Source organism: Lysinibacillus sp. RC46, from assembly GCF_041262385.1.
In the GTDB taxonomy this organism is placed as follows: Bacteria; Bacillota; Bacilli; order Bacillales_A; family Planococcaceae; genus Lysinibacillus.
The window spans coordinates 1-57,671 of record NZ_JBGCCF010000005.1 but is presented as its reverse complement, the minus strand read 5'-3'; the positions used below and the strand labels follow the sequence as shown (position 1 = coordinate 57,671).

The window sequence follows — 57,671 nt, the reverse complement described above, 5'->3', positions numbered from 1 at the left end:
TTTGCGATTTTCATTTTCTCAGATTGGATACCACCATCTACTTGATACTAAGCATCTAGATCTAAGTAATATATTATTTCCATTATTATCTGCATTTTTCTGAACGACATCATTTTCAATAATTGTCTTTGTACCAGTTTCAATATCAGTTTGAATGCTCTATGGAGAAGTATAGCCATATCTTCTGTGAAAATCCTGTGAGTCCCTTTCGGTAAAGGAAAATATAGGTATTATAAATTGAAAGACTGCAACTCTTTTATCGTTGGTTCAAATCCATCCAGCACCTTAATCCTGTATTAACATATTTAATCACGCAGTACCTCCTAGATGATGAACCTATCAATCAAAGGGGGTACTTTTCATATACCAAGCAACGATTGTCCCCCATATACAGTCACTCTATCAACTATCTCCTCAAATTAAGTTTGTCGATGGAAGTTTTTACAATGAAAACAAAAAATGGTGCGTTTGATATATAAGTTTAGACTTGTAATAAAGTTTTATAAAAAATATCATCAAATCACTGATTTTAGATATATATAAGCAATCAACCCATATCTATCTTTTTAAAAGAATAAAGTGAATCCTTTTGCCAAACTTAACTAGCTTCACTTTATTTACAACTTTTTTTGAATAAAGAAAGGACTGTCCTCAAAAGGCATTTTTCATTGCCTTTTGGGACAGTCCCTTAATCGATCACTTTTATTTTAATACTTCTGGATGGAAACCATCTTTTTGGAAGTAATTTTGATGTGACCAAATATTTAATTTTTCTTTCTCCGCATCTTGCTGGATTTCTCTAAATTCATCCTCCAACGTATTGTTTGGTTTATGAATAAAGCGCACTGCTGCAAGTCCTTCTTTTAATAATGATTCCTGCAACATTACATCATTAATGAAGACATAGGCTAATAAGCGATCATAGTTATCTGTCTCTGGTCCAACATCGTAAACCGCTTCAACCTTTTTGGCGTGTTCTAACAATTTAATCGTATAGTCCTTTGCCTCTTCAGCATAAGGTTGAGCTTCACCTTTGTTATAATTCATCTCTGGTGTATCTACCATCAATAGGCGAATTTTTTGTTTCTTGCCATTTATTGTCGCCTGAATTGTATCACCATCATATGCTTTAATATAATCTACATCAAAGCGTTTATTTCCTGTTTTTTGTTCAACTTGTTCAATAGAAATAGTACCATTCTGGTTTGTCGATGTTGCATCTTTTTCTTGGGCTGGTGATCTGCCAAAAATCATATACAATGCAACAGCAAGAATGATTGTACCACTCGTAATTAACGTTTTTATATCTTGCATTTTCATGTAGTAGGTCCCTCACAACTATTCATCTTCATTACACTTTAAGGAAGCTTCTAAAAGAATCCATAATTCATCAAAAGTCCTAAAAAGTTTCACGATGTTTCTATTGTAAAATATCAGGCTACTACATTCAAGTTATGTAGTTGCAATAGCAAACCAATGATTTGGAGATACTTCAACAAGCTGACTATTTTCTATCTTTGCATATCCTTATTTTATGTATCTATTTTTGTTGATTAAGTGTATGAGTAAACAATCGGCTAAGCATAATAAAAAACAGAGCCTCCTCAAATTATTGATGATGCTCTGTTCATTGTGGTCCGATGATCCGTTTTGGCCAACAAATGTTTTTTGTGCTAATGCGGAGTGTTAACGAAGCGACAGCAACCACATGGTTTTGTCTGTGCGAAAGCGTTAGCGTCAGCAACCAACAAAAGCGGAGGAAACGTGCGATGAATGCCGATCGCTGATAACATCCAAGAATCGTCCCCAGTCGGAACGGAAATCAACCCTCGTTTTGACGTAGCGCCATACTCATATTACAACTTAAACAGAGCCTCCTCAAATTATTGAGAAGGCTCTGTTATATATATGATTACTATTAAATCTCATTATGTGATTTTGGTTTTGGTCCTAGCTCTTCGGGCTCAATATCAGCAAATGTACCGCCCTCTTCTTCCAAGTCACGCATACGATGTGCAATACGGGATGCGGCAGAAGCTGCGATACTGCCAACTAGGTCATCTAAAAACGTATTTACATGATGACCAGGTTCTGTATCTAACTTCTTAATAATACCGATTTTTTGCTTGTCTAAGTGTCCGAAAGTTGTTACCGCTATGCTACCATATGTAAAAACAGATCCAAGTGCTATTGTTTCATCCACACCAAATAAACCCTCATCGGATTCTACTATTTGCTGTAACGGTGCCGATAATAACTTTTTCTCTGCAAGTTCATCTAGTTCAATACCTACTAATAAAGCATGTTGAACTTCACGCTTACGTAATACACGCTCGACAGAATGAACACAGTGGTCTAATGTTAAGCCTTCATTATAGGATTTTTGCATTTCATAAACGATTTTAGCAATATCCTCTAGCGATACACCACGACGAATAAGTGCAGCCTGAGCTGCCTTCGCTACTTCATCAGAGTGTATGCGAGTATTTTTATCATGCATAACTATCCCTCACTTCGATTTTATTGCTAGAATAGTGCTAGCCCAACCTATTATACCTTTACTTTGGGTATATGGTACAATTTCGTTACAAACACGAGAAGGAGTGTCATCATTGGATAAGGGAACTGTACAGGATTTAAAGTTCTATAGTGAAGCATTGCAGGAGGAATTACAGATATTTATATATGTTCCTGCAAATTATTCTCCACTATATAAATATAATATTTTAATTGCATCAGACGGAAAAGATTATTTCCAACTTGGAGGTATTACAAAACTTGCTGATGAACTTATCGATGACTATGAAATCGAAAATTTGATCATTGCCTTCGTTCCATATAAGGACATTAAGGATCGACGTCATAAATATATTCCAAGCGGAGAGCAACATGAAGCATATCTTCGTTTTTTAGCTCATGAGCTTGTGCCGTATTTAGATGCTGAATATGCAACCTATCAAGTGGGAATGAGTCGTGGGGTCATTGGTGACTCAATGGCTGCAACCGCTTCCTTAATGGCCGCATTAAAATACCCAAATATTTTTGGCAAGGTCATTTTACAATCACCGTATGTTGACGAAGATGTTTTGCAAGCTGTAGAGAATTTTAAAGATCCAGGCGCAATTTCCATTTATCATATTGTCGGAAAAGAAGAAGATAAAGTTGTCACGATGGATAAAACAATTAAAGATTTTTTAACACCCAATCGTCAGCTACATCATCTCATGTTAAACAAAGGATTCTCTACATTTTATGAAGAATTTAATGGCAATCATACATGGAAATATTGGAAACCTGATTTACGCCGCGCATTAATTGAAAATTTTAATTAATTTAGACGATTCAAATTACGAAATCGGAAATTTCTGTTATACTTAAATAAAAAATTGTTTATTTTCGGGAGGTAATGGCCTATGAAATATGGTATTGTGGCATTTCCATCAAAAAAATTACAAGATCTAGCGAATACTTATCGAAAACGTTACGATTCTCATTATGCGAAGATTACTCCGCATATTACATTAAAGGACAGCTTCGATGCAACGGAAGAAGATATTCAATCTGTCGTAAAACAATTAGATGGGCTTGCTGCCAACTATGCACCTTTAAACATTCATGCATTACGCATAAGTTCATTTTTCCCAACAACAAATGCGATTTATTTCCGTATTGAACCAACTGAACAATTAACATCATTACACCAAGCTCTAGAAGAAAAAGTACCTTTTGGTGAGTCAAAACACGTATTTGTACCACATATTACTATTGCTCAAAAAATGACAGATTCCGAGCACGATGATATCTTTGGGCAATTACGTATGACAGGTGTTGACGAAAAAGATACAATTGATCGCATTCATCTTTTATATCAATTGGAAGACGGCTCGTGGACAACATATGAAACTTTCCGATTGACTGGAGCTGAGTAATCTGTATAACGTAAAGATTGTTGAAACAACAAAAGAACATGAGGATGCATTTGCAGTCCGCAAGCAAGTTTTTGTTGAAGAGCAAGGTGTGCCACTTCATCTAGAATGTGATGCTGAGGATGCATCTGCAACGCATTTCATTATGTATGAAGACAATGACCCTGTAGGTGCTGCGCGTTTACGAAGTATCGAGGACGATGCTGCAAAAATTGAACGTGTTTGTATTTTACAAGATCAGCGTGGTAAAAAACTAGGTGCTTTAATAATGAAGGAAATGGAGAAGCACGCCATTTTAATTAATAAGAAAAAACTAAAACTTCATGCACAAAGCTATGCTATTCCGTTTTATGAAAAGCTTGGCTATACGGTAACATCTCCTGAATTTATGGATGCTGGTATCCCACATCGTGCTATGGAAAAAATGATTTAACTCTTTCAGCAACAGAAGTATCCCACCTCTATAGGTGAGATAAATGCGAGTTTAAGCTTATTTCAGCAGGTGTCCAAACATCCGCTGTAATAGCGAAACTCAGTCTAAAAACGGACGCAATTAAGCCGAGGCATAATTGATCAAATAGGTGTTACGAAAATGCTGAAGCATATCGTAACACCCTTTTTATTGCAATACAAAGCTTTAAAGGTTGATTTATAAATGAAAATCCATTTAAATCAACCTTTTAGATATATTGCTTTGCCTAGTAGATTCATGTTATTTCATCATTTTAGTAATTTTATCTAAATCTAGTGAATTACCATCTTGAATAATAGATTGTACTAACTTATCTTCAAGCTCTTGCGTAATTTGTCTCTTGGACATTTTACTTACGCGTCGTACGATTTTTCTTACTTGCTTTTCATTTTTAAAATCAGCATGTTGAATTTCATTTGCTAGTGCAAAGATTTCATCCATTGATACTCCAGTTTTTTGTTCAATTGAATTAAAAAGCGAGCGATTCATGTTCCCCCTCCTATCAGTTAAAATTCAAATTTATTCCTACTGTTGTTCTCAGGCAAGAAACATATGACAACTAGTGAAGGCTTTAAACTTTATTCAGAAAATGAAGCACTCTGAAGAAAAGCTAAAGCCTCTATCTACTGTCACAATCGATTATGCCTCGGCATAATTACGTTCGGAATAGGCTTTGTGCTTAGGCCTGCATGAGGGCCGACACGATGTCGGTCATTTCGGTAATGCCACAGGACGTGGCGTTTTTACCGATGCAGGTTAGTTAGCCGTTATCGCATGGATGCGATGATTTTAGGCAACATCCTTTACTAACTCCTTGCCGATTCCGTAACATCCGCCGGAGGCTTTAGGCCAACACGAGGTTGGTCACTCAGTCGTTGCCACAGGACGTGGCGTTCTTAGACTAAGTTCCTCTATTTCAGCAAATGTTTGGACATCCGCTGAAAAATAGCTAAACCCGCATTCATCTCACCACCTATAAAGGTGGGAGACTTCTGTACCTGTCGCTTCGCTTTCGGTACAAAAGAGATATGCTGAAAGAAGTTATTCAAATTATATGCAAGCGGCACCTACAATGATCAGAAGAATGAATAGGACAACAATTAAGATAAATGTTGAACTATGTCCATGTCCGTAACCATAGTAACCGTCATGGCAACCGTCGTGGTGACCGCCATAGTAACCTCCATAATCTCCTCCGTAATAACCATCAGCATGCCCTCCATAAGGATGCGCACCCCAGCCTTGATATCCCATAAAAATACCCCTCCCTTCTACAACCTATCATATGTTAGCGTTGTAAAAATGGGTGGGGTATTCGTCTAATTAACATTTCCTTTAGGTTTAAATATTAATGCTCCGATAAAGCCAAAAACAACGGCAGCACTGATTCCTGAGCTTGTCACCTCAAACATCCCAGTTAACACACCTACAAGCCCATGTTTTTCCGCTTCAACAATTGCACCCTGCGTTAAGGAATTTCCAAAAGATGTAATAGGAACAGTTGCACCGGCACCAGCAAAATTAATAAGTGGCTCATACAAGCCCATTCCGGCAAGAATCGAACCAGCTACTACAAGAGTGCTCAATGTATGTCCAGGTGTTAATTTACCAACATCCATTAATAATTGACCTATAGCGCAAATAATGCCTCCTACAAAAAATGCAAACACAAATGTCATAACCATAGCTTTTGCCTCATTTCATTGTAATTTCAATCGCATGTGCCGTACATGGAATTGTCTCGCCCTGTTGAAATGAAAGCGGAGACAGTAATGCTCCTGTCGCCACAAGAAGTACTCGTTTATAGGTACCTGCTCGCATCTGTTGGATCACGTAACTAAAAAAAACAGCTGCCGAACAGCCTGCACCACTTGCACCGGATTGGAACGTTTCATCCTGTCCATAAAACTCAGCACCTGCATCACGTAAAGGTTTTAACTCTTCACTCTTTATGCCACTCTCAACAAACATTCCTTTTAAAAGTTTTATGCCAAGTTGACCTAAATCACCTGTTAAAATTAGATCATAATGGTAAATTTTTTGATTTCGCTGCTCTAAATGTGATTGAATGGTTTGAAAAGCGGCAGGTGCCATCGCTGCACCCATGTGAAAAGGGTCATCCATACCATAATCAACCGATTTTCCAATAGTCGCTGCTTCAATAGAAGGGTATTCCTCATGATGTTTACCAACAAGAGCATAACCAGCAGCCGTTACCGTCCATTGAGCAGTTTGGGGCTTTTGTGAGCCATAATTGATTGGATAGCGGAATTGTCGTTCAACCGCATTATGTTGACTAGATGCACCGGCTAACGATAAATTGGAGGCACCTACTTCTGTTAACAGGCTCGCAATAATTACGGAGGATATAGAGGTAGCACACGCTGAGAATAATCCGATAAAAGGAATGTCTAAGTCTCTGGCCGCAAAATTGGTTGGTGTCATTTGGTTAACCAAATCGCCGCCCATAAAGTAATCAATGTCCGTATTTTTCACGCCCGCTTTTTTCATGGCAAATTCACAGGCCTCTTCAACCATTTTTCGATGACCTTGTTCATTTGTTTTCATTTGCCAACGCTCATCATCATAGGTCGCATCAAAATGTTGACTAAATATACTACGTTTCTCTAGCGGCCCTGCTACCACACCACCTGCTATTAAGGACGGCTTCGATTGAAAGACAATTACCATGAAACCACTCCTATCGTCACAAGAATGAATTTAATAAGTGCTATAAAAAAGGCGGAGACAACACCAAATAATACAACTGATCCAGCTAATTTAAATAAATTCCCACCGACACCAAGTACTAATCCTTCAGATCTATGCTCAATGGCTGCAGAAATAACAGCATTACCAAACCCTGTTACAGGCACAGCTGATCCAGCTCCAGCAAATTGACCAATTTTTTTATATAAGCCAAACCCAGTTAAAATCATGGCGAAAAATATCATTGTTGCAACTGTTGGATTTCCGACTGTCGCTTCGGTAAAATCAAAGAAAATCATATAAAAAAGGGATACGGCCTGTCCGATTGTACAAATAAGTCCACCTATTAGAAACGCCTTTGCAACATTTTTAAAATAAGGCGGTTTTGGCGTGACATTTTGCTCTAATTGCTGGTATTGTTCTTTTTCCACTATGTTTCCTCCTTTGCAAGCTTTTTCAATTTCACAATTTTATCTTTCAGTTTATTATCTTCAACTTGTTCCCTTTTTATTTTATTGGCTTCATAAAATATTTTATAATCAGCTGAAACAAAAACATCTTTGTTTGGATATTTTTCATCAAATTTCTTTTGCAACTTTTTCTCTAATTTAGTCTTTTTCCACTTATCCCATGGTTTAATTTGCACGGCCACAAGCATACTATTGTCATATTGAATAACCGTTGTTTTGTCTACATATTTCTGTTCTTTTAAAATGGCTTCAACTTCCCTTTCATTTTCCGGTGAACCATAGACAATAACTTTTTCTTTTTCACCGCAACCACTTAAAAGCGATAAACTGACTAATAGAGGTAACATTATTCCTAACAGCTTCAAGCTTTTACCCTCCTTTTCTTTAAAGTTTCTCCAACCATAAAAAAACTATTCATTTAACTATATATACGAAAGCCCGAGTCCATTTTTCAGAAGCACATATTGTAGAAGTAGTAACAAGGAAAGGAGGTGACAATATGGGTTGTGGCAAGCCAACAAATCCTATTGGACCAATCCATTCAGCAGGCTGCGTTTGTGACGTAGTACGCGCTATTTTAGACATTCAGAATCAAGCGGTGAGAGATGAATGTCAACCATGTACAGCTAACTGTTTCTTAGAACCACTTGGAGGCATAGTAAGTCCTGCACGCTCTCATGCAGATACACGTGTATTCATGTTAATTACAAAAGACGGTACTCCTTTTAAAGCATTTTTCAGTTCACCAACAGCAGATCCATGTATATGTACATCAGTATTTTTCCGTGTAGAAGATATGTTCGATGAGTGCTGCGCTACTTTGCGTGTTTTAGAGCCTTTATGTTCATTTGACTCCAGCGAAAGTACAGTAGATCTATTAAGTCGAGATGGCTGCTGTGTCAACATGAAAAAAATATGTAAAGTAGATGATTGGAATTCAACTGAGAGCTGTATCACTGTAGATTTATCATGCTTCTGCGCTGTACAATGTATTGCTGATGTTGACTTAGGGATTTGTGAATAGTCTTTTCACCTTTGACACACTACACATAAAAAAAGTGTACAGCATCCTCTGCTGTACACTTTTTTCATAAGGTAGGTAATTGTTTACCTCGCCATAATACTTGATCTATGTCCTCAAAATAGATAATCTCTTGCGTCTTTAATTCGTAAGAAGTAAGCATCAATGAATCGGTCTGTACATCAGATGCACTACCACGTAATTCTCTACCATCCTTTAAACATATAAGTAACGGTTGATAGGCTTTTTGCCGAAAAGGCTTCTCTAAAAATTGAAGCTGCTTTAGTAAATACGGATCTATTTGTACTTTTTCAACTACTTCTTCTTTTTCTTCAATAGTTTGCTCATTGAAATAGCCGTCCTTACTATACACTGACGTACTTTCATCCAATTCAAGCTCATGTAGCATCTTAGAAATATTGAGAAAATATGATGGTGACTTTATAAACAAGCGTGGCTCTTGACCCACATTACTCACTTCCCTTTTTTTCATACAATATGCAAAAGGAAGAAGTTTGGTTCTCAGCCTATTTGACTTAAGAATACTGTCGCCAAACCTAAGTAAATTAAAATACTTGTTATATCATTTAAAGTTGTAATGAATGGACCTGATGCGACAGCCGGGTCAATTTTCATACGATGCATTAGTAGTGGAATAAAAGAACCTGCAAGTGTTGCTACTAAAATAGAACCACAAAGCGCTGCTCCTACCAGCATTCCAAGAATCAACTCTTGTTTCCAAACATAGATGATGCCAATCACAATCAACCCACAAACAACTCCAGACATTAAGCCTGTACCGGCTTCACGTAGTAGTAATTTTAGCTTGCTATGCTCTTCGACATCTCCTGTTGCAATACCTCGAATAGCTACCGCTAGTGCCTGTGTTCCACTATTCCCTGAAGTACCTGAAATGAGAGGGATAAACACTGCGAGTAACGCAACCTGTTCTAATGTTGCCTCAAAATGTCCCATCAAATTTGCTGTCAACATCCCTAAAAATAATAATATGACAAGCCATGGCAAACGCTTTTTAGCTGCTTGGAACGAGGTTGTATCAAATTTATCCATATCGGAAATACCCGCTAATTTAGAGTAATCTTCCGATGCTTCCTCATCAATAACGTCGATAATATCATCGACTGTAATAATCCCTAGTAATTCACCCTTATCGTCAATAACTGGTGTTGCTAAGAAGTTATAGTCCTTCATAATTTGAGCAACCTCTTCTTGGTCATCCCCTGCGTGCACCATCACAACACGTTCATTCATAATCGAACGTATAAGGGTATCTTCATCAGCAATAATTAAATCACGAAGCGTAATAACGCCAGTTAATCGATGTGCTTCATCAACGACAAATATATAATAAATGGTTTCAGCATCTGGCGCCTCTTTCCGTAAAATCGCCATTGCTGAACGAACAGTAGAATTTTCTGGTATCGCTACATATTCAGTCGTCATGATAGAACCAGCTGTACCTTCATCATAACTTAATAACTCATTGATCTCTTCAGCTATTTCCTCATCCATCATGCCTAAATAGCTTTCACGTTGTTTCGTATCCAACTCATTTAAAACGTCTGCAGCATCATCTGCATACATGTGAGAAAGCATTTCTGCACCATATGACGGATCCATTTCAGCTAGATACGCTGTGTATTCATCATCATCTATTTCGATTGCCTCAAAAATATCAGCCATTTCCGTCGGAGACAAGTACGAATAGATGATCTTCCTTATATCAGGTTCCACCTTCTCATAAAACGTTGCCTGATCATATGGATGAAGCTCTAAAAACTCATCGCGGAATGCGTTAATATCATGTGCTTCGAGCATTTCTCGCAAACGTGCCTCGTCGAACTGCACATCATCCTTTTCATTTCTTTCCTCTATCATGCTTGTCCCCTCCTTCCGAGCAATCAATTATGCCTCGGCATAATTGCGTCCAGAATCGGCTTTGTGCTTGCACAAAGCCGATTCAGTGACATCCGCCGGAGGCTTTAAATTATTTCAGCGGGTGTTTGACCAACCGCCGAAAAGTAAATTCATTTGTACCTGTCGCTTTGCTTTCTGTACAGAAAACATTTGCTGAAATAAGTTAAATCATTGATACGGGCAATGCCGTAAATCTACCTTATATATAATAGAGTGTATTGTGCCTTTTCTGCAAACCCTTTTTTTACTACATAACAACCTACATCATTACCACTATCTAATTGGATAAATCTTCGGGTAAACGTTTCTATTTTTCACCTGTTATCATAACGCGTGGTTGATTTCCGTCCCGACTGGGCGCTTTGTTGCTGTCGCTTCGCTTTCCCACAGATAAAATGTTGCTGTCGCACAGAGCAAAGCTTCCTGGGGGCGTCGGACCAACAGGATGTTGGTCACGAAGGCGTTATCACAGGACGTGATGCTTTTAGCCTTCGTTCCCCTCCCGCTTCGCTCCAAGGTCTCATACAAACACTTTCTTTACTGTTAACGTGCTGTTATGAAAAACCTATTACTTTTACTGGGCTATAAAATGATAAAGAGATGCCCGTTTGTGCGAACATCTCCTTAAATATATAACATATCCAGTAATAGTTTTCACTCTTAGTGAACTAATGAAGTCTTCGTTCATAGATAGGTTTTGTACCGAACTTCAAATTAAGGAGTCAATTAATAATCGCTGCATATCTTCATTTAAGTTACTTTTGAATTGTAAACGCTCATCTGTCAACGGGTGAAGCATCTTTAAGGACACACAGTGTAGGGCTTGTCTATTTATATGCTCGCGACTTCCACCATAAAGTTCATCTCCAACAAGTGGATGTCCTACATAGGCCATATGCACACGAATTTGATGTGTGCGCCCTGTATGCAACTTTAGCTGTATATGTGTCATCGGTTTATTCTGTAAATAAAAGTGCCTTAAAATTGACACATCTGTATGTGCAAATTGACCGTCCTCACGTACCTCTCGCTCAATAATACTCGTCTCCTTGCGTCCAATAGGAGCGATAATTGATTGTACATCTGGTGCCACATGTCCATGTACAATGGCTTCATATTGTCTAGAAATCTCTCCACTGCGCTGTGCAAGTCCCGTTAAATGATGAATATGAGCATGTTTGGCAATGCACAGCAAGCCAGAAGTATCACGATCAAGTCTCGTTACTATATGAGCAGTAGATGCTAGACCCTGTTGCTGAAAATGACCACACACTAAATTAGCTACGCTATATGTTGGATGCTCGCGCGAAGGAATCGTACTCTGATGCGCTGGCTTATTAAGCACTAAAATCGCTTCATCTTCATAAATAATTGAAAGTTCACCATGTTCAACAGCGAGCCCTTCACTTTTTTCTTCAGGAGGGAATTTAACTTCAACTCGATCCCCAACGCGAAGATGATGTCGAACATTGCGTTCAACATCATTCACGGTTAGCAAGCCTCCATCAAATTTAATTGCCGTTAAAGCCCGCTTGGAGATTCGCCATTCAGTTAAGGCCTCTCTTAGTAGTTGGCCTTCCTTTTCCGCTATAAAATGCAGTGTAAATCTTGTATCCATTTTACTCATTTGCTACGAATGACTCATGTACTCGTTCCCAGAATGGGAATGGACGGAAACGAGCAAAACGTACTCTTTCAGTTGCTACATTAAAAGCAATCGACTTCACATCGCCTTGCGTAACTTGTAAATGATCAACAGTCATATTAAAGTTTTGTTCATTTACTGGACGTAAAACACAGTGATGATGTGCTGGTAAAATGAGTGGTGAACCAACTGTACGGAAGACACGGTTATTGATCGATGCTATCTCAGTAATTTGGAGTGCCGCTAAAGTTGGGTGAATAATTGCTCCACCGAGGGCTTTATTATAAGCTGTACTACCAGAAGGAGTTGACACACAAAGACCGTCTCCACGGAAACGTTCAAACTGATTACCATTTAACTCAACATCCATAACAAGCGTGACATCAGGTGATTTTATAGTTGCTTCATTTAACGCTAAATACGTATTGGATTCTGCATTATGATGTTCCACCTTTACCTCTAGTAGTGGATACTCCACAACATTAAAGTCCTTTTTGGCAATGGACAAAACAAGCTTTTCTAATTCAGATGGCTTCCAATCCGCATAAAATCCTAAATGTCCCGTATGGATACCTACGAAGGCAACCTGATGTAGCATATGAGCATATCGATGAAAGGCATGTAGTAAAGTGCCATCTCCTCCAATAGAGATGACAATCTCAGGAGCCTCTTCATCATAAGTTAACCCAAAGTCTTGCAAATACGTTTTAGCTAGCTCCATTAATTCGTTCGACTGTGCATCTCTACGTGATTGAATGGAAAATTTCATTTTATGTCACGCTCCTTCTCCGAAAGTAAATTAGGATTCGATGCTTCTTTGTATTCACTAAAATAGGCCTGCGCTTCTTGTATTTCACTACGAATGGACGACATTTCCTCATCCAATCGGAAGGCGGCCTCTGCTGCACTTTGAAGGCGATTTTTAATTTCCTCGGGGAACATGCCTTTATATTTATAATTTAAAGAATGCTCAATAGATGCCCAGAAATTCATAGCTAGTGTTCTTATTTGAATTTCAGCTAATACCACTTTTTTCCCTTGTATCGTTTCAACAGGATATTCGACAATCATATGATATGATCGGTAGCCACTTGGCTTATTATGTGTAATATAGTCACGCTCTTCCACTACACGCATATCTTTACGTTGACGTATTAGCTCAGTAACTGTTGAAATATCATCGACAAATTGACACATAATACGTAAGCCTGCGATATCTCCTAACTCATCACCTAGCTGTTTAGAAGGCTCAAATGCGAGTCCTTTTTCTAATGATTTATCGTATATACTTGCTAAAGGTTTTACACGTCCCGTTACAAATTCAATTGGTGAATTTGCATTAACAATACCAAACTGTGAACGCATACCCTTTAATTTTACTTTTAACTCATCTACTGCTTGTTTATAAGGACTTAAAAATATTTCCCATTGTCCCATCGCAAAAACCTCCCGACAATCGGTATCGAACAAAACCAACACCGTCTGTTCGTTTTGTCTTTTTATTCAGCAAGAATTGTCTTGAAGTGATGTTCCACCTCTTGGACAAATTCCGCCCCATAATTGTAATTTCCTTCAATATTATACACGAGCATTTCCAGTTCATCGTAAAAATTAGAAAGCTCAATAACTTCCGTACCTAGTTGTAGCTTTGGATTTTGTTTTTTTTGTAAAATATGTACAAGTTCATCCCAACTACTCGGTGGAAAACGCAAGTAATGATAATTCTCTCCTGCATCAAGTAAATAAATAAACGCAAAGTCATCAGAGTCTGCTATTAATTGTGCAGCAGGTTTTAACTGTAAATTTGCTTCAATGTCGTTTAAACTAAAATGAAGTTGCTCGTTTTCAAAATTCAATGTTTCTATTGTATAAATTTTACGCACATGCGGTTCCCCTTTTCGTCGTACTCTTCCTCTTATTTTAGCATAGAGGGTAAATAGTTGCAGTGTGTAAATACTAAATCAATGAAAAAACGAACTAAACTTTTTATCATAGCGTGTAGTTGATTTCCGTTCCGACTGGGCGACTCCTTGGGGATCAGCAATAGAGGAACGAAGGCTACAACCATCACTTTCTGTGATAACGCCTTCGTGACCAACATCATGCTGTTGCTGATGCTTCGCTTTCGCACAAAAAACAATTGTCCCTCATCGGAAATTAGGGATGATATTTCGTCAAAATATATGCCATGCATATTAGTTGATTGGAGTGGAAGCTGGGCGACTCCTTGGGGATCACCAATAGAGGAACGAAGGCTAAAACCATCACATCCTGTGATACCGCCTTCGTGACCAACATCCTATTGGCCCGACGCCCCCAGGAAGCTTTGCTCTGTGCGAAAGCGAAGCGACAGCAACAAATGTTTTATCTGTGCGAAAGCGAAGCGACAGCAACAAATGTTTTATCTGTGCGAAAGCGAAGCGACAGCAACAACAAAGCGCCCAGCTGGAACGGAAATCAACCACACGCTATGCTGAGGAACCTTTCCCTAATCAACACCCATAAAAAATTAAAATAAACAGGTGATCATAATGGCACAACAACTTGAAATAGAATTTAAAAATCTTTTAACCAAACAACAATACGAACACTTATTGCAAGCATTTAACATTCCCGAAAATGCTATTCATCGTCAAACAAATCATTATTTCGACACACCTTCTCAAGCTATTCGAAAACTACAAAGTGGGCTCCGTATTCGACAAATCGACAAATATTTTGAATGTACTTTAAAAGAAAAAAATGCAGAGCATGCTCATTTAGAAACAACTGACGAATTAACTGCTGAGCAAGCTAAGAAAATGCTTGTTGGAGAAGGTTTTTATGCCCAAGAAGTAGCAAAAAGACTAGCTCTCTTCAACATTTCTTTAGAAAATTTAGCAGTATTTGGTTCACTTACAACCGATCGTGTCGAAATTCCTTATAGGGATGGTCTTCTAGTATTCGATCATTCTTTCTATTTGCAGTGCGACGATTATGAGGTAGAATATGAATCAAAAGATGCAAAAAAAGGAAATGCAATCTTCGACGAATTTCTACAGCAATATGGTATTGAAAAACGGGCTACAGATAAAAAAATCGCACGTTTCATGAAAGCATTACAAATGAATAAATAACAGTAGCTTAACTAGTATACAAGAAAGGGTGGCAACTCCTTGGATATTCAATCACTCAGAACTTTACTTGACATTCAAGCATTACAAACACTAGGATCTTCAGAAAATTCATCGTCAAACAATCTTACAGACAGCAATTCTATGTTTTCTGATATGATTAGCGAATTGCTAGGCGACTCAACTACTACTAACAGTGCAAAATTATCTAGTTTGCTCGGGGGCGTATCAAGCGCTTCGTCATTGATGAACCAGTTTAGTAGTTTAAACGGGTTAGCTGAAAACATGCAAAATAGTGCGTATCAATCATTACTTTATAATGGTTCTAATGACGTCTTTATACCATCTGCTGTACAGGCAGCATTAGCAAATAAACAATCTAGTACAAAGCTCGACTCCTATGTTTCGGATAATGTAATTGGTTCAACAGCGTATGCCAATTCATTAGCTGGTGCGAACCAATACGCTTCGATTATTCAAAAGGCAGCAACTACATATAATGTACCTGAGAAGCTAATCGCTGCAGTGATTAAGCAAGAGTCTAATTTTAATTCTAGCGTGGTTAGCCATGCTGGAGCACAAGGATTAATGCAATTAATGCCAAAAACAGCTCAATATTTAGGGGTTACAAACGCCTTTGATCCTGAGCAAAATATTATGGCAGGCGCAAAATATTTACGTCAATTGCTAGATAAATTTGATAATGATCCTACATTAGCGTTAGCTGCTTATAACGCAGGAGCTTCACGCGTTACAAAGTATGGTGGCATTCCTCCTTTCAAAGAAACACAGAATTATGTCCAAAAAGTGATGAATTACTATACAGCTTAATCGCATAAACATTGTTAATACAGTCTTTTTCGGCAAATTTCACCCACGTGGTGAAATTTGTGCTTTTTTAGCGAAAACATTTCGGAAGAGCGCTTTGTTTGTGTTAACGAAAAGACGTTGATAGAATGAAGGTAGTCACAAGAAATTCACATTTGTAAAGATGACCAAGTATAAAAATATACTTTACGATATAAAGAATTAAAGGGGCATTTAATTATGAATCGAAAATACACTGTTCCTTATGAGGAGCTGGGGGCTGAAAAGCTTTCAGAGCTAATCCATGCATTCTATAAAAGAGTTGCTCAGCATCCTGATCTTATTCCAATCTTTCCGAAAGATTTGACAGAGACAGCACGCAAGCAAATTCAATTTCAAACACAGTATTTAGGTGGGCCAAATCTTTTTACTGAGGAGCATGGGCATCCAATGATGCGTGCACGCCATATGAATTTTCCGATTACACCTGATCGTGCCCAAGCTTGGCTTGAATGTATGTCCGAAGCGATGGATGAAGTGGGGTTGGAAGGGAAGTTCCGAGAAACATATTATCAACGTTTAGTATTAACAGCTCATCACATGATTAATACACCAAATGACGATGAGGGGGAATTGTTACGTGAATAATATTCAAATGCTGCAGAAGCCAACTCTTGAGATTTCTACTGCTAATAAGCCTATTGAATTGTATATTTTCGTAGATCCACTTTGTCCAGAAGCTTATAATATGCAAGCCATTCTTCGTAAGTTACATTTAGAGTACAATCATTACTTTACATGGCGCTTTGTACTAAGCACAGAGCTTGCCTCTTTGAATTGTTTAAGCAAACGTGTAAAAGGTTGTTTATCAGGTATTGAACTCGACATTAATCACCCTGTCCTACCATCTATCGCTATTAAAGCTGCAGAATTACAGGGCAAACGTGTCGGAGCACGCTATTTGTCGAAACTACAAGAATATGTATTATTAAACCAGCAAGATGTCAATTCTTATGCTACGCTGTTAAAAATTGCGGAAGATGTTCAATTAGACATGAATGAATTTTCAGCAGACTTTGGTTCAAAGGAAGCAGCACGTGCTTTCCAATGCGATTTATATATTAAACGTGAAATGGAAGTTGATGAAGTGCCTAGCATTGTATTTTTCAATGAATGTATTGAAGATGAGGGCCTAAAAGTTAGTGGTAGCTATTCCTATGAAGTTTATGAACATATTTTACAAGAAATGATGGATGAACAGCTTGTGCGTCAACCATTACCAACAATGGAAGAGTTATTCACAAAATTCCATACACTTTCAACAAATGAAGTAGCTTTCATCTACTCATTAACAGAACAAACCGCTGAACGCGAATTAAAAAAGCGTATGTTGCAACAAAAGATTGAACGAATTCAGACAAATAACGCTACACTGTGGCGTATTAAATAATGCAATTATACTATTATTCTAAGCTCCAAAATAAAAGCAAGTGAAGAAAACTTCACTTGCTTTTATTTTTCTTTATAGCCTCTTCATTACTTTCTTTCGGATTATACAAACTTAAAGTAAATAAATGCACAACCTCATCTATCATCTCATCAATATCCGGATTAATATGCTCATTTATATATGGTAATGTCAATTGGAAAACTAAAATTGACGACAGCAAAGAATAGAAAAAATTCGCAGTATATTTAAAGTTCCCTTTTGGAATTTTCCCTTGCTCTTCTGACTACTCCCACAACTAAAGCAGTGGGGTTCTTATGTACTTAAGAGAAGCGTTACAAAGCTCTCCACAGATGGTGTTGCCATGTCCTGTGTACAACATCTTTGATTTATCTTCTGTTCCATAAGACTTTCTTATTTACACAACCGATGTTGTGTTGGCAATAAGTTTTAACGAAGGCAGGTAGCTCTACCTACGGGGGAATACCCCTCACTTGATTTGTTTGATACCCATGCTAAGAGGGAATGTTTTCTTTACTTGTTTCAAGTCTTCTATATGTTGATTGTGTAACTCTAAAAAGGTAGGAAACGTTTTATTGCATAAGTCTTGATTCGTTTGTTGTAAATTTGTATCACTATTCATCAGTAAAAACGCACTATATAAATCTCGTTGTACGAGATGACTTCCAATTTGACTCCAACGTTGATGCAATTTTTTCTTTTCATAACTATGCGTCACATGGTTATACTGACTGGCTCTAAAGGTGATCGTATTTACTTTCTGTATCGTTTGCTTTGTGTAACCTAATTTTTGATGGATGATTTCCACTAGCATGGCAGGGGCATGATTCCCAATGCTTTTTCCAAAACGCTTTTTGGATTGGATTTTGCCCTGTATATTTGTTTTGGTTTCTTTTGTACGTTTTGCCAATCCTTTAAAATGCATGGTTTCGATGTACACCTCATCGCCAAGAGACAAGATTATATTTGCTAACGCACCATGGTTTTCTTTGATGTAGCAAGCTTTCTTTCTATATAATTCTTTTATTTGTTTTTTTGTTTTTTGATAGTTTTTACTATATGTCCAACGGAGTTTGACGCCATGTTTTATAGTACCATCCTTTTTGAAATTGTTAGGATTGGTACTTCTACGACTTCTATCCAACTTGCGTAATAAACGTCTTTTTTGTTTCTCCAATAAAGGTACTTCTGGTGCAAGTTGTTGCATGAAAACTGTTTCTTCTGAAACAATCGCAATGGTAGAAGGACCAATGTCAATACCTACTCGTTTTTGTTTTTGATAGGAATGTCGAAAGGCTCCTGTAGATGGAATTCTCTTTGCAGGAGGAATCCCATCGATCACAAGTTGTACGTAAAAAGTATGTTTTCCACGAATCACTTTTTTGACTAGACGACAATATTTAATGGTATGAAGAGCAAGGGATTCTTTTACAAACAAATCTTGTTTGCGAATACGAACAGGAAGGGTTAATCCATTCCAATAGACAATATTCTCTTTAAATCGAATGCCTGCTTTATGAGATTTCCCTTCTACAGAATGAAGCATTCTGTAACGTTTAAAGTGTGCTTTACTCCCTTTAAATAGAACATCTTGAACCGCTTTCCAGACAGTAGAGGCGATTTTCTGAGAAGTATTGCTATCTATATGTTTTTTATAGTTATGTTGATGCTTTTTAATATACGCATGCAGTTGATATTCACTTAATCCAAAAGATTTACGAATGTGATCTAATTCTTTTGCGGTCTGCTTCAATTCTTTTGAATCATTAGATTTTTTCGCTTTTTGGTAGCAACGTAATTGTTTTCGATAGTGTTTTGATTCTTGCATTAAAGTATATTTTTTTACTGCATAAGACAAGGTTATATTATAGAGTGTACGGGCAATTTCAAAACGTTTTAATAGAATATCTTTTTGCCATGTATCTATAAGTAACTTGAGTTCTATAACAAAACAATCTTTCTTCCCTTTCGTCATTACCCGTCACCCCTTTCTTTTTTTGATTATTTACAATATACAATATAAACATATGTTCTAAAAAGAAAAATGCACTTCATTCCGCCCACCTCTGAAGAAGTGGGCTTCCAGAAGCTCAATTCTATGAAGGGTGGGCGACTCCTTGGGGATTAGCAATAGAGGAACGAAGGCTAAAACCACCACATCCTGTGATAACGCCTTCGTGACCAACATCGTGTTGGCCCGAGACCATGGAGCGAGCAAAGCGAGTGAAGCGGCTCATCGGACGCCCCACAGGAAGCTTTGCTCTGTGCGAAAGCGTAGCGACAGCAACAACAAAGCGCCCAGCCGGAACGGAAATCAACTCTCTCTTTGCAGTGAGCAATACTTTATTTAAATTGACACCTTACATCGACATAAAACAAAACAAAGAAGCGCCACTATCCTCGACAGATAGTGACGCTTCTTTTTCACAAAGGGGATGGGAGAAATGTTCACGTTCAAACAAAGGGGTGTATGTTTGTTTTTGTGATTTATTTCACATGAATCAATTTATCATGGAATAGTAAATATAGCAACAAGTCCGATGATAGATTCACAAATTTGTCAAATAGAAAGCGATTACAAACAGTATTTTTTCAAGATACGTACTTTTAAACCATTTAGAAATCAAAAAAAATCATTATTCCTTAAATTTTTATTATTTAATTAATCATAGAAAAAAGGCTGTAGTGAAATACCTACAGCCTTCAAAATTAATTATTCAACAATAATTTTTCTAACTCATTTAAACGTTCTTCAAATACTTTACATGCATCATCAATCGGTTTAGCAACGTTCATATCAACACCCGCTGCCTTTAATACCTCAATTGGGAAATCAGAGCAACCTGCTTTTAAGAAGTTATTAATATAACGTTCCACAGCTGGTGTACCCTCTTCTAAAATCTGTTTACTTAATGCTGTTGCAGCTGATTTACCTGTAGCATATTGATACACATAGTAATTATAGTAGAAGTGTGGAATACGAGCCCATTCTAAGCCGATTTCCTCATCTACAACAATATCTTCACCGAAGTATTGTTTATTTAAATTATAGTAAACCTCGGTTAAACGCTCCGCTGTTAGAGATTCACCATTCTTATCCATTTGGTGGATTAGGTGTTCAAATTCAGCAAACATTGTTTGTCTGAAAACAGTACTTCTAAAGCCGTCTAACCAATGATTTAATAAATAAATTTTCTGTTGTGGATCTTCAATTGTTTTCAGTAAATAATCATTTAACAGTTCTTCATTACATGTCGAAGCTACTTCAGCCACGAAAATAGAATAATCACCATAAACAAACGGCTGAGTTTTACGTGAATAATAACTGTGTACACTATGACCAAATTCATGAGCAAGTGTAAACAGATTATTAACATTGTCTTGCCAGTTCATTAAAATGTATGGATTCGTTCCATAAGCACCTGAAGAGTACGCACCACTACGTTTCCCTTTGTTTTCTAGGACATCCACCCAACGGTTATCAAGACCACCTTGAACAATACCTTGATATTCCTCACCTAATGGCGCTAAAGCCTTTACTAAAATATCCTTCGCTTCGTCGTAAGTGACTTTCATATCGACTTCCTTAACAAGTGGAGCAAATAAATCCCACATATGCAGTTCATCCACACCTAAAAGTTTCTTACGTAATGAGATATAGCGCTGCATAGCTGGTAAATGCTTATGGATTGTTTCTACTAATTGGTCATAAACACTTTCTGGAATGAAGTTGTTAGACATTGCTGCGTGGCGTGCAGAATCATAATTACGAATACGTGCGCTGACATTATGCTTTTTAACATTGCCAGTTATTGTAGACGAAAACGTATTTTTAAAGTTACCGTAAGTTTCATACATTGCTTTAAAGGCATTTTCACGAACAGTGCGATCTTTACTTTCTAGAAACTTAATATAGTTACCGTGTGTTAGCTGCACTTCTTCTCCATCTTCATTTTTCACTTTAGGGAAGACTATATCTGCGTTGTTTAACATACTAAATGTATTTGAAGCAGTACCTGTAACCTCAGACATTTGTGCAAGTAATGCTTCCTGTTCTGCTGGTAAAACGTGCGGACGTGCCATCGTTATTTCTTTTAAAGATTGCTTATACAGTTGTAAGTCTTTGTTTTCTGCTAAGTAATGTTCTATTGTTTCTTCACTCAATGATAAAATCTCAGGTGTTAAAAACGATAGGGCAGCTGAGATACTAGTCGCTAATGTTTGAATACGACTATTCATATCCTGGTAGAAGCTATTTGTCGTATCTTGGTCATAACGCATATGAGCATACGTGTAAAGCTTCATTGCTCGTTGATAAATATCATCGTGATAAGTTAGAACTGCTAATAATGCATCTGCCCCATTTTTTACAGTACCTGCATAGCTAGATGCCTTTTTTGCAATTTCTCCAACTTCTTTATACTCTTCTTCCCATAGTGCGTCAGTTGCAAATATATCCTCCAAGCGCCAAGTTAACTCTTCCGGAACTTCATTTCTTACTAAAATTTGATTACTAGCCATGTGCCAGCCCCCTTAATTTGTTAGCTTTTCCTATACTCTCATATTTTCTCAGTATATTGTGGCAATTGCAAATAAATGTGCGTATATTTGCTCACAAATATCCTTTTCTTCATAACTTTTCGCCAGCACCATTCCAAAATTTTTAATTGCTTGTACTGCTTGATTTGTTACCCCTACATTTTGTTGGATTAAAAACGATCGAATAGTTCTCTCGTCTAGTTCATGAGGTTCTAATTGTAATCGACGACAAAAATAGAGGAAAATCGTTTGCCACTCAATAGAAAACATCGGTATCGCTTCTGCATCTTTTACCGGAACACCTACGTAATCAGGCATTGCAGTTAAAGTAAAGCGTAACTCATAACTACTTCGTAAAAATGAATCTTGTACTCCATTTTTACTATGTAATAAACGTTGGTATACGAATTGCTTACACTGCTTTTTATAAAGCTGCCAATATAGATGAAATTCCTCTTTCGTAATTGGCTTAGGCTCATAAAAAGGGAAATGTTGCTTGTTAATCGTTAGTTCCAGTACTTTACCTATAAAAGTATACCCATGAACATGAAGAAGATTCGTCCAATAAATAAATCTCGATGTGTTTGCATCATAGGTCACCAAATAAGTTAAGCCTTGTGCTGTGACCATTATCACCTTTTGCATAATTGGGGAAATAGAAATTTTTTGAATACCTTGTGTAGATTGTTTTTGAGGTGTTTGAAAAAGCCACAACGGCTGTATAGAATTTTCCTCATATCCAGATGTACGCAATAGCCACTTTTCATGGGAAATTGTACTACATTGAAATTCAATAGCAATTTGCTTTTGCTCCTTTATTAGAAGCATATCTGGTCGCTGTGAAAGTTTCTGTAAATAAGGCTCCAGCCTTACTGTATGCCCGAGTTTTCTTAGCCATTCAAATAATTGGACTTTTCCTTGTAAATGAAGTTTTGATTCACCCTCTGCAAATAACTGCTCACAGCTATTATTAGCAATATGTGCGAAATGAGGGATATTATATTGGCCAATCTTTAATTGGACAGGCTGTTGGCATTGGGGACAATAAAATTTCATCTGCCGCCTATATCGTTGTAATTCTTCCCTTGAATAATGGTATGGGAGGAAAATCTGCTGAAGTTCGTTATAGGCCATAAGCATAAAATCATCTCCTTTTTGACTGATTGTAAAGGAGTGTTTTTAAAGCAACAAATAAAGAACGGCTTTTTCTTGAAATTTAAAAATTGTTATCTTTTAAAACGAAATAAAAAGACTGTAAACAAACTTGATAATCACCAAGTTTGTTTACAGTCTAAGCCACTCATCAAGTACTTATTACTTTAAATAAAATATTTTCGCACTGTTTCAAAGCAATTATATTCCATAATTTTTTCGCCATATTCCTCTAAGCGATGGATTGTGAAATTTGATGGTATTAAAAATTCTTTAATAACGGCATTTCTATCGTGATGATTTAGTTCTTCATCTGCGTTCGCGAAATCAACTACCAAATAGTACCAATTTTCATATTTAAATAATGAGGAATCCACTAATTCATCTGTTATGCGTTTCGCTACAGGGATTAACTCATCAATATCTTTAAATTTATAAACATAAATATCTGTATCCATAAATAACTCTGATTCATCTAAGTCACCAAACTGAGTTAGTTGACTGAGAAGATCTTCTCCAACGTCCTCAAATGGGGCAAACATCTCTTTGTGTTCGCCAAATTGCGAAGAACCATCTAAGGTTTCACCGTCTTTTAAAATATGTGCACGTGTGACAATGATTTCTAAGCCTACTTCAGACGCATTGATATGAATCCAAATAGGACCTTCTACATCAAAGTAATCCTCCGTGTTTACTTCATCAATCATATCCCAAAAAAGTTGTTCACCCTTTGCTCGATTGTACCAAATTTCTTCACGACTATAGCCGCGATCCTCTATATCATTGTACGTAATAAAGAGCTTGAGTGTATTTTCGTTTACACGTTCGATGTCCACTAGACCTCATCTCCCTTCACTGTCATTTGTCGAAAAACAGTTTTGTTTCATTAGTATGCTTTTATTCATTGTTTTTAACCTCATACCCCGTTTTTGTTTTTCAACCTTTGACCACACTACAGTAAAACCGTTGAGCAACCGAAATCAAAAATTAATTGTCCACAGTTGTCTCTAATTATATTGTATGCTGTTCTGTCATAAAATGAAAAGGATATACACCGTTTCACAGAAGATATTTGAATTATTGAAATTGTAGTAAACTATTAAGTTTAAATCAAGTTTAACATACTTTACGGAAATATATGACTTTTCCCTACTATTTATTATACTTTATATAGAAGGTTTTACATAAGTAAAACACAAAAAAATAGATGTCACTATATGCTTGATGCATATGTAACATCTAATACTTATTCTATGCAGAATATGGAGATATTAGTTCACCATGCGCTGTGCTTCTTGCAATTGATACGCACGAACCTTACGAGGTAGGAAACGACGAATTTCATCCTCATTGTAGCCAACTTGTAAACGTTTCTCATCTAAAATGATTGGACGACGTAATAAACCTGGATACTCTTGAATTAACTCATATAAACGTTGTAATGGTAAGCTTTCAACATCAACATTCAATTTCTGGAAAATCTTTGATCGAGTTGAAATAATTTCGTCCGTACCATCCTCTGTCATACGCAAAATCTCTTTAATTTCACTAATGCTTAATGGTTCGGAAAATATATTACGTTCTGTATATGGGATTTCATGCTCCTCTAACCATGCTTTCGCTTTTCGGCAAGACGTACAACTTGGTGATGTAAATAAAGTTACTATCATACTGACACATCCTTTCCTTTTAATCATTATCTATAAACCAGCGTGTTAAATTAGAATTAATGTAATGTAATCTACATACCATTATACAGTACTCTGTGATGTTTGAATATAGTTCCAATAAAAAAAAGAATAACCCTATCACACGAAATTTTCTGTCTATTTATATAACTTTTCAAAGCAGGTTACTTCTTGGCATGTCTAATGAACTACTAATAATATTCCCATTCGCAGCACGTTTTAAACACTCATTTCGTGATTATTTTTGTTCTCATTTAAAAAATTTAAACGAGAATATTGTCAGTTCCGTGTGTACAATATAGACGTATATTTACTAATATTGGTTGCATTTTCAAATAAATAGTTTGTTACCATAACGTGTGGTTGATCTCCGTTCCGGCTGGGCGCTTTGTCGCTGACGCTTCGCTTTCGACAGAACACATTTATTGCTGCACGGAAATAAAAAACCAGCGAAAATAGCATATAATTTTTTTCCAATAATGAACACCGCCAAAAGTCTGACTTTACCCACTTGCTTTTTACCGATCCTTTATAATATAATTTTTTGCAATCAATCAATTATGTCTTTGGTGGGTTCACCTCATCTATACAGATGGAAGACGGTTATTGAACTAAATAAAAAAACGCTGACGAAGAGTAGTACATATGCATTTTACACGTTAAGAGAGTCTGTGGTTGCTGCAAACAGATCGTGTAAGCATTTGGAATGGACTTCCGAGTTAGCTTTGTGAACGTCTTAGTTTCCTTACTGGAGTCTATTAGCAAAGCTCGTCCCTTCACGTTACGAAGCAAAGTGGCCGATTTAGGCAAGCTGGGTGGTACCGCGGATTCAAACATCATTCGTCCCTTCATTAGAAAACTAATGAGGACGCATGATGTTTTTTTATTTTGGATCAACGGATCAGGTCTTATGTAAAGACTAGCTGAGGTAACAAAATTCAAGGAGGAAATGACAATGACAACTATTTTTTCAGGCGTACAGCCAACAGGTATTGTAACTCTAGGGAATTATTTAGGTGCGTTTAAGCAATTCCCTGCATTACAAGATGAAGGAGATGCTGTTTATTGTATCGTCGATCAGCATGCAATAACAGTGGCACAAGATCCCAAGGAATTACGTCAAAATATTCGCAACCTAGCAGCTACGTATATCGCTACTGGAATCGATCCTAAAAAATCTACATTATTTATTCAATCAGAAGTGTCAGCACATGCACAGGCAGGCTGGATGCTACAATGTGTCGCATCGATTGGAGAGCTTGAACGTATGACACAGTTCAAGGATAAATCTCACGGTAAGGAAAGCGTATCTGCCGCTCTACTAACATATCCACCATTAATGGCAGCAGACATCCTTTTGTATAATACAAACATTGTCCCTGTTGGTGATGATCAGAAGCAGCATATTGAACTTACTCGTGATCTAGCAGAGCGCTTTAACAAACGTTATGGTGACGTTTTAACGATTCCTGAAATTCAATTACCAAAAGCGGGAGCTCGTATCAAATCACTACAGGAACCAACTAAGAAAATGAGTAAATCTGATCCAAATACAAAAGCGACAATCAAGCTTTTAGATACAGCGAAAGATATTGAGAAAAAAATTAAGTCTGCTGTTACTGACTCTGATGGTATTGTGGCATTTGATGTAGAAAATAAACCTGGTGTTTCTAATTTACTAACAATCGAATCTGCCATTTCAGGCGTATCAATTGACGACCTTGTAAAAAAATACGAAGGCGTTGGCTATGGTGGTTTCAAACAAGGCGTTGCAGCAGCTGTTATTGATCACCTGACACCAATTCAAGAGAAGTTCTATAATTTGGTAGAATCATCAGAATTAGATATTATTTTAGACGCAGGTGCTGAAAAGGCAAATGCAATTGCAAGTGCTACATTAAAACGCATGGAAGAGGCAATGGGCCTTGGTCGTGCACGTCGCTAAAAAGAAGACTTTATCATAAAGATGATTGTAAGAGCTTGGCCAAAAAGAGAGCAACTTAAGAGTTACATTTTCTCTTTTTCATTTAAAGTTTTATCATAACCAAGATCAAGTACAACAGCGCATAACACAATGGCTGATCCAATGGCCATATAAAATGCTGATGTTTGTGCCATGAACTTAAAAACTACTAGCCAGGAATATCCGAGTGTCCGATAATTCAAATACAAAATGAGATTCCCTACTGAGAGAATCAATAAGCCATAGCTCATTAAAAATAAAAAGAGTCGGAACAAGATAAGGGCATCCTTTCTATTTCTTCTTAATTATCATCTATTCACAAAACTATAAAAAAAGACGTCAGCCACGTAAATTGGCTGACGTTTTTTTATGTTGTTGAAAGACTAATCAAACAGAATAGACTTATAGCAGTGAAGCGACTGTACATCTGTTGTTACTGCCACTATTTTTCCGCATATAAAGACGTTTTGCTGCAGAGCGGTTGATTGGAGTGGAGACTGGGCGACTCCTTGGGGATCAGCGATAGAGGAACGAAGGCTAAAAGCATCACATCCTGTGATAACGCCTTCGTGACCAACATCGTGTTGGCCCGAGACCCTGGAGCGAGCACCGCGAGTGAAGCGGCTCATCGGACGCCCCCAGGAAGCTTTGCTCTGTGCGAAAGCGAAGCGACAGCAACAAAGCGCCCAGTCGGAACGGAAATCAACCCCTCGTTTTGCGGAAAAGCCTTACTTTATTTAAAATGATGACACCTTAATTAACTGCCTGTAAAAGCCCGAATGGTGAACTATAAAAATCAGTGGGAGATGAAACCCCACTGATTAAAGTTTTACTTTATTATTCCTCGATTTTTTTGAATAGTAGACTAGCGTTGTGTCCACCAAACCCAAGTGAATTACTCATAGCATATTGAATCTCTGCTTTTCGAGCTTCATTCGGTACATAATCTAAATCACAATCTGGATCTGGATCTGTTAAATTAATTGTCGGTGGTAAAATGCCTTCTTTCAATGCTAGCGCTGTGAAAATAGCTTCAACACCACCAGCTGCACCTAATAAGTGACCTGTCATTGATTTTGTAGAACTCATCGCAAGCTTATAGGCATGTTCACCAAAGACTGTTTTTACTGCCTGTGTTTCAAATAAATCATTATATGGTGTGCTTGTTCCATGTGCGTTAATATAGTCTACTTGAGAAGCTTCTACGCCACCATCAGTTAAAGCTTGCATCATTGCACGAGAAGCACCTTCTCCTTCTGGAGCTGGAGCTGTAATATGATGCGCATCTCCTGTTGCACCGTAGCCAAGAACTTCTGCATAGATTTTTGCACCGCGGGCTTTTGCGTGCTCATACTCTTCCAAAATAACAATACCCGCACCTTCACCGATGATGAAACCATCGCGATTCTTATCGAATGGACGGCAAGCTGTTTCCGGATCTGTATTTAAAGATAATGCAGTATTTGCGCAGAAGCCTGCTACTGCCATCGTAACGATCGGCGACTCTGCACCGCCAGAAATCATAACATCTGCATCGCCACGCTCAATTACTTTAAAAGCATCCCCAATGGAGTTTGTACCTGAAGCACAAGCAGTTACTGAACAAGAGTTAATACCCTTTGCTCCAAAGTGAATCGATACTTGGCCTGAAGCCATATCTGGAATCATCATTGGAATAAAGAATGGACTTACACGTCTTGCTCCACGCTCTTGGAAAGTTAAAAACTGTTGTTCATATGTTTCCATCCCACCGATTCCAGAGCCAATCCAGACACCTGCTCGTGGTGCTAGTTCTTCATCGATTGTTAATTGTGCATCTTCCATCGCCATGATAGACGCTGCTAAGGCATACTGTGTAAAACGATCCATTTTACGGGCTTCTTTACGTTCGATATACTTTTCTATATTAAAATCTTTTATTTCAGCAGCAATTTTCGCTGCGAAAAGATCTTTATTTAAACGTGTTAACTCGCCAACGCCAGATTTTCCAGCTTTAATGTTAGTCCATGTTTCTTCGATGCTATTTCCTAGTGGTGTAACTGCGCCAATTCCTGTAATTACTACTCGTCGTTTACTCATTGTCTTACTCCCCTCAAGCATTTTTCGTTTTTATTTTCCCCATCTTATTGTAACGGCGCCCCATGTTAAGCCACCACCAAATCCAACAAGTACTAATAAATCATCATCTTTTATCTTACCTGCTTCAAGCTCATCTACCAAGGAAATACCAATAGATGCTGCCGACGTATTCCCATATTTGTGAATCGTTTTTGACATTTTTTCCGGTGGTAGCTCTAAACGCTCACGAGCTGATTCCATAATTCGAATATTCGCCTGATGCGGCACTAAAAAATCTACGTCTTCTTTTGTTAAACCTACTTTTTCTAAAACGTTTACTGCAGATTCACCCATTTGACGAACGGCAAACTTAAATACTTCACGGCCATTCATAGCGATTGTATCTTGCTGTGTTAAATACAAGTTCTTTCCACCTGTGCCGTCAGCTCCAAGCTCAAATGATAAAATACCTCTACCTTCTGATACTGGACCAACAATCGCTGCACTTGCACCGTCACCGAATAATACAGCAGTATTGCGATCTTCCCAATCAAGTACTTTCGACAGCTTTTCAACACCTACTACTAAGACATATTTATAAGCATTTGATTCTACAAATTGCTTTGCTGTCACTAAACTATATATAAATCCTGCACAAGCAGCCGCTTGATCCATCGCAGCTGCATTGACTGCTCCGATTTGCTCCTGAACCATACATGCTACACTTGGAAAGTTTTGATCTTGTGTTACAGTTGCAACAAGGATTAAGCCTATTTCCTCTGGCGTAATACCTGCTTTTGCAATAGCCTCCTTAGCAGCAGCTACTGCTAAATCTGACGTATCCTGATCATCTGCGGCAAAACGACGTTCTTCAATCCCCGTGCGTGTTCGAATCCATTCATCCGAAGTGTCCATCATTTTTTCTAAATCAAAATTTGTAACGACCTTCTCCGGAACGTATTTGCCAATTCCTATAATACCAGCGTTCATTTAGCAACCCCTCTGCTTTCTTACTATCAATTATTAGTAACTGGTCATAATTATAACTCATAATGAAGGAGAGGTGCAAGATGAATTAAATTTAACGTCTTAAAACTAGTAGTATCAATGGTCTCCAATCAGCTTATATACATGCCATACGATTTAACAAATGTCATCTACAACTTTTAGAACTGATGCAGGAAAAAGCGTATTTTTGAGGATAAGTGAGGCTGAAAAATTTAATAATGGTGGTTAATGAAAAAAGCTGCAAATAGATCTGCAGCTTTAGTCTAACAATTGCTATTATCAACATCGTAAAAGTCGATATCGTAAAAAGATGAAAGGTGGCTCTCGCATGAATCTGCGTACGTCCAAACTATTCTCTAATAGGTCGTTAAGGATCACGTTTTCTTTTGAACACTTAGTGCTCTGAAGAAATCGCTTGATGGGTTGCAACACAGAAGGTTTCAAACGACGTGTTGTACGTTTCTTTTTGTTAGGTTTGCTACCGTAGTTGTGCCAACGTAATGGCTGACGCTTTAATCGTCTGGTGTTGCGGTGGTGTTTTTGATTCAATAAACAACGTTGAGTAATACGCATCCGCAATGGTAATCAAGTAAATCACAAAAAGTAATTGTTTCATTCAATGGTTCAAAAAATTCATTTCTCCCTTTATTCAGTTCTATAAAATTAGAATTGTCTAGTTATAATACGAATGGTACGTAGAAAAGTTTCAAATTAATAATGACCAACGCATCACAGATGACCAAAATAAGCCACCTCGGTATGAAATAACTTAGAACTACAACATTGGTTTGAATAATAGAACAGCAGGAAATCGAAAATAGATATGAACCAATCGAATATTTTGCCATCTAAAATGTTCTCAATTGATGATTATCGTTGTTACAAATTCGCCATGTTTCACAGAAAAGGTTCTTTTTTTTTCGATTTATGTTATGATATGATAATGATATAAAAAAGTTCGGTTGAGGTGAAATTAATGCAATATATCGTAACATTCATATGGTCATTCCTACTAGTTTCAATGGTAAACTACGTAGTAAGCGCTGTACTTGGTGCAGATTTTGATTTCCAAACTGCTGTTGTCACATCAGTTGTATTTACAATTCTTGTTTTCATCATCGGTGCAGTTATTCCAAACGAGTCAACTCCAGAAGCTGCAGACAATCATTAATTCAACTAGAAAAAACCTGTTTCGCTCAATGCGGAACAGGTTTTTTTGTTATTTTTCAACGATGCATTGGCCATCATGCATTCTAATGTGCAATGTTTCTCCTGGTAATACTTCACCACGAAGCAATTCTTTTGCAACCGCAGTTTCAATATAACGTTGCACGAAGCGTTTTAGTGGTCTAGCGCCAAACTGAGCATCTGCTCCTTGTTCTACAACCCAGTCAATTACATTTTGTTCTACTTGTAAAGTAATTTCTTGCTCTGCAACTCGTTTGATAAGCTGTTCGACATATTTCCAAGCAATCGCTGTGAAGTGCTCAGCCGATAGTGCATGGAACATAATGATATCATCCATTCGATTTAACAGCTCTGGTTTAAAGTGTTGACGAAGTGCAGCCATCACTAAATCCTCAACTGCTACATCTTCTTCTTTTGCTTCCATTAAATAGTTTGAGCCAATGTTAGAAGTTAAAATAACCACTGTGTTCGTAAAGTTGACCATACGACCTTGGCTATCCGTAATGCGTCCATCATCTAAAATTTGCAGTAAAATATTTGCAACATCAGGGTGAGCTTTTTCAATTTCATCTAATAATACTACTGAATATGGATTTCGGCGAACAGCTTCTGTTAATTGTCCACCTTCTTCATAACCAATATAGCCTGGAGGTGCCCCTACAAGACGTGATACACTATGCTTCTCCATATATTCACTCATATCAATGCGAATAAAATGATCCTCAGAATCAAACAGCTGTGCCGCTAGTGCCTTCGCAAGCTCTGTTTTACCAACACCTGTTGGCCCTAGGAATAAAAAGCTACCAATTGGTCGATGCGGGTCTTTAATACCAGCTCGAGCACGCCATACCGCTTCTGTAACAAGTTGTACAGCATTATCTTGTCCGACTACACGCTCATGCAATGTATCTTTTAAGCGCAATAATTTTTCACGCTCACCTTCTACTAATTTCGTCACTGGTATCCCTGTCCAGCGTGAGACGATAGATGCGATTTCATCAGCTGTTACCTCTTCACGTAAAATACGTGATTCCGTACCATTCTCTAATTGTTTTTCCATCTCTTGAATTTCCTTTTCAAGCGTAGGAATTTTCCCATGACGTAGTTCGGCTGCTTTATTTAAATCATATTTACTTTCTGCTTCATCTAAGTCACGACGGTATTTATCTAGTTTTTCACGTTTTTTCTGAATGCCATGTAACGCCCCTTTTTCGGTTTCCCATTGTTTAAGCATACCCTCAGAAGATTCTTTCAGCTTTGTTAATTCATCACTGAGTTGCTCTAGTCGCTTTTTGCTTGCCTCGTCCTTTTCTTTACGTAGTGCTTGTTCCTCAATTTCAAGTTGCATAATACGGCGTTTTACTGCATCCAATTCCTGTGGCATGGAATCAATTTCTGTTCGAATCATCGCACATGCTTCATCGATTAAATCGATGGCCTTATCTGGCAGGAAACGCTCTGTAATATAGCGATCTGAAAGCTCTGCTGCCGCTACAATCGCACGGTCATGAATGCGTACTGCATGATGTAACTCAAAGCGCTCTTTCAAGCCTCGTAAAATGGAAACTGTATCTTCAATAGATGGCTCACGTACAAGCACTTGTTGGAAACGACGCTCTAAAGCAGGATCTTTTTCAATATACATACGGTATTCATCTAATGTTGTAGCTCCGATACAATGTAGCTCACCTCGTGCAAGCATTGGCTTTAGCATATTCCCAGCGTCCATCGCACCTTCCGTTTTACCAGCGCCAACAATCGTATGAATTTCATCTATAAATAAAATAATGCGCCCCTCTGAGTCTTTTACCTCTTTTAAAACACCCTTTAAGCGCTCTTCAAATTGTCCTCGATAACTAGCACCTGCTATTAAGGCACTCATATCTAACTCATACAGTATGCAATCCTTTAACCCCTCAGGCACATCGCCCTTTACGATACGTTGGGCTAATCCTTCTACAATAGCTGTTTTACCAACCCCAGGCTCACCTATTAAGACAGGATTATTTTTCGTTTTACGTGTTAAAATCCGAATAACATTCCGAATTTCTTCATCACGGCCGATTACCGGGTCCATTTTACCGTTTTTTACTTCTTCAATTAAATTACGTCCAAATTGTTCTAATGGTTTTTTGTCATTTGTTTGTTGAAATTGCATATTTAGCACTCCTTTTCAATAATGTTAAGCGGAATCCCGTTCGCCATTCTGTTTCATTAAAAATGTTTGACCTTTTTTGACTAACTTTATTTTACAACACACGACAAATCATAGCAAAGAAATAGTCCTAAAATTTCTTCACTTATAACTGGAAAATTACGTTATAATAAAAGTATATTTCTTAGATTTAGTAAATTGTTCACCTTATTTTGTAATAATTAAACAATTTTTACGTAAAAAGAAAGAGATGTGTTGAAGATATGACTATTATGGATAATATACAAGAAAAATTTCACGATCTTTTTCAAAAACACGGTGTTTTTATTAAAGTGAATAAGGATAGTAAAATTTTTTTAGAGGGCGAACGTGCGAAAGAAATTTATTATATAAAAACAGGAGCAATCTCGATTAGTCAGGAAACAGAGAATGGGAAAGAATTAACCATTCGTATTTGTGGTCCAGACAGTATTATTGGAGAAAGCTCATTATTTTGTAACCTTACGTATAATTCTATGACTGCTAAAGTTTTAGAACCCTCTAGTTTATATGTACTAAGCCGTGAATCATTGGAACTTTTACTAGTGGAACAACCTAATTTAATGGTGGAATATATGAAGTGGTTGCAAACAGAAAATTTAAAACATCAAAGTCGTTTGCGCGATTTAGTTTTAAATGGTAAAAAGGGCGCTTTATTTTCAACACTTATCCGCCTTTCAAATACTTATGGTAAGCCTTTAGAAAATGACACTATTTATATTGATCTCCCATTAACAAATACAGAAATCGCTAATTTATGTGCGACGAGTCGAGAAATGATTAATCGCATGCTTAATGACTTAAAGAAGCAAAATATCATATCCTTCGAAAAAGGTTATATTACCATTCACGATTTACAATTTTTAAAGGATGAAATCGCCTGTGAAAATTGTCCGTTACAAATATGTCGTATTGATTAATAGCAACATGCAAAATCCCCGCTTATGAGTTATAAGTGGGGATTTTGTGTTCTATTATGTAAAGAAATAAAGTAAGACTCTTCTGCAAAGCGAGGGGTTGATTTCCGTTCCGACTGGGCGCTTTCCTGGGGGCGTCCGATGAGCCGCTTCGCTGCGCTGCAGGGTCTCATCTGTGACGCTGATCCCCGAGGAGTCGCCCAGCCTCCACTCCAATCAACCACATCACATAGCGTGTATCTTCTTGCATGTTACTAAAATTCATAGTGATACAACAAAAAACTTTAGCAACAATGTTTTGTCTGTGCGAAAGCGAAGCGACAGCAACAATTGTTGTATTTCAGATAGTAAAGCGTCAGCAACACCAGATATACAATAGCGTCATTATTATAAGTTTCTTCTGTTGTTTTATGATGAGTAGCTTGGAACAGAAATCTTCTTCATTTAAAGCACGCCACAGTCACAAAGATTACTTTAACTATTTTGTATTTCAAAAACAGAAAAAATCCCCGCTTATGTGTTATAAGCGGGGATTTTTTCTCGTGCTTTAAGTGGACTTAGCGTACACCTAATGCCATTTTGGCATAGCGTGACATTCTATCTTTTGACCAAGGTGGATTCCATACAATGTTGACATTTGTACTTTTTACCTCAGGAAGCTCACCTAAAGCTGTGTTCACTTGATCAACAATAACAGGTCCCATTGGGCAGCCCATAGACGTTAGCGTCATTGTAACGGTTGCTACACCTTCTTCATCTAACTCTACATCATATACTAAACCTAAGTTGACGATATCAATACCAAGCTCAGGGTCAATTACATTTTCTAATGCACCGAACATGCTGTCTTTCATATCTTGATCCATCTGTATTTCTCCTTCCGTCACAGTGTTAACTTAATCATAGCAGATGCATCTTATTATGCCAAATGCTGTGCAAGCCATTCAGTTGCTGCTAACATACCATCTCGTGACACAGCATGGCCCGCTCTTTTATTAGCTAAGAACTTTAAGTCTTCTGGATTTGTTTCATAATAATTGCGTAAAGTTAAATAAAAATTATACGTTTCATTAAAAGGAACGGTTTTATCTAATTCCCCATGCCAAAATAACACAGGTCGTCCTGCGAATTTTTCTGGTGTTAGGCTGACATCATATTTAGCAAGAAGTTCATTCGTTTGTTGTACTTCTTCTTCTGACATTGGCCAATTCACACCGCTTTTAGCGAATTGCTGTAATTGATACTCCGCTAATTTAAGAAACCCTGGTGCACCCATGCATACTGCTGCTGTTTTAATCCAGTCATAACGCTTTAAACAGCCTGATGTTACAATTCCACCCATCGATGTACCAGCAACGCCAATTTTATCATCCACTAATAATTTTTTATTCTTTAATTCATTATATAATTGTTCAACTTCATGAATAGAATTTAAAACAATATCCCAAAAATGTAAGCTCATTTTCATCTCAGATAGTCCTTCACTACGGTCGCCATGTAATTTTGCATCTGGTAATAGGACACGCACCCCGTTGCCTACTAATTGGTATGCATAATGTAAGTTATGTTCTTTTGCGCTCATAAAACCATGTAAAAAAATAACTACTGGGGTTTTTTCATTCATATTTTCTGTATGTATATGTAATAAAGGAATATCTCCCCACAATTCTTTTTCAACAATCATCTTTGTCACTCCCAACTTTTGTCTATCTTTATGTTAGCAAACTTTTCTCTATGTGACAAAATTTTGACGTATGGTTTACAAAGAGATACTATTCAAATTATAGGAAAGGGGCAATGAGCTATGAAACCGCATTTAATCGTTTTAGACTTAGATGGTACGTTATTAACGGACCAACAACAAATTTCAGCCAAAACTAAAAAAACATTATTGCAGGCAAAGGAACAAGGTCATCAAGTGATGATTGCTACAGGTCGTCCTTATCGTGCGAGTGATATATACTATCACGAACTTGGCCTTACAACGCCCATCGTGAATTTTAATGGTGCTTACGTCCACCACCCGAAAAATGCTGCTTGGCAGACTAAGCATACTCCTATTGATTTAGGCGTAGTGCATGATGTCGTTGATTCCATCAATAGCTATCAATACGAAAATATCATTGCAGAAGTTAAGGACGATATTTATGTGCATACAGAGAATGAACGGATATTAAACATTTTTAATATGGGGAATCCAAAAATTACTCTTGGAGACCTCTATACCCATTTACTTGATAACCCAACTAGTTTACTGATTCAAGCGAATGAAGTAAATTCCACGATTATCCGTGATCATTTACAGGCTGTTCATGCAGAGGTCATTGAACATCGTCGCTGGGGTGCTCCACTTCACATTATTGAGATTGTTCGCCGTGGCTTAAATAAAGCAGTGGGAATCGCTCATGTAGCAAAAGATTTAGGTATTCCACGCGAGCGTATTATTGCATTCGGTGATGAAGATAACGATTTAGAAATGATCGATTACGCCGGCATCGGTGTAGCAATGGGCAATGGCATTCCTACTTTAAAAAATATTGCTAATGAAATTACCACAACCAATAATGACGATGGCATTGCTAAAACACTCATCGATCGCTTGAAATTAACCTAGTTAAGTAGTGATACCCCATTTTCTGGATCATCACCAAAAATTGTGGATGACACCTGTTGAAACGTATACCAAGTTGATTGGAGTGGAGATTGGGCGACTCCTTGGGGATTAGCAACAGAGGAACGAAGGCTAAAACCATCACGTCCTATGATAACGCCTTCGTGACCAACATCGGTGCTGTTGCTGTCACGTCAAAGCGCCCAGTCGGAACGGAAATCAACCACGTTATGGTAATGAGTCATTTTTTCATTTTAACTTTATTCAGAAGTACTCTTTATTCGATAGGTACTTATTGAATAAAGTTAAAAATCCTGGGTTGCAATTATACTGAAACTCGATATGATAATATATCTATATAATATTTCATTAGAAATAGTTTAGAGAAACATAAAGTGGAAAGTGAAAGCTCGACACTTGTTCACCTGTTATGTAGTATAGGTATTTGAAAACTTCTCATATAGAATATTAAATTAGGGGGACAAATGATGAAAATTTTTACTGATAGTGGATGTGATTTACCAAAGTTTTACTATGAAGAAAACAATGTTGAACTTCTTCCACTACGAGTGCAATTGAACAATAATGAATATGATGATGTCATTTCAATTGATTCCAAAGAAATTTACGATGCTATTCGTCAAGGAGCTCGCCCAAAAACATCCCAAGTATCACCAGAGATTTTTCTCAACCATTTCGAAAATCTAGCAAAGAATGAAGAGGAAGGGATCTATATTGCCTTTTCATCGGAATTATCAGGCACCTATAATACGGCAGTCATGATTCGCAATCAAGTGCAGGAGCAATATCCCTCCCTTAAATTAGCGATCATCGATTCTAAATGTGCTTCACTTGGTTTTGGTCTAGTAGTCGAAGAAGCGGTTCGACTTCGAAATACAGGTGCTTCATTGGAAGAAATCGAAGCAAAAATCACAGCTCTTACCCCACAAATGGAACACTTATTTACAGTTGAGGATTTAGATTACCTTGCTAAAGGTGGGCGTGTATCAAAGGCAAGCGCATTTCTTGGAGGGCTCCTAAGCATTAAACCAATTTTAAATGTAGAGGACGGTAAACTTGTGCCGATTGAAAAATCTCGCGGACGCAAAAAAGCCATCACTCGCATGTTAGATTTAATGCAAGAACGCGGCGATGATTTTTCTGAGAAAATTATTGGTATTAGTCATAGTGATGATGTGGACTTTGCCAACGAAGTAAAGGCTTCTATCCAAAAAAGATTTTCGCCAAAAGCCATTCAAGTAACAATGATTGGCTCAGCAATCGGCTCACACGTTGGACCAGGTACAATTGCCATCTTCTTTACGAATAAAAGCTATCAAGCTTAACAAAAACCCCCTCCGCACTTAAAAGTGTTGAAGGGGGTTATCATTTTATCTTGTATTAACTGCCTGTAAAATCAATGAGGGATTAAGCCCCTTTATTATTGAACATCTTGCTCCTTACGACGTACTTTACCTCGTCTAATAATAACAACTACAAATCCTATGAATATAACCCATACTAATCCTAGTGCTACCATATAAGGTACATTTAATCCTTCATCATCTCTAACTTGATAAATCTCTACCATTTCACGATTTAAAATAACCGGATACACATCTTTTTCATTAATACGAACTTTTTCTTCATGTATAATACCATTTAGCATTTTACCTTCCCCAAGCTGAGCAGGTGTTAAATCAACGCGTTGTGTTTTACTAGTGTTGTTAACCATGATGACCCATTTCTCTTTATCAGATGTTCGTGTAAATACAAGTAGGCCATTTTCATTTGTAATAACTTCAAAATCACCATTTCGTAATGTCTCAGATTTATTACGTAACGATTGAACATTTTTAATATATTCGATTAACTCATCATCTGTTTTAAAGTTGAAAATTTGGTGCGTATCTGGCTTTGTTTCCCCGTTCATCGCAATTTCTGTACCATATTGCACAACTGGAATCCCTGGCATCATAAATAAAGCACCCATAGCCATTTTCAAACGCGTTGGTGGGAACATATTTTCAGCTGCAGAATCAAATGTAAAACGACGTGTTTCTAGCGAATCCACCATAATTTGAGTTGGCTTTTCACCTTTTAATGGGTCCATCAACTTAGAAGAATCCATATCAACATTTTTAAATATATTACGGTAAATATCAGCTGTAGCCGGTGAAATGCTTGCATCAAAGTTTGCATCACTTTCTTCATTAGAAATCACATAGAGCGATTTTTTCGAATCTTTTAATGCCTTAATCACTGCATTGATAAATCCTGTATCGGCACCAGCAATATTTGTTAAACGCACCCCACCAACATCATATGTAGAGACAAAATCTGTTGCAGATTTAATAAGTGCTTCTTGTACATCTTTGTTTTTTAAGTCCCATTGTACTTGTCCATTATTTGTTGAAGTAATCCAATCCTTTTTCGCTGGATCTTTTGCCCACTCATGATTCGGACTTACATTGTTTAGCGGGAAATCAACCATGATCGATACATTTTTAGCTTTATAGGTCTCAATGACGCTTTGGAACTCCTCAGATGTCCCAAAATGACGCTCAATTGTAGAGTAGCTCGTCGGCATCGATCCATCATATTTTTCAGTGGCAAAAACAGGGCCAATCGAAACAATTGTAAAGCCCATCTCTCCGATAAATTTTAGTTTATCCTGTAAACCTGCAAAATCGCCACCTGCAAACTTAGTAGGGTCTTGCGTATTTGTATCAAAATCGTTAGTGCCCGAACCATTAAAGAAACGGTCAACGAGTAAATCATAGATGCTTTCTTCTGCAATCGTTCTTGTCGTTGCTTCATCAGCATGTGCAACTGGTGTAGCACTCACTAATGTAGTTGCTAGTAAAAGCGATGCAGCTGTCGCACTTATCCACTTCTTGAATTTCACTATTATTCCCTCTCTTTCAAACCAATCCATCGTCATTTTACCAAATAAAATAGTCACGTCGCTATCATTTAAAAATATTTTCCGAAAATGCAAAATTAATTACGACAAAAAGGTGTCAACTTCTCCTAATCAATTCATTTGGGGCTTGGTCGGGGGAGCCAAGCATTTTTTTGGGGACCTGAGCATTTCTTCAGCTTACCTGATCACTTCTTCGGCTTACCCGTTCACTTTTCTGGCATACCTGAGCAGTTTTCCGACCTACCTGATCACTTCTCCGGCTTACCCGAGCAGTTTTTCAAGCTACCTGAGCGATTTAACTTCCCCCCAAAAATAAAAGCCGTGAAGCGAAATCTTCACGACTTTTCAAAATAATTATGCCAAGAAATTTATTCCCATTGGCAGTTTGAAGCCTAAAAATAATGTAATGAATAAGAATACTGCAAATAAAATCCAAAACAGGCCAGTTGGTTTATTTTTCTTTTGACGAACTAATACCATTTCCATCATACCAATGACTAAAATACCGCCTAAGAATTTAAGACCATATAGCATTGGATCTCCAGCTTGGTATTTAAAGAATAGTGCCCCACCAGTAATAATAATTAAAATGTAGAATAAACGTAATGTCATATGTAAGCCTTTTGACTGCTTGCCCATTAATGCTGCAATTAAAAAGATTACGATTGCAACTACCCAAGTAGTAATATGCGCATCCGTTCGGCTAGTTAAGAAATCCATTATTGTCCCCACCTCATATTCTTTTTTCTATCAAACTCTATCCTACCATGTGATGGAAAGGGTTTCAAACATTACAATAGTGTTCATATAATATACATCAATTATGCCTCTGCATAATTGTGTCCGGAATCTACTGAAAGAAGTTAAAAATCCGCGGAGGTAAACTCACGCGGATTTGAAAAAATTATTCAAAATGATTCACTAAAGTACCGATGCCTTGAATGGACACTTTCACAGTATCCCCAGCTTTTAAAAATTGTGGCGGATTCAAGCCTTTACCAACACCCGCTGGAGTACCCGTTAAAATAACATCACCTGGCTCTAATGTTACATGCTGAGATAAAATCGATACTAATGATTCTACAGTGAACATCATATCTTTTGTTGAGCCGTTTTGGCGTACTTCATCATTCACTTTTGTTACCACTGTTAAATCTTGTGGATTCGGAATTTCATCTTTTGTTACAAGGTAAGGTCCAAGTGGACAAGTTCCTTCCAAGCTTTTTCCTATGAAGAATTGCTTATGTTTTTCTTGTAAATCACGCGCTGTTATATCATTGGCAATCGTGTAACCAAATACATAATCGTATGCTAAGTTTTTCGGAATATTTTTACCGCGTTTACCAATGACAACAGCTAATTCGCCTTCATAATCCATTTTAGATGAAAGATCGGCATGGATAGATATTGTTTGGCCATCAGCAGCAATAGCAGTCGGAGATTTTGTAAATACCATTAAGTCTGTTGGAGCTGCCTCTGCTCCCATTTCTTTAGCATGTTCATCATAGTTTTTCCCAATACACATAATGTTTTTTGGTGTACGTGGAATCGGTGATAACCACTCGATCGCTGTAAATTCACGTTTGAAGCTATTAGCGCGATCTGATTTTTCAGCGGCTTCTACTAATTTACGAATCTGTTCAACAAAATCAAAGCCTAGAGCAATGCCATCTACAATTGAACTTGAAAAAGAAGGGAGAACTTGAAGTTCATTTTGAATAGCGAGTACATCCCATACCGCTTCTTCTTTTTTTACTTTTGGTCCAAAGCTTACATGTCCACCTAATTTAAATGATAAAATTTTCATGATTTTCAGAGCTCCTTCTTTTTTCTACATGATACAACAATATTATAGGAATTGCCTTACTTTTGCGATAACTATTTTTATTCCTATTAAATCGTGGGCTCATCACCATAACGTGGGTTGATTTCCGTTCCGGATGAGCGCTTTCCTGGGGGCGTCCGATGAGCCGCTTCACTCGCGTTGATCGCTCCAGGGTCTCATCTGTGACGCTGATCCCCAAGGAGTCGCCCATCCTCCACTACAATCAACTTATATACATAACATACGTTTTAACAAATGCTATCCCAACTTTTAATAATGAGCCAATTCACGATTAATTATTCTTATTATACAAGACGTATTCATTAACTATATGTTGCCGACACGCTGAATACAATTAACTTACTTTAGTTTTCTCTTTATACGTTAACTTGCGCCATAAAGCCTCTAACGGACCTTGTTGCCATTTCGCTAGCCAAATTTCTGCCACAATCATTTGGATAATAATAATACTGACTGCTATTAACACGCCTGTTGCGACGCTCACTTTTCCATACCAGCCAAATCCGAATTGATAAAATAAACATGTTCCAATGATCGATTGAAGTATGTACATCGTTAGCGACATGCGTCCCATTTTGGCAAAAGGACTAAGCAACTTTGATACAGTTGGAAATAAACAAAGTAAAACGATGAGCCCAATGTAGCCTACTGCTAAAATTGGACCACCTATGTAAACTTTCATGTAGTCTAATAAATACGTACGTGTAAACATAATCGGTAAGCTCTTGATGAAAATACCAACTGCTAATCCAGCTATTGCTAATGCCAGCCAAAGCCATTTTAGCTCCTTCGCTCGTTCCACTAAACGCCATTTAGAAGCCGCAGCACCAATTAACATAAATGGTAAAATTGTAAATAATACCACAAACCACATGCCGATTCCCGCCTGAACAGATAAATCGGTTAAACGTTGCATAAATGCATCCATCCAACTGCCCGTCCCGTAAGCAGTTATCGCCTGCTCTACCGAAGTGATATCTAAATACTCATCAATTTTCGTATTAAAATTAATATACCCTACAATAAATAACATAAAAACTTGCATAACACCGTTAATCATAATACCGATTGACAATAACCAAATAGGATGTAGACGTAGTAAAAGCAATAAAAAAATGCCACAAAATGCATACATCATTAAAATGTCGCCCCACCAAATGAGCACAGCATGTATTAAACCAAATACAAACAATACAGAAAGTCTTCGCAGTCCTATCGCATAAAAATTTTGTTCACGGCTTTGTGCTTTCTGCCATTGCATAGCGAGTCCATAGCCAAATAACATGGCAAACAGTGGATAAAAGCTACTTTGTACATAAATATCTAAATTTTGCTGCCACACCATATCTGACGGTGTTGTAAACCATGATGCCAAATCAATATATGGCATTGGCAAATAAAAGGCAAACATATTAACGAGTAAAATACCTAGTAAGCTAATACCACGTAAAATATCTAATGTTGCGATGCGTTCCTGCAACATTGTCGGTTTTAACTCCACAAAATAGCCTCCTCTATGTATATGGCGAAAACAAGGCTCTCTAAATTCATTCCCTTATTATGAAACTATATCAGATAGCCCTGTTTTCACCTCGTTCACTTATGCATGTAAAGCCCGTTCAATATCGAATAAATATAGAACTTTATCACTCACTTTGATTTGAAGGATAGATTCTATCGCCTCACTATAAACTCTGAGCTGAACACCATATCGGTCTAAAAGTTCCTTCGTTAGCGCTGGTTCCTCTGCAAAATGCGATTGGATACGATCTGTCTTATAATCAAGCAAAATCCATTCACCATTCTCATCCTCAAATAAGCAATCAATAATCCCTTGTACAATTTGAGCGTCGCCGTCTTCATCTACCCTACTAATCGTAAATGGCAGTTCTCTTCGGATTGTTTTTGCTTTTTTAAAGCGTTGTCCAATATCTGTTGTAAAGAAATTATATATTTTTTTCCATGGAACAACCTTGCCCTCAGCCTCGGTCAGAAGCTGCCTTGCCACTAAATGAGCGACAAACTCCTTAACCTCCTGTACATCCGTAAAGCCGTTTTGAGGTACATGCTGCATGACCGTATGGACAGCTGTTCCTATTTCTGCACCTGTCATCTGTTTGTCCTGTAAAAAGGTTGGACGGGGCGCAATAGTCGTCATTTTTTGCTTAGAAGGTACTGAAAAGTAATATTCAGGCTCCTCCTGCCGCTGTAGATTTTCTATACGCTTAATTTCACTTACAGATGTTTTAGAGCGTTTTTGTGTTGATTTCTGAAATGCATAATGTGTTTGAAAACGCATCGTAATTTCCGACAGCAAAGCTTCGTCCTCTGGCGTTTCTAGCAATGGCTGTATCTCATCCTCTAACGCCTGTATGTCATACGCATAATGGCTTGTTTCTACAGCTCGTACCCACCAATGTGATACATCTTCAGATGCCTTATAGGAAGAAGAAGCAATTTTTGCAAAATCTGCATGTCTAGCAACTGCAGGCCCAAGCCAATCAAAGTAGCTATTAGCTCTCGCGCGTAAATACTCTTGTAATGGGGCATCCACCGGTAAACTTTGAGCATCCTGCCAGTTATCGAGCGTTTTACTCCAATTTTTCACGGAGCCTACTAAAATAAGTCGCTCCTTCGCACGTGTCATCGCTACGTACAATACACGCATTTCCTCAGCCCGCATTTCAAGCTCCTTTTTCTCCTTTAGCGCTAAAAATGGTAGAGATGTATACGTAATACGATTTTCTGGATCAATTGCCTTCACTGCAAGGCCAAAATCTTGATCGAATAAATACGGATTGTGGAAATCCATTTTATTAAACGGTCTCCCCATCCCTGCAACAAAGACAACAGGGTATTCCAAACCTTTTGAAGAGTGGATCGTTACAAGACGCACAACATCATCCTTTTCTCCAATTGATTTAGCTGTTCCTAAATCATCTCCACGCGTACGCATACGATCAATAAAACGTAAAAAGCGAAATAGTCCTCGAAAGGCTGTTTTCTCATACATTAAAGCACGGTCATGTAAAATGCGTAAGTTGGCCTGACGCTGCTTACCATTTGGCATAGCACCAACCATCTCATAATAATGCGTGTCTAAATAAATTTTCCAAATTAAATCTGACAGTGAACCACGTCGTGCTAAATCTCGCCAGTTTTCAAATGCTAGCATAAATCGTTGAAGCTTCACAAAAGTGTCTGATTGCACACCATGTCCATCACTTCGAATAAATTGCCTTAATGCATCATAAAATGGCGCTTTTTTATCTGCTAACCGTATTTTTGCTAGCTCATTTTCTGTTAAGCCAACAAATGGTGCGCGTAGCACTGAAGCTAAAGGAATATCCTGATATGGATTATCGACAACCTTTAGTACATTCAGCATAATCATAACTTCAAGCGCATCAAAATATCCTTTAGAGGACTCCGCATAGAGAGGGATTCCCGCAAGCTTAAATTCCTCAACTAAATCAGTTGACCATGTCATTGAACGCATTAAAATCACAATATCACTATATTTTAATGGCCGTTCTGTCTTCGTTTTTGTATCGAATACGGTTGTCCCATCCTCCATCATCTGCCGAATACGCTCAATGATAAAACGTGCCTCATACTGTGATTTTTTTAATTCCTCTAGTTCAGAGGCGTCGCTTGCAATGTCTTCCGCCTCTTCATCCAACGCCTCTTCGTCAGGAGGATGCATGATGACTAGCTCTACCGGAACTTCTTTATCATCATACGGCGCTGCTGGCTTTAATGAAGCATTTTCATCATAAAGAATTTCCCCTACACGCTCACCCATAATTTGTGCAAATACATAGTTTGTAGCGTTCAACACTTCTTGTCGACTACGGAAATTAGCGTTTAAATCTATACGCATTCCCGTTAAATCTGGGGTCTCTAGAAACTCGCTATATTTTCGCATAAAAAGCTTCGGTTCTGCTAAACGGAAACGGTAAATGCTTTGTTTGACGTCCCCAACCATAAACAGATTTCCCTCTTGCTCACTACCTGTTTTCACAAGCTGCAATATTGTTTCTTGAAGCATATTTGTATCTTGGTATTCATCAACAAGTACTTCTTTAAAACGTTTTTTCAAATCTAGTGCAACCGGTGAAGACTGTAATTCACCTTCAACTTCTACAGTTAAAATTTGCAATGCGAAATGCTCTAAATCCGAGAAATCAATAATTCCTCGTTCTAATTTTGCCATGCGGAACTGTTCACTAAAAACATTCGTCAATTCAACTAATGTTCCTATCGTCGGACCCATTAATCGAATCTCTTCTAACAAGCGTGCAGGAGTCCGAACGAAAAAAGTCTCCTTAAGCTTGTTCACAATTTTTTTTGCTGCCTCACGTTTTTTCTTAGCAAGATCTTGTAGCTCCACATCCACTAAAGCATCCTTTGATACACGCTTTAAAGTTGACCATTTCACCGTACCAAAATAATCAAAGAGTTCTTGCCACGTTCCTTCACGACTAATGCGAATGCCTTCCTGAATCATGGCAAAATCCATTTCTGCAGTTTCAGCATATGGTGCAGGTCCCTCGGGCTGTAGCGTAATGGCACGCATTTCAGAAATTAAGACGAATGCCTCCTCAAGACTATGCTTGACGGTTAACTTTACATATTTCGACAGCTCTAAATCATCAATGGTCACGTCCGCTGCTAAGTCATATGTCTCTGGTAAACTACGAAGCCATTTTTGAGGCTCTGCATGAACACGAGACGTATCATAAAGCTTGCTTATTAATGTTTCAATAGCCTGATCATCACGATCCGATGTAAAGCTATCAACAAGACGGTAGATTGCTTGAACCTGTGCTTCATCCTCAGAATCGTAAGCATCTTCTAATACTTCTGCTAATATATCGTCCCTTAACAAAGCGACCTCTGCCTCATTTGCTATACGAAAGCCTGGATCAATATCTAGCATATAGGCGTACTGCTTCACAATAGCTAAGCAGAAAGAATGCAGCGTTGAAATTTGTGCTTTATTGACAAGACTTAGCTGGCGTCGCAAATGGTTGGAAGTTGGATTTTCTGCAATAGCCTTTTCAAGCGCCTCCGCCATACGGTAACGCATCTCAGCAGCGGATGCATTTGTAAATGTTACGACAAGTAGCTCGTCGACATTGATGGGATTCTCTGTCGCCACTACCTTTTCAATCATACGATTAATGAGAACTGCCGTTTTACCAGAGCCTGCCGCAGCCGATACAAGTGTATCCTGGCCGCTTGCATAGATGGCCTTCCACTGGTCATCAGTCCATGTCACTTCCGCTGGCTTTTCAGGTATTTTTTGTACCAACTTACTTCATCTCCTTCCGAATTATCTCAACGATATCATTCGGTTTTGCTTGCTGTAACTGACGGTAGCTTTGCTTGCCATCAGATGGGTCAAATTGACAAACCGCCGTAAATTGACAGTAATCACATGCTGTTTTTGTTTTAAGTTTATAAGGACTAATGGACGTATCCCCTGCTAAAATTCCATCACCAGCCTCTTGATGCTTGCGCCGTACAAAATGCTGTAGATTTTTCATATCATTTACAGGTACAACCCGTGACTGAGATTCTGATGGTGTCCCATCTTTCTTCATATAGACAGGAATAATTTTTGAATGCCCACTCGATTCCTCTAATTGCTCGTCCATCGATAAAATGGCCTCCGCATTTTCCGACAAAAGACCTTTCATTTTGTATTGTTTTAAACGGTCTTCTTCAATTTCACTGTCGCTTAAATCCTTATCAAGCTTTAGCATTGGATTGTGGACATGTACATAAAGAACCCCAGCTGGCTCCGCCTCACCTGGCAGCCAATAAGAAGCGTTTTCCATCGCCACATCTAGATACGTTAGTACCTGTAGAGACAAACCGTGATAAACCTCATTCAAATCTAAATCACGAGCGGATGATTTATAATCGACGATCCGTAAATAAGAGCGGTCATCAATAGACGCACTATCTACCCTATCAATACGACCCCGCATAAACATTTTCTTACCACCTGTTAAATCTATTTCAAGTGGAGGAAGCTGTTCATTTTGTCCCGGTCCAAATGATGCCTCAATGGCAATTGGCTTAAAGTGGGATACATTCGCATGCTGCGTAAGTGCCGTCATTGTTCGCTCGACAATACGTATAAGCTTGCGTTGAATGTAACGATAACGTGCACTAGATAGTAAGATTTGATGAGAAAATACCGGCACAATTTGCTCTACGGCTTGACGTGCTAATTGTTTAATTTGCTGCTTTGTTAAACGTATCCATGATAGTTGCAGACGGTGTGTCTCCTCCGTAATCCATTTCAATGCCTCATGGAATAAATCGCCCATTGCAAATGTTTCTAGTCTGTACTCTGCCCGCTCTTCAAGATGAAGCCCATACGTTGTAAAATGCGAGAATGGGCAACGGAAATATTTCTCAACACGAGACACGCTAGATGTTAGCTTTTGACCATATAATTCCTGAGTGATGTAGTTTTCTAAGGGCTCAGCTTCATTTTTATGAGTGATTGGATGTAAAACTCGATCATAAATAAGTGCCCAATAAGGGTCCTGTCTATAAAATTTTTGTAAAGCAAGCCACTCTGGCGCTAGCTCACGACTATGTTCAGCTTGGCGTTTTTGCACCATTAAATGTGCTAAAGCTGTACGTGGATGGCGTAAATACGGTAATGCACTTTCATCCAGTAGTTCAATTGGATCGATTACAACTCGCTCGACCTCGACACCACTCAAAAGGCCAGCCGTTTTATCATTGCCGATAATTTTCTTTATATAGAGTGAAGACAGTAGTGCCTTGCCCTCTTCATCTGCCGTTGGATAGGACATATATAATTTATCGGATGGCGTAGTTAAAGCTCGATATAGCAAGAAATTTTCCTGCAGTAAACGATTTTTAGACGTCGGCGCTAGCTCATAGCCAATTTGACTAAACCATTCACGTTCGTTATCTGACAGCAATCCCTCATAATCCATACGAGTTGGATAGACTCCATCATTCATTCCTAAGACAAAAGCGACTTTTATATTCGATAAACGAGCTAAATCAACTGTCGCTACCATGACCTCATCTAATGTAGGCGGGATACGCGAAAATTCTAATGTATCAAAGCCCTCATCTAAAGTTTTCGCCGCTTCCTCCACGGACATCTCCTGCTCACCAAACATATACACAAACTGATCGAGCACTGCAATCCATTCTTTCCACGCTTGATCATGCTCACTTGCAGCTAATGCATCGCCTCGATCTAGTTCACGATCTTTCATTGCTTGAAGCTTTTCATAAACATTTAAATGCTCAATCAACTCAAATAAAGCTGTCGCTACTTCTCTACCTGTTGTCGCCACTTCCAGCTTGTCCTGTAATGATTTAAGCGGCTGCCGAATTTCGTCGCGAATAGCCTCGATTTCTGCCTGCATAGCACGTTCTTCGTCCGTTTGTACGCGTGAATGGAATTCAAGTCCGCGATACTTTTTGAAAAACCATCGAACTTCCTCAAACCAGCGCTCTCCAAAGACGCCTTGTGCTAAACAGTAGTTTTCTAAACGATCCGCTCGCTCACGCCAAACATTTAATTCAGCATGTAACGGGAAAAATAAATCTGTTTTCACGCTACGAAAAACCGGTTCATATTTCCAATTAGAAGTAATAACCTCTAAAGCAGATCGACTAAGTTCAATTAAAGGATGATGCAGCATCGTCTTTTTCGAATTTGTAAAAATAGGAATTTCGTATTGTTGGAAAATCGTTGTAATGAGCGGGTCATAAACTTCTGCTTGTCTATAAAGAAGTACTATATCTTGATAACGATACCCCTTCTCTCTCGTCAGCTTTGTTATTTCCCGGGCAATGGCATGTATCTCCGCACGTCGATTAGATGCTTCAAGCACCATTACATCACCTGAAGTTTCTTTCGCTTGAGGCACCATATCAGCAAATCGAGTTTCCATATGTTGTAAATCACTAGACTGGAAACGATACGTATTATAGAAGTGCAGTGGTGCTTCAACTTCAATGCCTTCTTCAGATGCAATGTCGTGTAAACGTTGATTCGTAGAAGCGGCTTCATGGAATAAAGATTGCTCATCATAAACTTCATCGATATGGTCAAAGGGAAGAACTACCGTTACCTGTTTCGTCACCTTCAATAACTCTTTTACAAGCTCTAATTCTCTTACCGTAAATGCTGTAAAACCATCTATATAAATGGACGCCTGCTTCATCGTCTCGGAGCATTTTAGTTGCTCGGTTAAAATCGGATAATACCCCTCACTATCGACATATGTCGTGCCAAGTCGTTCCTCCAAAGCTTGCAAAACTACTTGTAAATCATTAGCCTTCGCTTGCAATGTATTAGGCGCATCAATGGCCTGCAAAGACGCTGTCACTTCAGCTAACACCGAACTATTTACACTATAACGACTAAACTCTCGTAATAGCGTTTCAATTTCTTCTGTAAAGCCTCGTTTCCCAGCTGCTTGTCGAAATAACGAAAACTCACTTTTTTGTTCCTCTAAAAGTTTACGGATAAGCATTCGATAACCATAGCCATTTACTTCTTTTCGAGCAATACCACCCGTTTCCTGTAACACTAGCCATGCCAATCGTTTAAATGTCATGACCTGTGCACGAATTAAGCCTTGCAAGCCATGCTTATTCGTTAGCTCATACTCCGTTGAGTACGACATTTGGTCGGGGACAATTACAAAAATTGGATGACCTAACGGCTCTGTTTTTAATTGCTCGACAATCTCTTGATGAATAAACGTTGATTTACCCGTCCCTGAACGTCCTGATACGATACGCAATGTCATGTACTTTTCCCCTCCTGTTAATTATCTATTTTAAAAAGTGATTGTTGTTGTGGAACACCTGGCCTTTGCTGGTCTACCTGAGCGGTTTTCGCACTGACCCGATCACTTTGCGGTTCTACCTGATCACCTTTCGCACTGACCCGATCACTTTGCTGTTCTACCTGATCACTTTTCGCACTGACCCGATCACTTTGCTGTTCTACCTGATCACTTTTCGCACCGACCCGATCACTTTGCTGTTCTACCTGATCACTTTTCGCACTGACCCGATCACTTTGCTGTTCTACCTGATCACTTTTCGCACTGGCCCGATCACTTTGCTGTTCTACCTGATCACTTTCGTACTCACCCGATCACTTTTCGGTTCTACCTGATCACTTTCGCACTGACCCGATCACTTTTCGGTTCTACCTGATCACTTTTCGCACCGACCCAATCACTTTGCTGTTCTACCTGATCACTTTTCGCACTGACCCGATCACTTTGCTGTTCTACCTGATCACTTTTCGCACTGACCTGATCACTTTTCGCACTGACCTGATCACTTTGCTACTCTACCTATGCATTTTAAAATATTTTATCTAAGCGCTACTCAATGTTTTTCGAGCATTGCCTTACCTTTATTAATGAAGATAAAAAACCCCTTCTCTCATTTTACATGATAAAAGGGGTAAGATGTGCATATTCAACTTTTAACGTTGATGATTTTTCGTCAATTTTCTCGCATGTTTTAAGTCTTTCTCTACACGCGCATTTAATCGTTTCTCCATAAACTTGCCAACCCACCAAAGCAAGACAATCGCAACAGCAGCAATAATCAGTCTTACAGGACTTGTTAGGAGCGATTTCAAATCGTAACCAAGCACGCTCATTCCTAAAATCATAACGAACTTCCCAGCCAATAACACTACAAAATAATACTTTTTATGAATATGGGACAGCCCCGCTACAATATTTACAATGATTGAGGGTGTAAAAGGAAAACAAAGTAACACGAATAATGGGCTAATACCATTCATATCTACCCATTTAATTAGCTTCTCTACTTTTTTACTGCCTGTTACAAATCGAAGCCTTGGATGGTTGCCAAAATGTCGGACAAGCAAAAATACTGCATATGACCCCGCTACAGATCCTATCCATGATAATAAAAAACCTAACCATAAACCAAATGCGCTCGCATTGGCGACAACGAACACGACCAGAGGTAAAAACGGAAAAAACGCCTCTATAAACGTTAAAAATAAACCAATGATTGGGCCAAGCGTTCGATATTGTGCCGCAATTTGCTCAATATTATCTACAGTAAACCATTCACTCAAAATCGACACCTCTATTTATATTGCAAAATTAAATGTAAAATCGTTAACTTTTCCGAAGTATTTTTATACTCATGTGGCTGATGTCCTGAGAATACTAGTGTATCCCCTTCTTCTAGTAATTCATGCATCTCACCAGCAGAAATAATGGCCTGCCCTTGGATTACAGTCACAGTTTCTTCTACCCCTTCTGTATGGGCTTCACTTCTCCTGAAAGCACCGGGCTCCATTTCAACCCTATAAAGTTCCCAGCCACGATCTGGATTATAAGGAATAATGGAATACACACGATATCGTCCCTCATCTTCATCTACACGTGGCGCATCCTTACTACTATATTTCATAAAGTGTGCTGTTGGTGCTTGTAATAATGAAGAAAATGAAGTGCGCATTCCTGCAGCAATTTTCCAAATCGTTGATACTGTAGGATTTGCCTCTCCTTTTTCAATTTGGGCAAGTTGAGCTTTACTTACCCCTGTAGCTTTGGCAACATCATCTAAGCTTAAATGACGTTGCTGCCGGATCCTCTTTAATTGAAATGCCAAATTTCGACTCATTTGCTCCATTTTTATTCACCAATTTCTATTGTTTATTTTATAAGACATATGTATACTTTAATAAACATCACGAACTATCAGACTATTCCACCATTATTATACATGGAAATTTATAAGAAGGGACGATCTATTTATGACAAGTACAACCGATTTTCAGAATGAAACAGCAAACACGCCAGACGATAGCTTTTTACAAGGCGTTAAAGATTGTGTCCCCACTTTACTCGGATATATTAGCATAGGACTCGCTTTCGGTGTTGTAGGTTCCGCTTCTGGGTTATCTGTACTCGAAATTGCGCTTTTAACGATACTCATTTACGCAGGCTCCGCACAATTTATTTTTTGTGCACTTCTTTTAACGAATAGCCCTGCTTCTGCTATTATTGTAACCATTTTTGTCGTAAATCTACGCCATTTATTAATGAGTTTAACATTAGCTCCTCATTTTACACGCTATTCCATGCTAAGAAATGTTGGTTTCGGCACATTATTGACGGACGAAACATTTGGTGTAGCCGTTACAAAGCAAATGCAAACCGGTAAATTACATGGCAAATGGATGGATGGGCTGAACATAACTGCTTACTCATTTTGGATTCTATCTTGTGTAACTGGTGCATATTTAGGACAATGGGTAGCAACTCCTGAAAAATGGGGCTTAGATTTCGCATTGATTGCTATGTTTGTGGCACTTCTTGTTCTCCAGCTTAACAGTGTAGGTAAAAGTAAAATAATGCATTATCTTATGTTAATCGGCTATATGGTTGTTATTATGTATGGTCTTTCTTATATTATGCCTTCGCATGTGGCTGTTCTTCTTTCAACAGTTATTGTAGCAACTATAGGGGTGGTGACAGATAAATGACGACAACTGCTACTATGGTATGGCTCATCATTGGCTGTGCACTTGTCACCTGGCTACCACGTATTATTCCGTTTATATTCGTCCGAAATGTGAAGCTACCTGAGGTTGTATTAAAATGGCTAAGCTTTATCCCAGTTTGTATTTTGAGTGCTCTTGTCATCGAAAACTTATTGGATACAGAAAGCGGAAAAATTGTTACACTCAATTGGCCCGTATTTATTACCTTTGTGCCAACGCTTATGATTGCACTTGTTACCAAAAGCTTATCTATTACAGTTGTAGCAGGGGTTATCATTATGGCAGCCGTAAGGTTTTTCATGTAAAAAGGTCAGTCTTAAAAGTGAGAAAGCTATCACTTTTGACTGACCTTTTATATTAATTTTTGTTTTTTTTCATTTTACTTGCTAGCCAAAAGCCTACTGTTAACGAAAATGCATCGATTACGAAGATAATAGGTGGCGAAGTATAACCTGCATAGATAGATGCCGCAATAAGCGCAATCGCCAATATTAATGCAACATACCGATTATACGTAATTCTAGTAAACAATAATACGAGTAATGCTGGTAAAAATAACGCTAACATCATTTTCCCGAAAACATCCATCATATATCCCTCGGCTCAGCTAATAACAATCCAATACGATAATGATCATTGCTATATATAACATGCTGTGTTAAGCGTATTTCATTGTTACGATCTATTACTTCTAGGCGACAATGTGCAGCATTTAATTGCAAAGCCTCGTATAAATCATTTTCTGTAAAAATGGCCTGACCGTTTACTTTACGAATACATTCTCCTGCCAGTAAGCCCATTTTTTCAGCAGGTGAATCAGGTAAGACAGCCGCAATAATAGCACCCTTTGAATTTGGTGCAACCGCATAAATGTCCTTTTTATCTTGCATAGCATAGAAGATCGAAATAATGATACGAATCACTGCACCAATTGCCAACGTGATAATGCCAATAAATGGCTCCAGCGCTGCAGCAAGTCCACCTATTAAAATTAACTGACCTAGCATTAGCACTACTCTGCCAATTTTAGGCAATTGCAAAGTCGGTAATTCTTTTCTAGTAAGCTTTGAAAAGCCTATAACAAGTGGAAATAGTACGAGTGAAAAGGTACTCTCTCCTAATGTAAATTGCGGCCAGTAAGGGAAATCTACCGGAATAATATCACCAGGTATTACAAAGAAAATTGGCAATACCCATACATTTCTTGAACGATAGACAATTGCCTGCATACCTCGCTTCGTCTTTTCAACTCTCGGTGTCGTTATCTTCATTGCTGTTCGGCGAATTAACATACCCTCAGCAATCACACATAGACCTGCTAAAATCGTAATCGTTATAATGGAACCATCAAGTAAATTTACACCTTCTAAAGAGATTTTCCACCAAGAAAATGTCCAATTATAATGGTACATCAACCACATTGCTAATGTCGCAAGCCCCATTGTATAAATAGGTGAAAGTGCATTAATGAAGAACAATAATAATGCCAACGCAGAAATAGCGATTAAAATCATTAAAAAGGCTTTAGGTACTGTTAAACCTAACCCAACACTTATTAGTGAAATGAGGAGGGCATTTAGCCACCCATATTTCCATTGACCAATTAGCTCTGTCCAACCCCAAATAATACGTCTATTAAAAAATTTCCGCTCCTGCTTTACACGACTATAACCTAATAAAACCGCAAATAAAATTGCGATATACATTAATGGGTTGATTAAAAAGCGGCCAATCGCTGTTACAATTTCTATTAAAATATCACTAACCATACGAACACCCGCCGTTTCTATCTTGAATACTATGATTTTATTGTATCAAACGACTACACTCTTGCGTAGTACAATCTAGTAGAAAGCTTTCTATTCTTATTTTTTTATCGTATTCAGCGGATTTTAAGTTAAAACGTTGCAGGTGTGTCGATTTCCATCCCTAAGATTAAATCTGAATATTCCCATTTTAATTGTAACTTAAATCTGTGATAAGTGTCTAATAACTAGGAGGTGTTATGTTGAAAGTTTTTAAAAATATGCTATTGATTTCTGTATTTGCTTTGTTGTTATCTTCTTGCAGTAACTTCACTTTTCATAAAGGATGTCCTGATGCGATAATTGAATGGGTGGATGTGCTGATGATTAATGATATAGAGTATGCCCATTATTTTCCAGAGCCAGCAAATGAAAATCTCCCTATAACGATTGAAAAAGGTAAAGAACTTGGTAAAGTGACATATAAGATGGCTGACAGTGCATGCAGTAATCACAAGATGCAAAATGGTGATGCGACATATTTAAAAGAAGGAACAATCATTTCTGAAATAAAAGGATATCCAACTTCCTTGATTGTTGCTGCAAATGATGATGTTTATGTAGCCAACACAAATAAAATGGCAACAACAGCAGGAGAACTTTACCCTATGGATAAGTTGGTGAAGAATATCTATTTTGAAAGCACTGAAGATGGCAAGAGAATACACACATTCTCACAGTCTTCCAAGGATACGTTCCTAGCCGCATTTTATGAATTAAAATTAGAAGATGTACAATCATTAATTGATGTAGGTAAGCTAGAAGGTACACGTATATTTTTGGGGATTGAACTTAATAATGGTGTTTCATTTAGACAGCTTTACTGGAGCGATTCTAATACATTCCATAATGGAGCAATTGGAAACGATAAGATAAAGGAAGTTATTAACTATGAATTATCAAATCTAAAAAAATAATACCAGTAATATAATAAAAATTCCTACAATCTTGAGTTGTAGAAGTCGCTATTTTTCATATTGCGCTATCAAAGTTGTTTCTACAACTTGAGATGCTTTTTACTAACGATGCAGTTTAGCTGCGTAAGGGCATAGTTTGGTCATAATGTAAGTGAGAAATTCTAGAATAGAATATATTATAAGATTATTAAATCCAATATTTATAAAGGGAGACTGTATGATGAGTAAATTTCCGATCATAGAAACAGAAAGGTTAATTTTAAAAGAAGTGACACCAGAGGATGCTAACGATATGTATAAATACCTATCAGATAAAGACGTTGTTAAATATATGGGGTTAGAACCATACGAATCCCCAAATGACGTCTTGAGCGAAATAAGATGGTATAAATCTATATTGGAAGAAGGTACAGGTATAAGGTGGGGAATTACACAGAAAAATATTGGTGTTGTTATAGGTAGTTGCGGCTTTCTTAATATGCACCCTAAACATTATCGAGCTGAAATAGGGTTTGAATTAAATAAAAAATATTGGGGCCAAGGAATAGCTGGTGAAGCTTTAGAAGCTGTTATTAAATATGGCTATAAACATTTTGAAATGGAACGAATTGAGGCGCTAATTGATCCTGCGAATTTATCATCACAAAAATTAGTAGAAAATCAGGGCTTTAAAAGAGAAGGTTTATTGAGGCATTATGAATATACTTGTGGAAAATTTGATGATTTATATATGTACTCAATCATTAAAGGAGACCTCAAACGAATGTGAACTGCTCGCCACTTAGCAAAGCTTAAAGTGAGAGCTTCCCAGTTCCACGACGAAAGCAACCTTTTGTCTCCCTGAGCGTTACTTCGGAGTGTTCTGACCCTAGATGTCCAACGTGTGGACGCTCTTTTGGTACGTTAGATATTTTACACAGGAACCGAATCGCTTGGTTTTCGCACTCTATTTTCTTTCCAGCAACCTCATATATCGAGTGATCCAAGAACTTCATATAGCTAGTTATCAAAAGTTTTTGGCTATGCTAAACCGAAATTCATCTCCCACCTACCGTTGGGCTAGCGCTCTTCACACGCTTGAGGTTAAAAAGGCAGAGTATCCTTATGCCGCTCTTTAGTCCAACAAGAACTACAAATAAAAATCAAACTTATTTATAAAATCCGTATACTAAATTACCGGAAAAGAAAGCATTTTAATCAAACTTTATTCCAAACAAATCTCTAGGTCCTGCATCTTCGTCAGCTGGTGCTTGATATTTTGCTCCATCGTCTATTTTTCACCTTCGGCTAGATAGTCGGCAGAAACCACAACCATTTCATGGTATTATTTGGGTTAATCTGCTGAAAAATTGCAAATAAAAAAGCCGAGGAATAAATCCTCGACTTTTTCAGGTGCCTAGCGACGTCCTACTCTCACAGGGGGAAGCCCCCAACTACCATCGGCGCTAAAGAGCTTAACTTCCGTGTTCGGTATGGGAACGGGTGTGACCTCTTTGCCATCATCACTAGACTATTTTCGGCTTTCAATATACGTCGTATATTGAAACCCTTAATTGAAAGAATTATTCTTTCAAAACTGGATAAACGGTTCATTGAATGTTTCAAACATTTTGGTTAAGTCCTCGATCGATTAGTATTCGTCAGCTCCATGTGTCACCACACTTCCACCTCGAACCTATCTACCTCATCGTCTTTGAGGGATC

53 protein-coding genes, 2 rRNA genes and 1 other annotated feature are annotated in these 57,671 nt (G+C 38.0%); of the genes, 19 read left to right on the top strand and 36 right to left on the bottom strand.

The window, feature by feature from the left end; translation table 11 throughout:
* Positions 1 to 702 precede the first annotated feature (702 nt).
* Both ABH966_RS06210 and ABH966_RS06205 read right to left on the bottom strand, forming a co-directional pair.
* Complete coding sequence (locus tag ABH966_RS06210; RefSeq protein ID WP_370076770.1) at positions 703 to 1,320, bottom strand: thermonuclease family protein; 618 nt, start codon at positions 1,318 to 1,320, stop codon at positions 703 to 705.
* 598 nt (positions 1,321 to 1,918) lie between these two features.
* Complete coding sequence (locus ABH966_RS06205; RefSeq protein ID WP_370076768.1) at positions 1,919 to 2,500, bottom strand: phosphatidylglycerophosphatase A family protein; 582 nt, start codon at positions 2,498 to 2,500, stop codon at positions 1,919 to 1,921.
* Positions 2,501 to 2,612: 112 nt separating this feature from the next.
* Between ABH966_RS06205 and ABH966_RS06200 the strand changes: the two genes are divergently transcribed.
* The 3 genes from ABH966_RS06200 to ABH966_RS06190 all read left to right on the top strand — a co-directional run bounded on the left by ABH966_RS06200 (position 2,613) and on the right by ABH966_RS06190 (position 4,359).
* Positions 2,613 to 3,332, top strand: coding sequence for an alpha/beta hydrolase (locus ABH966_RS06200; RefSeq protein ID WP_370076766.1), 720 nt, complete (start codon positions 2,613 to 2,615; stop codon positions 3,330 to 3,332).
* 81 nt (positions 3,333 to 3,413) lie between these two features.
* Positions 3,414 to 3,929, top strand: coding sequence for a YjcG family protein (locus tag ABH966_RS06195; RefSeq protein WP_370076764.1), 516 nt, complete (start codon positions 3,414 to 3,416; stop codon positions 3,927 to 3,929).
* A 1-nt stretch (position 3,930) separates the two neighbouring features.
* Positions 3,931 to 4,359: a GNAT family N-acetyltransferase gene (locus ABH966_RS06190; RefSeq protein ID WP_370077032.1), complete on the top strand. Its 429-nt coding sequence runs from the start codon at positions 3,931 to 3,933 to the stop codon at positions 4,357 to 4,359.
* Positions 4,360 to 4,638: 279 nt separating this feature from the next.
* On the opposite strand, the gene ABH966_RS06185 is transcribed toward ABH966_RS06190, so the two are convergent.
* The 6 genes from ABH966_RS06185 to ABH966_RS06160 all read right to left on the bottom strand — a co-directional run bounded on the left by ABH966_RS06185 (position 4,639) and on the right by ABH966_RS06160 (position 7,942).
* Entirely contained in the window at positions 4,639 to 4,887 is a 249-nt protein-coding gene (locus ABH966_RS06185; RefSeq protein ID WP_132363905.1) for a stage VI sporulation protein F, read from the bottom strand.
* A gap of 561 nt (positions 4,888 to 5,448) precedes the next feature.
* Positions 5,449 to 5,652 carry a YjcZ family sporulation protein gene (locus ABH966_RS06180; RefSeq protein WP_370076762.1) on the bottom strand — a complete coding sequence of 68 codons (204 nt, stop codon included), beginning with the start codon at positions 5,650 to 5,652 and terminating at the stop codon, positions 5,449 to 5,451.
* A gap of 65 nt (positions 5,653 to 5,717) precedes the next feature.
* On the bottom strand, positions 5,718 to 6,077 hold the full coding sequence (spoVAE, locus tag ABH966_RS06175) for a stage V sporulation protein AE (protein WP_370077030.1): 360 nt from the start codon (positions 6,075 to 6,077) through the stop codon (positions 5,718 to 5,720).
* Positions 6,078 to 6,093: 16 nt separating this feature from the next.
* Complete coding sequence (locus ABH966_RS06170; protein ID WP_370076760.1) at positions 6,094 to 7,089, bottom strand: stage V sporulation protein AD; 996 nt, start codon at positions 7,087 to 7,089, stop codon at positions 6,094 to 6,096.
* On the bottom strand, positions 7,083 to 7,538 hold the full coding sequence (spoVAC, locus tag ABH966_RS06165; RefSeq protein ID WP_370076758.1) for a stage V sporulation protein AC: 456 nt from the start codon (positions 7,536 to 7,538) through the stop codon (positions 7,083 to 7,085). The genes ABH966_RS06170 and spoVAC overlap by 7 nt, the downstream gene beginning before the upstream one ends.
* Entirely contained in the window at positions 7,538 to 7,942 is a 405-nt protein-coding gene (locus ABH966_RS06160; RefSeq protein ID WP_370076756.1) for a YhcN/YlaJ family sporulation lipoprotein, read from the bottom strand. Before ABH966_RS06160 ends, spoVAC begins: the two co-directional genes overlap by 1 nt.
* Positions 7,943 to 8,076: 134 nt before the next feature.
* Here ABH966_RS06160 and ABH966_RS06155 point away from each other — a divergent pair, with 134 nt between their 5' ends.
* A complete protein-coding gene (locus ABH966_RS06155; protein WP_132363913.1) occupies positions 8,077 to 8,601 on the top strand; it encodes a CotY/CotZ family spore coat protein in 525 nt (174 codons plus the stop codon).
* 64 nt (positions 8,602 to 8,665) lie between these two features.
* Here the strand turns inward: ABH966_RS06155 and ABH966_RS06150 are convergent, their stop codons facing one another.
* The 6 genes from ABH966_RS06150 to ABH966_RS06125 form a co-directional block, all read right to left on the bottom strand.
* Positions 8,666 to 9,067, bottom strand: coding sequence for a hypothetical protein (locus ABH966_RS06150; RefSeq protein WP_370076753.1), 402 nt, complete (start codon positions 9,065 to 9,067; stop codon positions 8,666 to 8,668).
* A gap of 53 nt (positions 9,068 to 9,120) precedes the next feature.
* Positions 9,121 to 10,497 carry a magnesium transporter gene (gene mgtE / locus ABH966_RS06145; protein ID WP_370076751.1) on the bottom strand — a complete coding sequence of 459 codons (1,377 nt, stop codon included), beginning with the start codon at positions 10,495 to 10,497 and terminating at the stop codon, positions 9,121 to 9,123.
* Positions 10,498 to 11,245: 748 nt separating this feature from the next.
* Positions 11,246 to 12,154 carry an RluA family pseudouridine synthase gene (locus tag ABH966_RS06140; protein WP_370077028.1) on the bottom strand — a complete coding sequence of 303 codons (909 nt, stop codon included), beginning with the start codon at positions 12,152 to 12,154 and terminating at the stop codon, positions 11,246 to 11,248.
* 1 nt (position 12,155) lies between these two features.
* The gene (locus tag ABH966_RS06135; protein ID WP_132363921.1) at positions 12,156 to 12,950 is read right to left on the bottom strand and encodes an NAD kinase; all 795 of its coding nucleotides are present in this window, start codon (positions 12,948 to 12,950) and stop codon (positions 12,156 to 12,158) included.
* On the bottom strand, positions 12,947 to 13,618 hold the full coding sequence (gene yjbM, locus ABH966_RS06130) for a GTP diphosphokinase (protein WP_370076749.1): 672 nt from the start codon (positions 13,616 to 13,618) through the stop codon (positions 12,947 to 12,949). The genes ABH966_RS06135 and yjbM overlap by 4 nt, the downstream gene beginning before the upstream one ends.
* Positions 13,619 to 13,680: 62 nt before the next feature.
* Entirely contained in the window at positions 13,681 to 14,064 is a 384-nt protein-coding gene (locus ABH966_RS06125) for a UPF0738 family protein (RefSeq protein WP_370076747.1), read from the bottom strand.
* A gap of 648 nt (positions 14,065 to 14,712) precedes the next feature.
* Between ABH966_RS06125 and ABH966_RS06120 the strand changes: the two genes are divergently transcribed.
* From ABH966_RS06120 to ABH966_RS06105, 4 genes are all read left to right on the top strand, one after another.
* On the top strand, positions 14,713 to 15,297 hold the full coding sequence (locus ABH966_RS06120; protein ID WP_370076745.1) for a CYTH domain-containing protein: 585 nt from the start codon (positions 14,713 to 14,715) through the stop codon (positions 15,295 to 15,297).
* A 39-nt stretch (positions 15,298 to 15,336) separates the two neighbouring features.
* Entirely contained in the window at positions 15,337 to 16,125 is a 789-nt protein-coding gene (locus tag ABH966_RS06115; protein WP_370076743.1) for a lytic transglycosylase domain-containing protein, read from the top strand.
* A gap of 216 nt (positions 16,126 to 16,341) precedes the next feature.
* On the top strand, positions 16,342 to 16,749 hold the full coding sequence (locus ABH966_RS06110) for a globin domain-containing protein (RefSeq protein ID WP_132363931.1): 408 nt from the start codon (positions 16,342 to 16,344) through the stop codon (positions 16,747 to 16,749).
* A complete protein-coding gene (locus ABH966_RS06105; protein WP_370076741.1) occupies positions 16,742 to 17,551 on the top strand; it encodes a DsbA family protein in 810 nt (269 codons plus the stop codon). The genes ABH966_RS06110 and ABH966_RS06105 overlap by 8 nt, the downstream gene beginning before the upstream one ends.
* Before the next feature lie 487 nt (positions 17,552 to 18,038).
* On the opposite strand, the gene ABH966_RS06100 is transcribed toward ABH966_RS06105, so the two are convergent.
* Positions 18,039 to 19,544 (bottom strand): hypothetical protein, encoded by a 1,506-nt coding sequence (locus ABH966_RS06100; protein ID WP_370076739.1) that lies wholly within the window; start codon positions 19,542 to 19,544, stop codon positions 18,039 to 18,041.
* Positions 19,545 to 19,774: 230 nt separating this feature from the next.
* Between ABH966_RS06100 and ABH966_RS06095 the strand changes: the two genes are divergently transcribed.
* Positions 19,775 to 20,089, top strand: a complete 315-nt coding sequence (locus ABH966_RS06095) for a hypothetical protein (protein ID WP_370076737.1) — start codon at positions 19,775 to 19,777, stop codon at positions 20,087 to 20,089.
* 189 nt (positions 20,090 to 20,278) lie between these two features.
* Here ABH966_RS06095 and pepF read toward each other — a convergent pair whose 3' ends face one another.
* From pepF to spxA, 4 genes are all read right to left on the bottom strand, one after another.
* Positions 20,279 to 22,090 carry an oligoendopeptidase F gene (gene pepF / locus ABH966_RS06090; protein WP_370076735.1) on the bottom strand — a complete coding sequence of 604 codons (1,812 nt, stop codon included), beginning with the start codon at positions 22,088 to 22,090 and terminating at the stop codon, positions 20,279 to 20,281.
* 48 nt (positions 22,091 to 22,138) lie between these two features.
* On the bottom strand, positions 22,139 to 23,248 hold the full coding sequence (locus ABH966_RS06085; protein ID WP_370076733.1) for a competence protein CoiA: 1,110 nt from the start codon (positions 23,246 to 23,248) through the stop codon (positions 22,139 to 22,141).
* 179 nt (positions 23,249 to 23,427) lie between these two features.
* Positions 23,428 to 24,096: an adaptor protein MecA gene (mecA, locus tag ABH966_RS06080; RefSeq protein WP_370076731.1), complete on the bottom strand. Its 669-nt coding sequence runs from the start codon at positions 24,094 to 24,096 to the stop codon at positions 23,428 to 23,430.
* A gap of 435 nt (positions 24,097 to 24,531) precedes the next feature.
* Positions 24,532 to 24,927, bottom strand: a complete 396-nt coding sequence (gene spxA, locus ABH966_RS06075) for a transcriptional regulator SpxA (RefSeq protein ID WP_024362527.1) — start codon at positions 24,925 to 24,927, stop codon at positions 24,532 to 24,534.
* Positions 24,928 to 25,565: 638 nt separating this feature from the next.
* Positions 25,566 to 25,799: a binding site (T-box leader), on the top strand.
* A gap of 104 nt (positions 25,800 to 25,903) precedes the next feature.
* Here spxA and trpS point away from each other — a divergent pair.
* The gene (gene trpS / locus ABH966_RS06070) at positions 25,904 to 26,893 is read left to right on the top strand and encodes a tryptophan--tRNA ligase (protein WP_370076729.1); all 990 of its coding nucleotides are present in this window, start codon (positions 25,904 to 25,906) and stop codon (positions 26,891 to 26,893) included.
* Positions 26,894 to 27,748: 855 nt separating this feature from the next.
* On the opposite strand, the gene fabF is transcribed toward trpS, so the two are convergent.
* Both fabF and ABH966_RS06060 read right to left on the bottom strand, forming a co-directional pair.
* Positions 27,749 to 28,990 carry a beta-ketoacyl-ACP synthase II gene (gene fabF, locus ABH966_RS06065; protein WP_370076727.1) on the bottom strand — a complete coding sequence of 414 codons (1,242 nt, stop codon included), beginning with the start codon at positions 28,988 to 28,990 and terminating at the stop codon, positions 27,749 to 27,751.
* A gap of 30 nt (positions 28,991 to 29,020) precedes the next feature.
* Positions 29,021 to 29,959, bottom strand: coding sequence for a beta-ketoacyl-ACP synthase III (locus ABH966_RS06060; protein ID WP_370076725.1), 939 nt, complete (start codon positions 29,957 to 29,959; stop codon positions 29,021 to 29,023).
* 994 nt (positions 29,960 to 30,953) lie between these two features.
* Here ABH966_RS06060 and ABH966_RS06055 point away from each other — a divergent pair.
* The gene (locus tag ABH966_RS06055) at positions 30,954 to 31,148 is read left to right on the top strand and encodes a YjzD family protein (protein WP_370076723.1); all 195 of its coding nucleotides are present in this window, start codon (positions 30,954 to 30,956) and stop codon (positions 31,146 to 31,148) included.
* A 48-nt stretch (positions 31,149 to 31,196) separates the two neighbouring features.
* Here ABH966_RS06055 and ABH966_RS06050 read toward each other — a convergent pair whose 3' ends face one another.
* A complete protein-coding gene (locus tag ABH966_RS06050) occupies positions 31,197 to 33,323 on the bottom strand; it encodes an ATP-dependent Clp protease ATP-binding subunit (RefSeq protein ID WP_370076721.1) in 2,127 nt (708 codons plus the stop codon).
* 269 nt (positions 33,324 to 33,592) lie between these two features.
* On the opposite strand from ABH966_RS06050, the gene ABH966_RS06045 reads away from it, so the two are divergent.
* Positions 33,593 to 34,279 carry a Crp/Fnr family transcriptional regulator gene (locus ABH966_RS06045; protein WP_370076720.1) on the top strand — a complete coding sequence of 229 codons (687 nt, stop codon included), beginning with the start codon at positions 33,593 to 33,595 and terminating at the stop codon, positions 34,277 to 34,279.
* A 554-nt stretch (positions 34,280 to 34,833) separates the two neighbouring features.
* On the opposite strand, the gene ABH966_RS06040 is transcribed toward ABH966_RS06045, so the two are convergent.
* Together ABH966_RS06040 and ABH966_RS06035 are read right to left on the bottom strand one after the other, a co-directional pair.
* A complete protein-coding gene (locus ABH966_RS06040) occupies positions 34,834 to 35,142 on the bottom strand; it encodes a metal-sulfur cluster assembly factor (RefSeq protein WP_370076718.1) in 309 nt (102 codons plus the stop codon).
* 53 nt (positions 35,143 to 35,195) lie between these two features.
* Positions 35,196 to 35,960 carry a prolyl oligopeptidase family serine peptidase gene (locus ABH966_RS06035; RefSeq protein ID WP_370076716.1) on the bottom strand — a complete coding sequence of 255 codons (765 nt, stop codon included), beginning with the start codon at positions 35,958 to 35,960 and terminating at the stop codon, positions 35,196 to 35,198.
* Between the two features lie 120 nt (positions 35,961 to 36,080).
* Between ABH966_RS06035 and ABH966_RS06030 the strand changes: the two genes are divergently transcribed.
* Positions 36,081 to 36,890, top strand: coding sequence for a Cof-type HAD-IIB family hydrolase (locus ABH966_RS06030; RefSeq protein ID WP_370076714.1), 810 nt, complete (start codon positions 36,081 to 36,083; stop codon positions 36,888 to 36,890).
* Between the two features lie 485 nt (positions 36,891 to 37,375).
* Entirely contained in the window at positions 37,376 to 38,233 is an 858-nt protein-coding gene (locus tag ABH966_RS06025) for a DegV family protein (RefSeq protein WP_370076712.1), read from the top strand.
* Positions 38,234 to 38,328: 95 nt separating this feature from the next.
* On the opposite strand, the gene ABH966_RS06020 is transcribed toward ABH966_RS06025, so the two are convergent.
* The 6 genes from ABH966_RS06020 to addB form a co-directional block, all read right to left on the bottom strand.
* Positions 38,329 to 39,795 carry an alpha-amylase family glycosyl hydrolase gene (locus tag ABH966_RS06020; RefSeq protein WP_370076710.1) on the bottom strand — a complete coding sequence of 489 codons (1,467 nt, stop codon included), beginning with the start codon at positions 39,793 to 39,795 and terminating at the stop codon, positions 38,329 to 38,331.
* A 372-nt stretch (positions 39,796 to 40,167) separates the two neighbouring features.
* Positions 40,168 to 40,533 (bottom strand): YisL family protein, encoded by a 366-nt coding sequence (locus ABH966_RS06015; RefSeq protein ID WP_370076708.1) that lies wholly within the window; start codon positions 40,531 to 40,533, stop codon positions 40,168 to 40,170.
* A gap of 184 nt (positions 40,534 to 40,717) precedes the next feature.
* Positions 40,718 to 41,620, bottom strand: a complete 903-nt coding sequence (locus ABH966_RS06010) for a fumarylacetoacetate hydrolase family protein (RefSeq protein WP_370076706.1) — start codon at positions 41,618 to 41,620, stop codon at positions 40,718 to 40,720.
* Between the two features lie 373 nt (positions 41,621 to 41,993).
* Positions 41,994 to 43,160 carry a DUF418 domain-containing protein gene (locus tag ABH966_RS06005; protein ID WP_370076704.1) on the bottom strand — a complete coding sequence of 389 codons (1,167 nt, stop codon included), beginning with the start codon at positions 43,158 to 43,160 and terminating at the stop codon, positions 41,994 to 41,996.
* Positions 43,161 to 43,259: 99 nt separating this feature from the next.
* The gene (gene addA, locus ABH966_RS06000; RefSeq protein ID WP_370076702.1) at positions 43,260 to 46,976 is read right to left on the bottom strand and encodes a helicase-exonuclease AddAB subunit AddA; all 3,717 of its coding nucleotides are present in this window, start codon (positions 46,974 to 46,976) and stop codon (positions 43,260 to 43,262) included.
* Between the two features lies 1 nt (position 46,977).
* Entirely contained in the window at positions 46,978 to 50,487 is a 3,510-nt protein-coding gene (addB, locus tag ABH966_RS05995; protein ID WP_370076700.1) for a helicase-exonuclease AddAB subunit AddB, read from the bottom strand.
* Between the two features lie 47 nt (positions 50,488 to 50,534).
* Between addB and ABH966_RS05990 the strand changes: the two genes are divergently transcribed.
* Positions 50,535 to 50,861, top strand: coding sequence for a hypothetical protein (locus ABH966_RS05990; protein WP_370076698.1), 327 nt, complete (start codon positions 50,535 to 50,537; stop codon positions 50,859 to 50,861).
* 318 nt (positions 50,862 to 51,179) lie between these two features.
* Here the strand turns inward: ABH966_RS05990 and ABH966_RS05985 are convergent, their stop codons facing one another.
* Positions 51,180 to 51,809, bottom strand: coding sequence for a TVP38/TMEM64 family protein (locus tag ABH966_RS05985; RefSeq protein WP_370076696.1), 630 nt, complete (start codon positions 51,807 to 51,809; stop codon positions 51,180 to 51,182).
* An 11-nt stretch (positions 51,810 to 51,820) separates the two neighbouring features.
* The gene (locus ABH966_RS05980) at positions 51,821 to 52,372 is read right to left on the bottom strand and encodes a helix-turn-helix domain-containing protein (RefSeq protein ID WP_370076694.1); all 552 of its coding nucleotides are present in this window, start codon (positions 52,370 to 52,372) and stop codon (positions 51,821 to 51,823) included.
* A 124-nt stretch (positions 52,373 to 52,496) separates the two neighbouring features.
* Between ABH966_RS05980 and ABH966_RS05975 the strand changes: the two genes are divergently transcribed.
* A complete protein-coding gene (locus ABH966_RS05975) occupies positions 52,497 to 53,228 on the top strand; it encodes an AzlC family ABC transporter permease (RefSeq protein WP_370076692.1) in 732 nt (243 codons plus the stop codon).
* On the top strand, positions 53,225 to 53,551 hold the full coding sequence (locus tag ABH966_RS05970) for an AzlD domain-containing protein (protein ID WP_370076690.1): 327 nt from the start codon (positions 53,225 to 53,227) through the stop codon (positions 53,549 to 53,551). Before ABH966_RS05975 ends, ABH966_RS05970 begins: the two co-directional genes overlap by 4 nt.
* A gap of 52 nt (positions 53,552 to 53,603) precedes the next feature.
* Here the strand turns inward: ABH966_RS05970 and ABH966_RS05965 are convergent, their stop codons facing one another.
* Positions 53,604 to 53,834 (bottom strand): DUF2198 family protein, encoded by a 231-nt coding sequence (locus ABH966_RS05965; RefSeq protein ID WP_370077026.1) that lies wholly within the window; start codon positions 53,832 to 53,834, stop codon positions 53,604 to 53,606.
* Positions 53,834 to 55,015 carry a PDZ domain-containing protein gene (locus tag ABH966_RS05960; protein WP_370076688.1) on the bottom strand — a complete coding sequence of 394 codons (1,182 nt, stop codon included), beginning with the start codon at positions 55,013 to 55,015 and terminating at the stop codon, positions 53,834 to 53,836. The genes ABH966_RS05965 and ABH966_RS05960 overlap by 1 nt, the downstream gene beginning before the upstream one ends.
* 239 nt (positions 55,016 to 55,254) lie before the next feature.
* Here ABH966_RS05960 and ABH966_RS05955 point away from each other — a divergent pair, with 239 nt between their 5' ends.
* Positions 55,255 to 55,968, top strand: coding sequence for a hypothetical protein (locus ABH966_RS05955; protein WP_370076686.1), 714 nt, complete (start codon positions 55,255 to 55,257; stop codon positions 55,966 to 55,968).
* A 220-nt stretch (positions 55,969 to 56,188) separates the two neighbouring features.
* The gene (locus ABH966_RS05950) at positions 56,189 to 56,737 is read left to right on the top strand and encodes a GNAT family N-acetyltransferase (protein WP_370077024.1); all 549 of its coding nucleotides are present in this window, start codon (positions 56,189 to 56,191) and stop codon (positions 56,735 to 56,737) included.
* A 625-nt stretch (positions 56,738 to 57,362) separates the two neighbouring features.
* Here the strand turns inward: ABH966_RS05950 and rrf are convergent.
* Together rrf and ABH966_RS05940 are read right to left on the bottom strand one after the other, a co-directional pair.
* Positions 57,363 to 57,478, bottom strand: a 5S ribosomal RNA gene (rrf, locus tag ABH966_RS05945).
* A gap of 100 nt (positions 57,479 to 57,578) precedes the next feature.
* A 23S ribosomal RNA gene (locus ABH966_RS05940) occupies positions 57,579 to 57,671 on the bottom strand; the annotation flags it as partial.

Excerpts from the sequence above, each read along its gene's own strand:
- ABH966_RS06085 (WP_370076733.1), bottom strand. The coding sequence starts at position 23,248 with ATGCTTATGGCCTATAACGAACTTCAGCAGATTTTCCTCCCATACCAT.
- ABH966_RS06110 (WP_132363931.1), top strand. The coding sequence starts at position 16,342 with ATGAATCGAAAATACACTGTTCCTTATGAGGAGCTGGGGGCTGAAAAG.
- ABH966_RS06040 (WP_370076718.1), bottom strand. The coding sequence starts at position 35,142 with ATGGATCAAGATATGAAAGACAGCATGTTCGGTGCATTAGAAAATGTA.
- ABH966_RS06030 (WP_370076714.1), top strand. The coding sequence starts at position 36,081 with ATGAAACCGCATTTAATCGTTTTAGACTTAGATGGTACGTTATTAACG.
- ABH966_RS05975 (WP_370076692.1), top strand. The coding sequence starts at position 52,497 with ATGACAAGTACAACCGATTTTCAGAATGAAACAGCAAACACGCCAGAC.
- ABH966_RS06155 (WP_132363913.1), top strand. The coding sequence starts at position 8,077 with ATGGGTTGTGGCAAGCCAACAAATCCTATTGGACCAATCCATTCAGCA.
- ABH966_RS05980 (WP_370076694.1), bottom strand. The coding sequence starts at position 52,372 with ATGGAGCAAATGAGTCGAAATTTGGCATTTCAATTAAAGAGGATCCGG.
- ABH966_RS06095 (WP_370076737.1), top strand. The coding sequence starts at position 19,775 with ATGGAGCGAGCAAAGCGAGTGAAGCGGCTCATCGGACGCCCCACAGGA.
- ABH966_RS06210 (WP_370076770.1), bottom strand. The coding sequence starts at position 1,320 with ATGAAAATGCAAGATATAAAAACGTTAATTACGAGTGGTACAATCATT.
- ABH966_RS06055 (WP_370076723.1), top strand. The coding sequence starts at position 30,954 with ATGCAATATATCGTAACATTCATATGGTCATTCCTACTAGTTTCAATG.
- ABH966_RS05950 (WP_370077024.1), top strand. The coding sequence starts at position 56,189 with ATGAGTAAATTTCCGATCATAGAAACAGAAAGGTTAATTTTAAAAGAA.
- fabF (WP_370076727.1), bottom strand. The coding sequence starts at position 28,990 with ATGAGTAAACGACGAGTAGTAATTACAGGAATTGGCGCAGTTACACCA.
- mgtE (WP_370076751.1), bottom strand. The coding sequence starts at position 10,497 with ATGATAGAGGAAAGAAATGAAAAGGATGATGTGCAGTTCGACGAGGCA.
- pepF (WP_370076735.1), bottom strand. The coding sequence starts at position 22,090 with ATGGCTAGTAATCAAATTTTAGTAAGAAATGAAGTTCCGGAAGAGTTA.
- ABH966_RS06195 (WP_370076764.1), top strand. The coding sequence starts at position 3,414 with ATGAAATATGGTATTGTGGCATTTCCATCAAAAAAATTACAAGATCTA.
- addB (WP_370076700.1), bottom strand. The coding sequence starts at position 50,487 with ATGACATTGCGTATCGTATCAGGACGTTCAGGGACGGGTAAATCAACG.
- ABH966_RS06205 (WP_370076768.1), bottom strand. The coding sequence starts at position 2,500 with ATGCATGATAAAAATACTCGCATACACTCTGATGAAGTAGCGAAGGCA.
- ABH966_RS05970 (WP_370076690.1), top strand. The coding sequence starts at position 53,225 with ATGACGACAACTGCTACTATGGTATGGCTCATCATTGGCTGTGCACTT.
- ABH966_RS06140 (WP_370077028.1), bottom strand. The coding sequence starts at position 12,154 with ATGGATACAAGATTTACACTGCATTTTATAGCGGAAAAGGAAGGCCAA.
- ABH966_RS05960 (WP_370076688.1), bottom strand. The coding sequence starts at position 55,015 with ATGGTTAGTGATATTTTAATAGAAATTGTAACAGCGATTGGCCGCTTT.
- ABH966_RS06135 (WP_132363921.1), bottom strand. The coding sequence starts at position 12,950 with ATGAAATTTTCCATTCAATCACGTAGAGATGCACAGTCGAACGAATTA.
- ABH966_RS06045 (WP_370076720.1), top strand. The coding sequence starts at position 33,593 with ATGGATAATATACAAGAAAAATTTCACGATCTTTTTCAAAAACACGGT.
- ABH966_RS06025 (WP_370076712.1), top strand. The coding sequence starts at position 37,376 with ATGAAAATTTTTACTGATAGTGGATGTGATTTACCAAAGTTTTACTAT.
- ABH966_RS05965 (WP_370077026.1), bottom strand. The coding sequence starts at position 53,834 with ATGGATGTTTTCGGGAAAATGATGTTAGCGTTATTTTTACCAGCATTA.
- ABH966_RS06180 (WP_370076762.1), bottom strand. The coding sequence starts at position 5,652 with ATGGGATATCAAGGCTGGGGTGCGCATCCTTATGGAGGGCATGCTGAT.
- ABH966_RS06120 (WP_370076745.1), top strand. The coding sequence starts at position 14,713 with ATGGCACAACAACTTGAAATAGAATTTAAAAATCTTTTAACCAAACAA.
- ABH966_RS06035 (WP_370076716.1), bottom strand. The coding sequence starts at position 35,960 with ATGATTGTTGAAAAAGAATTGTGGGGAGATATTCCTTTATTACATATA.
- ABH966_RS06185 (WP_132363905.1), bottom strand. The coding sequence starts at position 4,887 with ATGAATCGCTCGCTTTTTAATTCAATTGAACAAAAAACTGGAGTATCA.
- yjbM (WP_370076749.1), bottom strand. The coding sequence starts at position 13,618 with ATGGGACAATGGGAAATATTTTTAAGTCCTTATAAACAAGCAGTAGAT.
- ABH966_RS06015 (WP_370076708.1), bottom strand. The coding sequence starts at position 40,533 with ATGGATTTCTTAACTAGCCGAACGGATGCGCATATTACTACTTGGGTA.
- spoVAE (WP_370077030.1), bottom strand. The coding sequence starts at position 6,077 with ATGACATTTGTGTTTGCATTTTTTGTAGGAGGCATTATTTGCGCTATA.
- ABH966_RS06170 (WP_370076760.1), bottom strand. The coding sequence starts at position 7,089 with ATGGTAATTGTCTTTCAATCGAAGCCGTCCTTAATAGCAGGTGGTGTG.
- ABH966_RS06100 (WP_370076739.1), bottom strand. The coding sequence starts at position 19,544 with ATGACGAAAGGGAAGAAAGATTGTTTTGTTATAGAACTCAAGTTACTT.
- trpS (WP_370076729.1), top strand. The coding sequence starts at position 25,904 with ATGACAACTATTTTTTCAGGCGTACAGCCAACAGGTATTGTAACTCTA.
- ABH966_RS06010 (WP_370076706.1), bottom strand. The coding sequence starts at position 41,620 with ATGAAAATTTTATCATTTAAATTAGGTGGACATGTAAGCTTTGGACCA.
- ABH966_RS06060 (WP_370076725.1), bottom strand. The coding sequence starts at position 29,959 with ATGAACGCTGGTATTATAGGAATTGGCAAATACGTTCCGGAGAAGGTC.
- ABH966_RS06050 (WP_370076721.1), bottom strand. The coding sequence starts at position 33,323 with ATGCAATTTCAACAAACAAATGACAAAAAACCATTAGAACAATTTGGA.